This window comes from Pseudomonas antarctica, from assembly GCF_900624995.1.
Taxonomy (GTDB): Bacteria; Pseudomonadota; Gammaproteobacteria; order Pseudomonadales; family Pseudomonadaceae; genus Aquipseudomonas; species Aquipseudomonas antarctica.
Window position 1 is genome coordinate 55,283 of record NZ_UYXQ01000006.1, and the last position, 57,671, is coordinate 112,953.

General features: G+C 58.9%; 49 protein-coding genes (2 of these 49 running past the window's edge). 24 read left to right on the top strand and 25 right to left on the bottom strand.

The genetic code is table 11. The features are described from left to right. Together E0F99_RS06440 and kdgD are read right to left on the bottom strand one after the other, a co-directional pair. Window positions 1-1,285 carry the 5' portion of an aldehyde dehydrogenase family protein gene (locus tag E0F99_RS06440; RefSeq protein WP_083360153.1) on the bottom strand. The gene continues 161 nt to the left of window position 1, outside the view, so the window shows 1,285 of its 1,446 coding nt (coding positions 1-1,285); the start codon lies at window positions 1,283-1,285; the stop codon falls past the left edge of the window. A 54-nt stretch (window positions 1,286-1,339) separates the two neighbouring features. After that, the gene (kdgD, locus tag E0F99_RS06445) at window positions 1,340-2,251 is read right to left on the bottom strand and encodes a 5-dehydro-4-deoxyglucarate dehydratase (protein ID WP_083360154.1); all 912 of its coding nucleotides are present in this window, start codon (window positions 2,249-2,251) and stop codon (window positions 1,340-1,342) included. 236 nt (window positions 2,252-2,487) lie between these two features. On the opposite strand from kdgD, the gene E0F99_RS06450 reads away from it, so the two are divergent. Continuing rightward, on the top strand, window positions 2,488-3,645 hold the full coding sequence (locus tag E0F99_RS06450) for a phospholipase (RefSeq protein ID WP_083360155.1): 1,158 nt from the start codon (window positions 2,488-2,490) through the stop codon (window positions 3,643-3,645). Window positions 3,646-3,655: 10 nt separating this feature from the next. On the opposite strand, the gene E0F99_RS06455 is transcribed toward E0F99_RS06450, so the two are convergent. From E0F99_RS06455 to rplM, 8 genes are all read right to left on the bottom strand, one after another. Beyond that, window positions 3,656-4,402, bottom strand: coding sequence for a FadR/GntR family transcriptional regulator (locus E0F99_RS06455; protein ID WP_083360156.1), 747 nt, complete (start codon window positions 4,400-4,402; stop codon window positions 3,656-3,658). A 159-nt stretch (window positions 4,403-4,561) separates the two neighbouring features. After that, window positions 4,562-4,981, bottom strand: a complete 420-nt coding sequence (locus tag E0F99_RS06460) for a ClpXP protease specificity-enhancing factor (RefSeq protein ID WP_083360157.1) — start codon at window positions 4,979-4,981, stop codon at window positions 4,562-4,564. 17 nt (window positions 4,982-4,998) lie between these two features. After that, on the bottom strand, window positions 4,999-5,616 hold the full coding sequence (locus E0F99_RS06465; protein WP_027604841.1) for a glutathione S-transferase N-terminal domain-containing protein: 618 nt from the start codon (window positions 5,614-5,616) through the stop codon (window positions 4,999-5,001). Between the two features lie 147 nt (window positions 5,617-5,763). Beyond that, window positions 5,764-6,543 (bottom strand): cytochrome c1, encoded by a 780-nt coding sequence (locus E0F99_RS06470; RefSeq protein ID WP_130908731.1) that lies wholly within the window; start codon window positions 6,541-6,543, stop codon window positions 5,764-5,766. Then, the gene (locus E0F99_RS06475) at window positions 6,543-7,754 is read right to left on the bottom strand and encodes a cytochrome b (RefSeq protein ID WP_083360159.1); all 1,212 of its coding nucleotides are present in this window, start codon (window positions 7,752-7,754) and stop codon (window positions 6,543-6,545) included. Before E0F99_RS06475 ends, E0F99_RS06470 begins: the two co-directional genes overlap by 1 nt. Next, window positions 7,754-8,350 (bottom strand): ubiquinol-cytochrome c reductase iron-sulfur subunit, encoded by a 597-nt coding sequence (gene petA, locus E0F99_RS06480; RefSeq protein ID WP_053254389.1) that lies wholly within the window; start codon window positions 8,348-8,350, stop codon window positions 7,754-7,756. Before petA ends, E0F99_RS06475 begins: the two co-directional genes overlap by 1 nt. A 265-nt stretch (window positions 8,351-8,615) precedes the next feature. After that, window positions 8,616-9,008 (bottom strand): 30S ribosomal protein S9, encoded by a 393-nt coding sequence (gene rpsI / locus E0F99_RS06485; RefSeq protein ID WP_003216038.1) that lies wholly within the window; start codon window positions 9,006-9,008, stop codon window positions 8,616-8,618. Window positions 9,009-9,022: 14 nt separating this feature from the next. Further along, window positions 9,023-9,451: a 50S ribosomal protein L13 gene (rplM, locus tag E0F99_RS06490; protein ID WP_003171742.1), complete on the bottom strand. Its 429-nt coding sequence runs from the start codon at window positions 9,449-9,451 to the stop codon at window positions 9,023-9,025. 248 nt (window positions 9,452-9,699) lie between these two features. On the opposite strand from rplM, the gene E0F99_RS06495 reads away from it, so the two are divergent. Beyond that, window positions 9,700-10,740, top strand: a complete 1,041-nt coding sequence (locus E0F99_RS06495; protein WP_083360160.1) for an NADP(H)-dependent aldo-keto reductase — start codon at window positions 9,700-9,702, stop codon at window positions 10,738-10,740. Between the two features lie 113 nt (window positions 10,741-10,853). On the opposite strand, the gene E0F99_RS06500 is transcribed toward E0F99_RS06495, so the two are convergent. Then, complete coding sequence (locus tag E0F99_RS06500; protein WP_083360161.1) at window positions 10,854-11,990, bottom strand: acyl-CoA dehydrogenase family protein; 1,137 nt, start codon at window positions 11,988-11,990, stop codon at window positions 10,854-10,856. A 220-nt stretch (window positions 11,991-12,210) separates the two neighbouring features. Between E0F99_RS06500 and E0F99_RS06505 the strand changes: the two genes are divergently transcribed. Then, a complete protein-coding gene (locus E0F99_RS06505; RefSeq protein WP_173667162.1) occupies window positions 12,211-13,131 on the top strand; it encodes a GlxA family transcriptional regulator in 921 nt (306 codons plus the stop codon). Window positions 13,132-13,244: 113 nt separating this feature from the next. Here the strand turns inward: E0F99_RS06505 and zapE are convergent, their stop codons facing one another. The 3 genes from zapE to E0F99_RS06520 all read right to left on the bottom strand — a co-directional run bounded on the left by zapE (window position 13,245) and on the right by E0F99_RS06520 (window position 16,428). Continuing rightward, entirely contained in the window at window positions 13,245-14,339 is a 1,095-nt protein-coding gene (gene zapE, locus E0F99_RS06510) for a cell division protein ZapE (RefSeq protein ID WP_012722199.1), read from the bottom strand. A gap of 79 nt (window positions 14,340-14,418) precedes the next feature. After that, entirely contained in the window at window positions 14,419-15,774 is a 1,356-nt protein-coding gene (locus tag E0F99_RS06515) for a tryptophan--tRNA ligase (RefSeq protein WP_083360163.1), read from the bottom strand. 24 nt (window positions 15,775-15,798) lie between these two features. Next, window positions 15,799-16,428 carry an alpha/beta hydrolase gene (locus tag E0F99_RS06520; RefSeq protein ID WP_083360164.1) on the bottom strand — a complete coding sequence of 210 codons (630 nt, stop codon included), beginning with the start codon at window positions 16,426-16,428 and terminating at the stop codon, window positions 15,799-15,801. Window positions 16,429-16,575: 147 nt separating this feature from the next. Here E0F99_RS06520 and E0F99_RS06525 point away from each other — a divergent pair, with 147 nt between their 5' ends. Continuing rightward, window positions 16,576-17,013, top strand: coding sequence for a Z-ring associated ZapG family protein (locus E0F99_RS06525; RefSeq protein WP_003171734.1), 438 nt, complete (start codon window positions 16,576-16,578; stop codon window positions 17,011-17,013). A gap of 97 nt (window positions 17,014-17,110) precedes the next feature. Here E0F99_RS06525 and E0F99_RS06530 read toward each other — a convergent pair whose 3' ends face one another. From E0F99_RS06530 to E0F99_RS06540, 3 genes are all read right to left on the bottom strand, one after another. Beyond that, window positions 17,111-18,835, bottom strand: coding sequence for an ABC transporter ATP-binding protein/permease (locus E0F99_RS06530; RefSeq protein WP_083360165.1), 1,725 nt, complete (start codon window positions 18,833-18,835; stop codon window positions 17,111-17,113). A 100-nt stretch (window positions 18,836-18,935) separates the two neighbouring features. After that, window positions 18,936-19,496, bottom strand: a complete 561-nt coding sequence (locus E0F99_RS06535; protein ID WP_003171731.1) for a response regulator transcription factor — start codon at window positions 19,494-19,496, stop codon at window positions 18,936-18,938. Further along, window positions 19,489-20,751, bottom strand: coding sequence for an ATP-binding protein (locus E0F99_RS06540; RefSeq protein WP_083360166.1), 1,263 nt, complete (start codon window positions 20,749-20,751; stop codon window positions 19,489-19,491). The genes E0F99_RS06535 and E0F99_RS06540 overlap by 8 nt, the downstream gene beginning before the upstream one ends. A gap of 220 nt (window positions 20,752-20,971) precedes the next feature. On the opposite strand from E0F99_RS06540, the gene E0F99_RS06545 reads away from it, so the two are divergent. From E0F99_RS06545 to E0F99_RS06600, 12 genes are all read left to right on the top strand, one after another. Further along, window positions 20,972-21,685 carry an SIMPL domain-containing protein gene (locus E0F99_RS06545; RefSeq protein WP_083360167.1) on the top strand — a complete coding sequence of 238 codons (714 nt, stop codon included), beginning with the start codon at window positions 20,972-20,974 and terminating at the stop codon, window positions 21,683-21,685. Window positions 21,686-21,876: 191 nt separating this feature from the next. Beyond that, a complete protein-coding gene (locus E0F99_RS06550; RefSeq protein ID WP_083360168.1) occupies window positions 21,877-25,233 on the top strand; it encodes a dermonecrotic toxin domain-containing protein in 3,357 nt (1,118 codons plus the stop codon). Between the two features lie 103 nt (window positions 25,234-25,336). Further along, a complete protein-coding gene (locus E0F99_RS06555) occupies window positions 25,337-26,938 on the top strand; it encodes an ABC transporter substrate-binding protein (protein ID WP_083360169.1) in 1,602 nt (533 codons plus the stop codon). A 257-nt stretch (window positions 26,939-27,195) separates the two neighbouring features. Next, complete coding sequence (locus tag E0F99_RS06560; RefSeq protein WP_083360170.1) at window positions 27,196-28,824, top strand: ABC transporter substrate-binding protein; 1,629 nt, start codon at window positions 27,196-27,198, stop codon at window positions 28,822-28,824. A gap of 363 nt (window positions 28,825-29,187) precedes the next feature. Continuing rightward, a complete protein-coding gene (locus E0F99_RS06565; protein ID WP_408003454.1) occupies window positions 29,188-30,732 on the top strand; it encodes an ABC transporter substrate-binding protein in 1,545 nt (514 codons plus the stop codon). Between the two features lie 170 nt (window positions 30,733-30,902). Further along, window positions 30,903-32,300 (top strand): OprD family outer membrane porin, encoded by a 1,398-nt coding sequence (locus E0F99_RS06570; protein ID WP_083360172.1) that lies wholly within the window; start codon window positions 30,903-30,905, stop codon window positions 32,298-32,300. A gap of 80 nt (window positions 32,301-32,380) precedes the next feature. Continuing rightward, on the top strand, window positions 32,381-33,979 hold the full coding sequence (locus tag E0F99_RS06575) for an ABC transporter substrate-binding protein (protein ID WP_083360173.1): 1,599 nt from the start codon (window positions 32,381-32,383) through the stop codon (window positions 33,977-33,979). A 76-nt stretch (window positions 33,980-34,055) separates the two neighbouring features. Next, window positions 34,056-35,066, top strand: a complete 1,011-nt coding sequence (locus E0F99_RS06580) for an ABC transporter permease subunit (protein ID WP_056859204.1) — start codon at window positions 34,056-34,058, stop codon at window positions 35,064-35,066. Between the two features lie 10 nt (window positions 35,067-35,076). After that, complete coding sequence (locus E0F99_RS06585) at window positions 35,077-35,988, top strand: ABC transporter permease subunit (protein ID WP_083360174.1); 912 nt, start codon at window positions 35,077-35,079, stop codon at window positions 35,986-35,988. 10 nt (window positions 35,989-35,998) lie between these two features. Continuing rightward, a complete protein-coding gene (locus tag E0F99_RS06590; RefSeq protein ID WP_130908732.1) occupies window positions 35,999-36,967 on the top strand; it encodes an ABC transporter ATP-binding protein in 969 nt (322 codons plus the stop codon). Next, entirely contained in the window at window positions 36,967-37,938 is a 972-nt protein-coding gene (locus tag E0F99_RS06595) for a peptide ABC transporter ATP-binding protein (RefSeq protein ID WP_017138288.1), read from the top strand. The genes E0F99_RS06590 and E0F99_RS06595 overlap by 1 nt, the downstream gene beginning before the upstream one ends. Before the next feature lie 251 nt (window positions 37,939-38,189). Next, window positions 38,190-39,326, top strand: a complete 1,137-nt coding sequence (locus E0F99_RS06600) for a hypothetical protein (protein ID WP_083360176.1) — start codon at window positions 38,190-38,192, stop codon at window positions 39,324-39,326. Between the two features lie 138 nt (window positions 39,327-39,464). Here E0F99_RS06600 and E0F99_RS06605 read toward each other — a convergent pair whose 3' ends face one another. Together E0F99_RS06605 and E0F99_RS06610 are read right to left on the bottom strand one after the other, a co-directional pair. Then, window positions 39,465-39,725, bottom strand: a complete 261-nt coding sequence (locus tag E0F99_RS06605; protein ID WP_083360177.1) for a hypothetical protein — start codon at window positions 39,723-39,725, stop codon at window positions 39,465-39,467. 96 nt (window positions 39,726-39,821) lie between these two features. Further along, the gene (locus E0F99_RS06610) at window positions 39,822-40,067 is read right to left on the bottom strand and encodes a hypothetical protein (protein WP_083360178.1); all 246 of its coding nucleotides are present in this window, start codon (window positions 40,065-40,067) and stop codon (window positions 39,822-39,824) included. A gap of 310 nt (window positions 40,068-40,377) precedes the next feature. On the opposite strand from E0F99_RS06610, the gene E0F99_RS06615 reads away from it, so the two are divergent. Together E0F99_RS06615 and E0F99_RS06620 are read left to right on the top strand one after the other, a co-directional pair. Continuing rightward, complete coding sequence (locus E0F99_RS06615; RefSeq protein WP_083360179.1) at window positions 40,378-40,725, top strand: hypothetical protein; 348 nt, start codon at window positions 40,378-40,380, stop codon at window positions 40,723-40,725. A gap of 163 nt (window positions 40,726-40,888) precedes the next feature. Then, a complete protein-coding gene (locus E0F99_RS06620; RefSeq protein ID WP_130908733.1) occupies window positions 40,889-41,329 on the top strand; it encodes an EF-hand domain-containing protein in 441 nt (146 codons plus the stop codon). A 94-nt stretch (window positions 41,330-41,423) separates the two neighbouring features. Here the strand turns inward: E0F99_RS06620 and E0F99_RS06625 are convergent, their stop codons facing one another. Beyond that, entirely contained in the window at window positions 41,424-43,007 is a 1,584-nt protein-coding gene (locus E0F99_RS06625) for a peptide chain release factor 3 (RefSeq protein WP_083360180.1), read from the bottom strand. Between the two features lie 331 nt (window positions 43,008-43,338). On the opposite strand from E0F99_RS06625, the gene E0F99_RS06630 reads away from it, so the two are divergent. The 5 genes from E0F99_RS06630 to E0F99_RS06650 all read left to right on the top strand — a co-directional run bounded on the left by E0F99_RS06630 (window position 43,339) and on the right by E0F99_RS06650 (window position 48,421). Further along, window positions 43,339-44,055, top strand: a complete 717-nt coding sequence (locus E0F99_RS06630) for an ABC transporter permease (protein ID WP_083360181.1) — start codon at window positions 43,339-43,341, stop codon at window positions 44,053-44,055. 37 nt (window positions 44,056-44,092) lie between these two features. Beyond that, window positions 44,093-44,986: a glycine betaine ABC transporter substrate-binding protein gene (locus tag E0F99_RS06635; RefSeq protein WP_083360182.1), complete on the top strand. Its 894-nt coding sequence runs from the start codon at window positions 44,093-44,095 to the stop codon at window positions 44,984-44,986. Window positions 44,987-45,000: 14 nt separating this feature from the next. Continuing rightward, window positions 45,001-45,654 carry an ABC transporter permease gene (locus tag E0F99_RS06640; protein ID WP_083360183.1) on the top strand — a complete coding sequence of 218 codons (654 nt, stop codon included), beginning with the start codon at window positions 45,001-45,003 and terminating at the stop codon, window positions 45,652-45,654. Next, window positions 45,651-46,808 (top strand): osmoprotectant ABC transporter ATP-binding protein OsmV, encoded by a 1,158-nt coding sequence (locus tag E0F99_RS06645; RefSeq protein WP_083360184.1) that lies wholly within the window; start codon window positions 45,651-45,653, stop codon window positions 46,806-46,808. The genes E0F99_RS06640 and E0F99_RS06645 overlap by 4 nt, the downstream gene beginning before the upstream one ends. 449 nt (window positions 46,809-47,257) lie before the next feature. Then, window positions 47,258-48,421: a type III PLP-dependent enzyme gene (locus tag E0F99_RS06650; RefSeq protein ID WP_083360185.1), complete on the top strand. Its 1,164-nt coding sequence runs from the start codon at window positions 47,258-47,260 to the stop codon at window positions 48,419-48,421. Between the two features lie 49 nt (window positions 48,422-48,470). Here the strand turns inward: E0F99_RS06650 and E0F99_RS06655 are convergent, their stop codons facing one another. Then, window positions 48,471-48,668 carry a hypothetical protein gene (locus E0F99_RS06655; RefSeq protein WP_083360186.1) on the bottom strand — a complete coding sequence of 66 codons (198 nt, stop codon included), beginning with the start codon at window positions 48,666-48,668 and terminating at the stop codon, window positions 48,471-48,473. Between the two features lie 46 nt (window positions 48,669-48,714). Here E0F99_RS06655 and E0F99_RS06660 point away from each other — a divergent pair, with 46 nt between their 5' ends. Then, window positions 48,715-51,240: a PepSY domain-containing protein gene (locus tag E0F99_RS06660; RefSeq protein ID WP_083360187.1), complete on the top strand. Its 2,526-nt coding sequence runs from the start codon at window positions 48,715-48,717 to the stop codon at window positions 51,238-51,240. Between the two features lie 69 nt (window positions 51,241-51,309). On the opposite strand, the gene E0F99_RS06665 is transcribed toward E0F99_RS06660, so the two are convergent. The 4 genes from E0F99_RS06665 to ptsP form a co-directional block, all read right to left on the bottom strand. Further along, the gene (locus tag E0F99_RS06665; RefSeq protein WP_083360188.1) at window positions 51,310-52,851 is read right to left on the bottom strand and encodes an alkaline phosphatase D family protein; all 1,542 of its coding nucleotides are present in this window, start codon (window positions 52,849-52,851) and stop codon (window positions 51,310-51,312) included. A 105-nt stretch (window positions 52,852-52,956) separates the two neighbouring features. Then, on the bottom strand, window positions 52,957-54,672 hold the full coding sequence (locus E0F99_RS06670) for a PTS fructose-like transporter subunit IIB (RefSeq protein ID WP_083360189.1): 1,716 nt from the start codon (window positions 54,670-54,672) through the stop codon (window positions 52,957-52,959). Between the two features lie 11 nt (window positions 54,673-54,683). Continuing rightward, on the bottom strand, window positions 54,684-55,625 hold the full coding sequence (gene pfkB / locus E0F99_RS06675) for a 1-phosphofructokinase (protein WP_083360190.1): 942 nt from the start codon (window positions 55,623-55,625) through the stop codon (window positions 54,684-54,686). Further along, window positions 55,626-57,671, bottom strand: partial view of a phosphoenolpyruvate--protein phosphotransferase gene (gene ptsP / locus E0F99_RS06680; RefSeq protein ID WP_083360191.1) — the 3' portion only. Its footprint extends 786 nt past the window's final position; only the last 2,046 of its 2,832 coding nucleotides appear in the window; the start codon falls outside the window, past its right edge; its stop codon occupies window positions 55,626-55,628. It abuts the gene before it with no gap.

A 57,671-nucleotide genomic window follows, 5' to 3' on the forward strand; every position in this document is an offset into this window, starting at 1 on the left:
GACGCTTGAAGTGGTTGGCATACTTCAGCGACGTGGTGGCAATGCCCGCCGACAGGCCGAACTCGGTATCGTTGGCCATGGCCAGCGCCGCCTCGTAATCCGCCACGCGCACCACGTTGGCCACCGGGCCGAAGATTTCTTCACGGCTGATACGCATGGCGGCTTCGCTGTCGGCAAACAGCGTTGGCGCCAGGTAGTAGCCTTCGGTGTCGCATGTCACCAAGCCACCACCGCTGACCAGTCGCGCACCTTCGCTTTGGCCGATGTCGATGTACTTCAGGTCCTGATCCAACTGGGCCTGGGAAACCACCGGGCCGATGTCGGTGCCGCTTTTCAGCGCGTGACCGACTTTGATCGACTTCATGCGCTCGGCCATGGCCGCGACGAACTGGTCGTGAATACCGGCCGTGACGATCAAGCGGCTGGACGCAGTGCAACGCTGGCCGGTGGAGTAGAACGCGCTCTGTACGGACAGCTCGACAGCCTGTTTGAGGTCGGCGTCGTCGAGGATGATCTGCGGGTTCTTGCCGCCCATTTCCAACTGCACTTTGGCCTGGCGCGATACGCAACTGACGGCGATCTGACGCCCCACGCCGACCGAGCCGGTAAAGCTGATGCCGTCGACTTTCGGACTGTTGACCAGCACGTCGCCGACCACACGACCGCTGCCCATCACCAGGTTGAACACACCGGCAGGAAAACCGGCGCGGGAGATAATTTCGGCCAGGGCCCAGGCGCAACCTGGCACTAATTCGGCCGGCTTGATCACCACGCAGTTACCGTAGGCCAGGGCCGGGGCGATTTTCCAGGCGGGGATCGCGATCGGGAAATTCCACGGGGTGATCAAACCGACCACACCCAGGGCTTCGCGGGTCACTTCAACGTTGACGCCCGGGCGCACCGACGGCACGTAGTCACCAGACAGGCGCAGGCATTCACCGGCGAAGAACTTGAAGATGTTACCGGCGCGGGTCACTTCGCCGATGGCTTCGGGCAGGGTCTTGCCCTCTTCCCGGGCCAGCAGGGTGCCGAGCTCTTCGCGGCGGGCGAGGATTTCGCTGCCGACTTTATCCAGGGCGTCGTGACGAGCCTGGATGCCGGACGTCGACCAAGCCGGGAAAGCGGCGCGGGCTGCATCGATGGCGGCGTTGACTTGGGCTACGTCAGCCTTGGCGTATTCGCCAATGACATCGGACAACTGCGACGGGTTGATGTTGTTGCAGTAGTCGGTACCGACCACCCACTCGCCGTTGATGTAGTTTTCAAAACGTTTGGCATGGGACATACATATTCTCCTAACGCAAAAGGCCGCTGATCGCTCAGCGGCCTTGTTGATAAGTTACTGCGGACCTTGCTTGTCGATCAGCGCGGCCAGGGCATCGTATTCTTCCGGCAGCAGGTCGGTCAGCGGCGTGCGCACCGGGCCTGCGTCATAGCCGGCGATTTTTGCACCGGCCTTGACGATGCTCACGGCATACCCGGCTTTACGGTTGCGGATATCGAGGTAAGGCAGGAAGAAGTTGTCGATGATCTTGCCGACGGTAGCGTGATCGTCCTTGGCAATCGCGTGGTAGAAGTCCATCGCGGTTTTCGGAATGAAGTTGAACACCGCCGAGGAGTACACCGGCACGCCCAGGGCCTTGTAGGCTGCAGCGTAAACCTCTGCAGTCGGCAGGCCGCCGAGGTAGCTGAAGCGGTCACCGAGGCGACGGCGGATCGAGACCATCAACTCGATGTCACCCAGGCCGTCTTTATAGCCGATCAGGTTCGGGCAGCGCTCAGCCAGGCGTTCCAACAAGGGCGCGGTCAGGCGGCAGACGTTGCGGTTGTAGACCACCACGCCGATCTTCACCGACTTGCACACCGCTTCCACATGAGCAGCAACCCCGTCCTGGCTGGCTTCGGTCAGGTAATGCGGCAGCAGCAGCAAGCCCTTGGCGCCCAGGCGCTCGGCTTCCTGGGCGTACTCGATAGCCTGTCGGGTCGAACCACCGACACCGGCGAGGATTGGTACGCTGGTGGCGCAGGTATCAACAGCGGTCTTGACCACTTGGGAGTATTCGCTGGCGGCCAGGGAGAAAAACTCACCGGTGCCGCCGGCGGCGAACAAGGCCGTGGCGCCGTAAGGGGCCAGCCATTCCAGGCGCTTGATGTAGCCGGCCTGGTGAAAGTCACCCTGCGCATTGAAATCGGTCACAGGGAAAGACAGCAGACCGTGGGAGAGGATGGACTTCAGTTCTTGTGGATTCATTATTCGAACACCCTGGGCGAAGACTTTCTGTCGAAAGGTTGTTGTTAGTTTTGACGATGTCGTACGTCATCGTACAACTATAAAAAGATTCGTCAACTGCAATTCATCGGGCTTCATCTGCGGCTAAGTGTTTAAACGTGGCTTCTTGACGTAGGACTTTTTTCCTCTATGATCGACACAACTGTATATATATACAGTTATTAAGGAAGAATCCTACGACATAGCAAGGAGCTAACATGTCAGGTCTTGAACTCGCAGCACCCGAAAAAATCCCACCGGCCCTGCGCTTCGAAGGCGGGGAACACACCGCCATCGGCGATGAAACCCTGCTGCGTTTCGTCAAAGACGCCCCGGCGATTCCAGCGCACCAAGTCGAGCTGCACTTGCCCAACGGGCTGGCACTGACCTACGGCCAGGTGATCGCCCTGGGCGGCGACTTCTATGGCATTCCCGGCCAACCCATCAGCGACGGCGCCTCCCCCGCCGAGCGTGTGCAACGCTTTAGCGCTGCGTTCAACTCGTTGGCCGTGCTACCAGCCTCGCGGGAAGAGGCCGCAAAAATCCTCGCGGTCATGCAAAAGGAGATCAACGCAGTCAAACAGGCGATCAAGGACGGCAAGCAACCCCATGAAGCCTATGACGCGCTGGGTGATACGTTGTCCGAGGAATGGAACCGCATCACCGGCGGCGGCAGTGCGGTGTCCGCATTGATTCCGCTGGGGCGCTATCTGAAATTGGCGGCAGACAACGCCGACCACTTTGGCGAGTGGGCGCTGTCTGCCTATCTGGCCGGCCATGCGGCGGCGCTGCAACAGGCCGTGGTGGCGCATCAAACCGGCACCGACCTGGCACTGGAATTGGCCTACGCCATGAACAGTTTTGCTGATCACTTTTTGACCGACCTGTTTTCCGCCGGCCACCTGCGCGTCCCGCGTAAACAATTGGCGGCCTTGGTGACGCCAGGGGAATTGGGCTCGCTGATCAGCCGCTTTATGCACGATGAAGACAGCAAATTCGGGCTCAAGGTGCGCAACGCCAAGGGTGATCAATGGCATGCCTATGGGGATAAACGCTACTTCGACGCCATCGACGCGGACAATCGGGCGATGGTCAAACGTGCGGTGCAGGCATCGGCGGATGAGATCTTCGAGACCTTTATCAGTGGTGTCGCGCCCTCCCCGGCCAACTTCAAGGCGCCGCTGTATGTGCCGGATCTGAACGCGGCGCAGAACCCTGCGAATAACTTCTCGCCGCTGTTCAAGATGGAAGGCGACAAAGTGCTGCGCCGCAAGGACGTGAATGACCTGAACGACAAGCACTGGACCAATGATTGGTGGGGCTGGAGTACGTACCTGCTGCTCAAGGACTACAAGCCAAACCAACCTGCGAGCTAAGTAGGTTTGATCAGCGCTGCGCTTGTGCCTCTTCATGGGCATGGCGCAGCCGTTCGCGGCTGTTAGTCAGATGCAAGCGCATGGCCGCGCGCGCCGCGTCCGAATCCTGGCGAGCAATCGCCTCATAAATCTCTTCGTGTTCGCGGCTCAGGCGTCCCATGTAGTGCTGCTGGTCATCATGGGCCAGGCGCGCTGAATTCAAGCGCGTACGCGGAATGATGCTGGTGCCCAGGTGGGTCATGATGTCGGTGAAGTAGCGGTTGCCGGTGGACAGCGCAATTTCCAGGTGGAACGCGAAGTCTGACGCGACAGCATCGCCAGCGTGGGCGGCGCTTTCATTCAAGGCGTCGAGGGCAGCACGCATGGCGGCCAGCTGTTCGTCGCTACGACGTAAGGCCGCGAGGCCGGCGGATTCAACTTCCAGGCTGATACGCAGCTCCAGAATCGCCAGCACATCACGCAGCGTCACCACCGTGGCCGGGTCAATCCGGAAGCCGCTGGGGCTTGGCGTGTCCAATACAAAGGTGCCGATACCGTGGCGGGTTTCCACCTGCCCCGCCGCCTGCAAACGCGAGATGGCTTCACGCACCACGGTGCGGCTGACCCCATGCGCTTCCATGATTGCGGATTCGGTAGGCAACTTGTCGCCGCGTTTGAGTTGGCCGTCGCGAATCTGCTCGGACAACACCGTGACCAATTCCTGGGCAAGGCTGCGGCGCTTGCGGGGAAGACGAGGGGCGGTGTTGGCATTTTCCATGATGAATCCATCTTTCTCGGCGAACTTGAGCCCGCATCATAGCCCATGGCGGTTGTACGATCACCGTCCGGTCGCGACTTTCACCCACATCCTTCGCGCAAAAAAATGCCCCGACACAAGTCGAGGCATTTTTCAGGCTCACCCTAGGGTAAAAGCCGCTTACTTCACCACTTTCAGGCTCGGCCGGCCGCTTGGACGCGGAGGCTCGGAGTCTGGTGGTGGCACATCATCACCGCCTTCGCTGTCGATCGCTTCGTCGTCCTCGAAAGGCGACTCCAGATCGAACACCATGCCCTGGCCATTTTCCCGGGCATAGATCCCGAGGATGGCACCAATCGGCACGAACAGCGTATGCGGCACACCGCCGAAACGCCCTTCGAAGCTGACAGCTTCATTGTCCATGTGCAGGTGACGCACGGCGCTGGGTGATACGTTCAGCACAATCTGCCCATCACTGGCAAAACCCTGCGGTACGTCAACCTTGGGGAATTCAGCGTTGACCAGCATGTGCGGGGTGCAATCGTTGTCCACAATCCACTCATAGAGCGCGCGGACCAAGTAGGGTCGACTGGAGTTCATCAGCGGCTCCTTAAGCCTTAGCGCATATCGCGTTCGACGCCAGACAGACTCGCCTGGAAAGCCTCACGCGCAAACTGGCGCTCCATGTAATCAAGCAACGGCTTGGCCGGCCGTGGCAGTTCAATGCCCAGGATCGGCAAGCGCCAGAGTATGGGTAATAGGCAGCAATCCACCAAGCTTTGTTCCTCGCTGAGGAAAAAAGGTTTGTCGGCGAACAACGGCGAAACACCGGTCAGGCTCTCACGCAATTCCTTGCGCGCCTGCACTCGAGCGGCTTCTTTACTGCGTGTATCCAGAATCAAATCCACCAGCCCGCACCAGTCACGCTGGATCCGATGGATCAGCAGGCGGCTGTTGGCACGCGCCACCGGATATACCGGCAGCAAAGGTGGATGCGGGTAACGCTCATCCAGGTATTCCATCACCACGGTTGACTCCCACAACGCCAGGTCACGATCGACCAGGGTGGGCAAGCTGCCGTAAGGGTTCACTTCGATCAGCTTCGGCGGATGACGTCCCACCTCCACACTGATGATCTCGGCGCTGACACCCTTCTCTGCGAGCACGATGCGTACTCGGTGGGAATAGTGGTCGGCGGGGTCGGAGTAACAGGCCAACCGGTTGGTCACGCCCATGGCGGTCCTCCTCGCTTGTTGAAATTATCGAAAGCTCAAAAACGAGCGCGCCCAGAGAGCATCTCTGTAGTGCCTGGTTCAACCAGACCGCTACGTGTAGAGGTGCCGCTGGGCGCGCAAGATTAACAGCAATTGCTTACGGTTGGATCAATGCACATCCTTCCAGTATTCGCGTTTGAGCAGATAGGCGAATACGAAGAAGAAGGCCAGGTACAGCAATACATAGGTACCGATGCGCTGATGTTGCAGTTTGACCGGGTTGGCCGAGTAGGCCAGGAAGGTCACCAGATTCTTGACCTTCTCGTCAAACTGCTCTTCGTTCAGCGCGCCAGTCTTGGGCACGATGGTCAGTTGATCGCACGCTTCATGAGTCAAAGGCGTACCGGTCAACGGATCATATTGCTTCTTGCCGTCTTCAACGACCTGAACCTGCTTGCATCCTACCACTTGGCGACCCTGCAGGCCGACCAGAACGTTAGGCATACCGACGTTCGGGAAGACTTTGTTGTTTACGCCATAAGGGCGCGTCGGGTCTTCGTAGAAGGATTTGAGGTAGCCATAGAGCCAATCGGTGCCACGAACGCGCGCAACCAGAGTCAGGTCGGGCGGTGCAGCCCCGAACCAGGCCTTGGCGTCGGCAGGCTGCATGCCAATGTTCATGTGGTCGCCGATCTTCGCGCCAGTGAACACCGCGTGACTGAGCATCACGTCATGCGGGATGCCCAAGTCATCGGCGACACGCTCGTAACGCTGGAACTTGGCGCTGTGGCAGCCCATGCAGTAGTTGGTGAAGGTACGCAGAACATCCTGCATGGCGGCCTTGTCAGACACGTCGATATCGACGCTCTCCAGCTCAGCGCCATGCTCGGCAGCGAAGGACAGTAGCGGCAGCGCCGCAAGCATCAATGCAACAAATAACTTTTTCATCAGCCAGTCACCCTTTCCGGAACCGGTTTGGTCTTCTCGAGCCGGGTGTAGAACGGCATCAGAATGAAGTAGGCGAAGTACAGGAAGGTGCAGACCTGCGACAGCAGCGTCAGCCCAGGCGACGGCGCCTTCACGCCCGTCCAGCCCAGCAGCATGAAGGCGATACAGAACACGAGCAGCCAGATTCGGCTCAACCAACCCTTGTAGCGCATCGATTTGACCGGACTACGGTCAAGCCACGGCAGCACAAACAACAGAGCAATCGACGCCCCCATGGCAACCACGCCCATCAGCTTGTCTGGAATGGCCCGCAAGATCGCGTAGAACGGCGTGAAGTACCAGACCGGCGCAATATGCTCTGGCGTCTTGAAGGCGTTGGCCTGTTCGAAGTTAGGCTTCTCCAGGAAATAACCGCCCATCTCCGGGAAAAAGAACACGATCGAGCAGAAGATAAACAGGAACACCACCACGCCGACAATATCTTTCACGGTGTAGTACGGGTGGAACGGAATGCCGTCCAGCGGTATGCCGTTTTCATCTTTGTGCTTCTTGATGTCCACGCCATCCGGGTTGTTCGAACCCACTTCATGCAGCGCCAGGATGTGCAGCACCACCAAGCCCAGAATCACGATTGGCAAGGCCACGACGTGCAAGGCGAAGAAGCGGTTCAGGGTGATGCCTGAGATCAGGTAATCACCACGAATCCATTGGGTCAGGTCATTACCGATGACGGGGATCGCGCCAAACAGCGAGATGATCACCTGGGCGCCCCAGTACGACATCTGGCCCCACGGCAATAAGTAACCCATGAAGGCTTCAGCCATCAGCGCCAGGTAGATCAGCATGCCGAAGACCCACACCAGCTCGCGAGGCTTCTGGTACGAACCGTAGAGCAAGCCACGGAACATGTGCATGTAAACAACGATGAAGAACGCTGAAGCGCCGGTGGAGTGCAATAGACGCAAGATCGAGCCGTACTCGACGTCGCGCATGATTCCTTCAACGGACGCAAAGGCCTCTTCTGCCGACGGCGTGTAGCTCATCGTCAGCCAGACACCGGTGACCAGTTGGTTGACCAACACCAACAGCGCCAGGGAGCCGAAGAAGTAGAAGAAGTTGAAGTTTTTTGGCGCGTAATATTTGCTGAGATGGTCTTCCCACATTTTAGTGGCGGGGAAGCGCGCATCCACCCAATCCATGAACTTGCTCATCAGGCTTTCTCCCCCTCGTCGACGCCAATGACAATGACACTGTCAGTCTCGTAATGATGTGGCGGAACTGGCAGGTTCAGTGGTGCGGGTTGTGACTTGTAGACGCGACCAGCAAGGTCGTAGTGAGAGCCGTGACAAGGACAGAAGTAGCCACCGACCCAATCCTTGCCCAAGTCGGCAGGGGCAACTTCAGGGCGGAAGGTAGGCGAGCACCCCAGGTGGGTGCAGATACCGATCAGCAGCAGAATCTCTGGCTTGATCGAGCGAATTTCCTTATCGACGTAAGCGGGTTGTTCGGAATTCTTCGAGTCGGGATCAGACAGCTGACCTTCGATTTTCTTCAGATTCCCCAGGATTTCCTCAGTACGACGAACAATGAAAACCGGCTGACCGCGCCACTCAGCAATCATCTGCTGGCCTGGGTCGATCTTGCTGACATTCACCTTCACCGGTGCACCTGCGGCTTTCGCCTTGGCACTGGGAAACCATGACCCCACGAACGGGACCGCAGCCCCCACCGCTCCTGCAGCACCCACAACGGATGTGGCTGCTACCAAGAAGCGACGCCGGCCTGCATTCACGCCGTCATTGCTCATTCAGTCCTCTCCCATCAGCTTTTTGGCCTGTTAAATCAGGCGTCTACTAAGTGTTGAATCTTTACTTATAAAAATTTTGCCGAATGGTAATGAAAAGCCCCACGTATGACAAGGGAATTGCCCGGGGCTCCCTGTCCAGGCCTTGTAGTATAGGGGGTCTACGGATGTGGCAAGTTGTCACGGCGAAAATTGTGCATAAATCGTAGGCAATAAAAAACGCCCAGCTCCGTGAGGAGTTGGGCGTTTTTGTGGAACGTAAAGCGAATTAACGCTTCGAGTACTGCGGACGCTTACGCGCTTTACGCAGACCGACTTTCTTACGTTCAACTTCACGAGCATCGCGAGTAACGAAGCCAGCTTTGCGCAGAGCGCCACGCAGGGTTTCGTCGTACTGCATCAGAGCGCGAGTGATACCGTGGCGGATTGCGCCAGCTTGACCACTTACACCGCCACCAATAACGGTGACGTAGATGTCGAACTTTTCAACGGTCTCGGTCAATTCCAGCGGCTGACGAACTACCATGCGGGCAGTTTCGCGACCGAAGAAGTTTTCCAGAGTGCGGTTGTTGATCGAGATGTTACCAGTGCCCGGACGCAGGAAAACGCGTGCGGTTGCGGTTTTGCGACGGCCAGTGCCGTAATTTTGAGTCGCCGACATAATGAACTATTCCGTTAAAACTTCAGTTCTTGGGGCTGCTGAGCAGCATGAGGGTGTACAGCGCCCGCATAGACTTTCAGCTTGCGAAACATATCGCGACCCAGTGGGCCCTTCGGCAGCATGCCTTTGACCGCGATTTCGATCGGTGCTTCAGGCTTCTTGGAAATCAGACCTTCGAAGTTCGAAGACTTGATACCGCCTGGGAAACCGGAGTGACGGTAGTACATTTTGTCTTGCGCTTTGTTGCCGGTAACACGTACCTGCTCAGCGTTGATGATCACGATGTAGTCACCGGTGTCAACGTGAGGGGTGTACTCAGGCTTGTGCTTGCCACGCAGACGGCTGGCGACTTCAGTGGCCAGACGACCCAGGGTCTGACCAGCGGCGTCGACGACAAACCAGTCGCGCTGAACTGTTTCCGGTTTTGCAGTAAAAGTTGTCATTCTTTAATAGCCTCAGGGGCCGCCCTGTAAATTAGACGGCGGATCTTACTGAATAGTGCGTACTTTGACAAGTCAAAGGCAGCCGGATACAGACGCTATCGGGGGCTCGGGTCGGCGCGTCCGTTCAACGGCAAGATTCTTCGGCAGGCGGCGCATCACTTCCACTGCAGAAAGAGGTGGGCAATTATGCAGATTGCGAAAAAAAATTCAACCTGCTTTTATGATTGTTTTCCCCGAAGGAGTACCCGATGGATTATCGACAGCTGGGCCGCACCGATCTGAACGTAAGCGCGATAGCCTTGGGCACCATGACCTGGGGTGAGCAGAACAGCGAGGCAGAGGCCTTCGCTCAGATCGAACGGGCCAAGGCGGCGGGGATCAACTTCCTCGACACGGCGGAAATGTACCCGGTGCCGCCCAAGGCCGACACCTATGCCACCACCGAGCGTTACATCGGTAATTACTTCAAAAGCCGCGGCGACCGTACCGACTGGATCCTCGCCAGCAAAATCGCCGGCCCCGGCAACACCATCGACTACATCCGCGACGGGCACCTGCGCCACAACCGCAAGCACATCGTCGACGCCCTGGATGCCAGCCTCAAACGCCTGCAAACCGACTGGATCGACCTCTACCAGCTGCACTGGCCGGAGCGCAGCACCAACTTCTTCGGCCAACTGAGCTACAAGCACAAAGACGAAGACGACCTGACCCCGCTGGAAGAAACCCTCGAAGCGCTGGACGAACAAGTCAAGGCTGGCAAGATCCGCCATATCGGCCTGTCCAACGAAACCCCCTGGGGCACCATGAAGTTCCTGGCCCTGGCCGAGGCCCGCGGCTGGACCCGCGCTGTGTCGATCCAGAACCCCTACAACCTGCTCAATCGCAGCTTTGAAGTGGGCTTGGCGGAAGTCGCGATTCGTGAGCAATGCGGCCTGCTGGCCTACTCGCCGCTGGCGTTCGGGATGCTCAGCGGCAAGTACGAGAATGGCGCACGCCCCGCAAAGGCTCGCCTGACCGAATACAGCCGCTTCAGCCGTTACTTCAACCCGCAGTCAGAAGCGGCATGCAGCCGTTATGTGGCGCTGGCGCACGAGCATGGCCTGGACCCGGCGCAGATGGCGTTGGCGTTCGTGACGCAGCAGCCGTTTGTGACCAGCAACATCATTGGTGCGACAACGCTTGTACAGCTGGACAGCAACATTGCCAGTGCTGAGCTGAAACTGTCGAAAGACGTGCTGGAAGGGATTGAGGCGATTCAGAAGGATCATCCGAATCCTGCGCCTTGATTGATCTCTAAGCCGCTATCGGGCGCAAGCCCTGTCCCACATTTTGATGTGTGAACAGCGTCAAATGCGGCAGAGGGCTTGCTCCCAATGGAGCCCTCTGCAGCACAAAGAAATCAAAGCGCCCGCGCAATAATCTCCTTCATGATTTCATTGGTCCCCGCATAAATCCGCTGCACCCGCGCATCCGCCCAGGCCCGCGCAATCGGGTATTCCCACATGAAGCCGTAGCCGCCGTGTAATTGCACGCACTCGTCGAGCACCTTGCATTGCAGGTCAGTGGCCCAATACTTGGCCATCGCCGCCGTAGGCACGTCCAGCTTGCCCTCCAGGTGCAACGCCATGCACTTGTCGACAAACACGCGGCCAATCTGAATCTCGGTGGCCATCTCCGCCAGCTTGAACCGGGTGTTCTGAAAATCGGCAATCGCCTTGCCGAACGCTTTGCGCTCACGGGTGTATTCCAAAGTCCACTGCAGCGCCGCCTCGGCTGACGACAGCGCACCAATCGCCACGGTCAGACGCTCCTGGGGCAACTCCTGCATCAAATACGCGAAGCCCATGCCCACCTGGCCCAGCAGGTTTTCCTTGGGCACCCGCACATTCTGAAAGAACAGCTCAGAGGTGTCCTGGGCCTTCATGCCCACCTTCTCCAGGCGCTTGCCCTTGTCGAAGCCCGGCGTATCGGCTTCCACCAGAAACAGGCTGGTGCCCTTCGCTCCGGCCTTGGGATCGGTCTTGGCCACCACGATCACCAAATCGGCGAGAAAGCCGTTGGTGATAAAGGTCTTGGAGCCGTTGATCACGTACTCATCGCCGTCCAGCACTGCGGTGGTCTTGACGCCCTGCAAGTCGGAACCGGCCCCCGGCTCGGTCATGGCGATGGCCGTGACACTCTCGCCAGAGATCAATTTGGGCAGGTATTTGTGTTTCAACGCTTCACTGCCGTAATGCAGGATGTAAGGCGCGACGATGTCCGAATGCAGCGAGAAACCGATGCCAGTCAGCCCCAGGCGGCTGATCTCTTCGATCACCACTGCGCTGTACAAAAAGTCTGCGCCCAGACCGCCATATTCCTCCGGCAGATGTGAACACAGCATCCCCGCCTCGCCTGCCCTGCTCCATAGGCTGCGGTCGATATAGCCCTGTTTCTCCCATTGCGCATGGAACGGCGCGGCGTGTTTTTCAAGGAAGGTGCGCACGCTCTCGCGAAAGAGTTCGTGCTCCGAGCTGAACAAGGTTCTGGGGATCATGGGTCACCTGCGTGGATTGTCGGACAAAGACCGGACCACAGAGACTATGCCGCGAAGGCGTCACGGGACACTGGACACATGCGACAAAAAATAAGACGATCCAGCCGTCTGGTGACCACTTTCCCCTATAAGAATAAATGAAATTATGTCTAACCAAATCTCCACGCCCCTGCGGCGCGTCAGCATTTTGGCCATTGATCGGGTATTCGCTTCAACCCTCATGCAAGCCAAGGATTTCTTCCATCTCGCCAGCCTGCGTTATGGCAAACAACAAGGCCTGGGCCTGACCCCGGCGTTTGAAACGCGCCTGGTCAGCCCCGACGGGCAATCGGTGCGCAGCTTCAGTGATGTGATCATGCCGGTGGACGGCGGCCTGGAAGACGCCGACATCATCGTGTTGCCGGCCTTCTGGGATGACTTCGACGCCCTGTGCACGCGCTACCCACAAGTGCTGCCCTGGCTGCGCCAACAACATGCGCGTGGTGCCGTGCTCTGCGGCGAAGCCACCGGGGTGTTCTGGCTCGCGGAAGCCGGGCTGCTGGATGGCAAAGAGGCGACTACTTACTGGCGGTTCTTCAATGCCTTCAGCGAACGCTTCCCCAACGTGCAACTCAATCAGGACAAGCACCTCACCGACGCCGATAACCTGTATTGCGCTGGCGGCACTACCTCGGCGTGCGACCTCTACATCTACCTGATCGAACGCTTCTGCGGCGCCAATATCGCCCAGGCGGTGGCCCGCGATATTCTCTACGAAGTGCAACGCAGCTACGCGCCGGGGCGCATTGGTTTTGGTGGGCAGAAGCTGCACCAGGACGTGATCATTCTGCAGATCCAGCACTGGCTCGAAGAGCATTTTGCCGACAAGTTCCGCTTCGAAGACGTCGCCCGGGAACACGGCATGAGCATCCGCAACTTCATGCGCCGCTTCCAGACTGCCACCGGTGACAAGCCGCTGCATTACCTGCAGCGCCTGCGCATCGAGACCGCCAAGGGCCTGCTTTCAGGCAGCCGCAAAAGCATCAAGACCATCAGCTATGAGGTGGGTTATGACGATGCGAGCTTTTTTGCGCGGCTGTTCAGGCAGCACACTGAGTTGTCGCCCAACCAGTACCGCCAACAGTTCCAGCAGGCCGCGTAGGTCCAATGTGGCAGGGGCTTGCTCCCGATTGCGGTGGATCAATCAACATCTACAGTGACTGACACGCCGTTATCAGGAGCAAGCCCCCTTCCCACCTTGAGCCTGCGTTGTGCTTAGGGCTTGTGCCCGCGCGACAGGAACTCGTGGGACTGCATTTCCAGCAAGCGGCTCAGCGTGCGCTGGAATTCAAAGTTCAAGCGACCGCCGGTGTAGAGGTCCTTGAGTTCGACTTCCGCCGAGATGATCAGCTTGACGTTGCGGTCGTAGAATTCGTCGACCATGTTGATAAACCGGCGCGCGATGTCGTCAGTGGTGACGCTCATCTGCTCCACGCCGCTCAAGATCACCGCGTGGAAGATTTTGCCCAGTTCGATGTAGTCGTTCTGGCTGCGCGGGCCGTCGCACAGTTGGCGAAATTCGAACCAGGCCACGTCATCGCAGGTGCGCAGCGCGATGATTTCGCGGTTCTCGATCATCAACTTGTCGTTTTCCACCGCCTGGGTGCATTCCGGCGTGAGCGCGCGGAAGCTTTTTTTCAGGCTTTCGTGCGCCGCTTCGTTCAGCGGGAAGTGGAACAGCTCGGCTTGCTCCAGGTGACGCAGGCGGTAGTCGACGCCGCTGTCGACGTTGACGATCTCGGTGTTCTGCTTGATCAACGCGATGGCCGGCAGGAAGCGCGCGCGTTGCAGGCCGTCCTTGTACAAGCCGTCGGGTACGATGTTCGAGGTGGCGACCAGGGTCACGCCGTTCTTGAACAGCTCTTCCATCAGGGTGCCGAGGATCATGGCGTCGGTGATGTCGGAGACGAAGAATTCATCGAAGCAGATCACCCGTGCCTCGTCCGAGAAGCGCTTGGCGATGATGGTCAGCGGGTTTTTCTCGCCCGGCAGGGTCTTCATTTCTTCGTGCACGCGCTTCATGAAGCGGTGGAAGTGCGTACGGACCTTTTCCTTGAACGGCAGCGCTTCAAAGAAGGTATCGACCAGGTAAGTCTTGCCCCGGCCCACGCCACCCCAGAAGTACAAGCCTTTGACCGGCGTATGGTCTTTCTTGCCAAACAGCTTGCTGAACATCCCTGGCTTGCTTTGCGAGGCCGCGACCAGGTCGTCGTACAGACGCTGCAAATGACGCACCGCGGTTTCCTGGGCAGCGTCATGGAAGAATTCAGGGCGTTTCAGATCAGCTTGATATCGTTCTAGGGGCGTCATAATTTCGTTAGCAAGGCAACAAAAACGGGCCGTCACTGTAACGACGGCCCTGGAGAATGGCAATCAACCCTTGGTCGGGTTAATCCTCGATTGGAGTCAACGCGACGCGCAGGGCTTGGATGGCAGCGTCGCGCGACGTTTCGTCGGCGAACGCAGCGCTGTCGGCCACCGCAGCGCCGTCCAGCCATACGCTGAAGCCCAGGGCTTCAGTGCGCACGTCCAACGTGCCGCCGCTTTGCAATTGCTTGGTCACGGCGCCAGCCGCTTTACCGTCGGCAAAGTTGCGCGAGAGCAACAACTGCTCGCCATCGGCGGCCAGCAAGCGGAAGCGGAAACTGCCGTCGTCTTCGCGAAAGCTCACAAAGCGTGCGGCTTTGGCGGCTTTTTTCTTGGTCGCCAGCGGCGCTGCAGCCTGGTTGACGAATGAACGCAGGCCCACCGCTTCACGCAGCTGGGCCAGGAACGGCGCCGCTACGGCACGGGCTTTCTTGGCGCCGATCAGCAGCAGGTCTTCCATGTCCGAGGGGCGCGACATCAGTTGGTGGTAACGCTCACGCGCTTCGCCCAGTTGACCATCGAGCAGTTGGAACAGACGGTTCTTCGCCTCGCCCCAGCCCAAACCTTGCAGCAACTCGCCGCGAAACTCTTCTTCCTGCGCCTTGGTGGCAAACGCCTGAAACAGGGTGAACAGGTGCGCGTTGTCCGGGTCTTTGGCTTCGCCGGGCGCACGCGAATCGGTGACGATCCGCGAGATGGCGTCTTTCATGTCCTTGGCGCTGGTGAACAACGGGATGGTGTTGTCGTAGCTCTTGGACATCTTGCGGCCATCGAGGCCCGGTAAGGTGGCGACGCTTTCTTCGATCAACGCCTCGGGCATGGTGAAGAATTCTTTACCGTTGCCGAACAGGTGGTTGAAACGCTGGCCGATGTCGCGGGCCATTTCCACGTGCTGGATCTGGTCGCGGCCGACCGGCACTTTGTGCGCATTGAACATCAGGATGTCCGCCGCCATCAGCACCGGGTAGCTGTACAGGCCCATGGTGATGCCCGCGTCCGGGTCTTCACCGGTTTCCACGTTCTTGTCCACCGAGGCCTTGTAGGCATGGGCGCGGTTAAGCAGGCCCTTGGCGGCAACACAGGTCAGCAGCCAGGTCAGCTCGGGAATTTCCGGGATGTCGGACTGGCGATAGAACGTCACCCGGTTCACATCCAGGCCACCGGCCAGCCAGGTCGCGGCGATTTCCATACGCGAGCGCTGGATGCGCTGCGGGTCATCGCACTTGATCAAGGCGTGGTAGTCGGCCAGGAAGTAGAAGGAGTCGGCATTCGCGTCTTGGCTGGCAAGGATCGCCGGGCGGATCGCGCCAGCGTAGTTGCCCAGGTGCGGCGTGCCGGTGGTGGTAATGCCGGTGAGGATACGGGTACGAGTCGTCATGGGTAATCGCTTATCAGACTGCTATCAATTCGAGAGGCGCGGCAGCACCAGATCCTTGAGATCGGTCAGCTTGCCATGAAAAAAGTGTCCGCATTCTGCCACTTTCAGCAGCTCATGGGGGCGTTTCAAGGCGCCAGACCAGTCGTAGACCAGCTGTGGGTCGACCACTTCGTCGGTTTCCGGCTGGATGAGTGTCAATGGGCAGCCCTGGGGCAGCACGTCGGTATCACGCAGGCGCATCACGGCAGCAGCAACCATGAACAGGTGCGCAAGCTTTTCACCCTTGGCTTCCAGGCGACCACCAAGGCTGGCGGCCACATACCCGCCGAAGGAAAAACCGAGCAAGGTGATCGGCAGCTCGGGGTGCTTTTCCCGCAGCCAGGTGGCAGCCGCTTCGGCATCGTCCACTTCACCGGTGGCCATATCGTGCGTACCGGCGCTGGCACCGACGCCACGGTAATTGAAACGTAAAGTAATCAAACCGGCATCGCGGGCGGTACGTTGCAGGGTCGAGACAACTTTATTGAGCATGGTCCCGCCCTGCACCGGGTTAGGGTGGCAGATCAGCGCCAGGCCACGTGGCTCGGGGTGATCCAGGTACAAGGCTTCCAATTGGCCAACCGGGCCATCGATCAAAACGGGGGTTTCACGCATGAGCAAGGAATGAACTCCGTGACCTCTCAAAGGGTCGACTCGTCTAGCTAAAAGTCTGTGCATGGCATCATTGCGAGCTTAATCGCGGTATACAGCGCAGGTCCGAGCCGTTAACGTAAAGCAAAGCCGTTTATAGAGGAAGGACTCGTGGAACACTCGCTCTTAGTTTGGTTGTTGCCGACTCTCGCCTTGGTTGCCGGTGTCGCGATTGGATTTCTGGTTGCCCGCCTGCTGCCGAATGCCGCGCCTAACCGCACGCAGCGTCAGTTGGATGACATTCAGGAACGTTTTGACAGTTATCAGAACGAGGTTGTTACCCACTTCAACAGCACCGCGACCCTGGTCAAGAAGCTCACTCAGAGCTACCAGGAAGTACAGGATCACCTCGCCGATGGCGCCAACCGCCTGGCCCTCGACGACATCACCCGTCAGCGTCTGCTGGCTGCGCTGCATTCCGATGCGCCGCAAACTCCGCGGGAACGTCTGACTCCGCCGCGGGAAAACCAGGAGCCACCACGGGACTACGCGCCAAAAACGCCGAACGCCCCGGGCATGCTGGATGAGCATTACGGCTTGAAGAAGTAAGTCATTTTCAAGCAATAAAAAAGCCCGGCTGATCAATGATCAGCCGGGCTTTTTGTTGGGCACTCACTTCATCAGCCCACATTGATTGAGTTCGGCCTCAGGAGACGAGTTGCTCCTGAAGTCGCCCACCCTCGATCCGCACATGCCGCCCATGGAAGCGCTTGAGGCTGCTGCGATGGCCGACACTGACGATGCTCAGCCCTGGCAACTCATCAATCAAGGCTTGGTACAACGTTGCCTCATCCTCTTCATCCATCGCCGAGGTGGCTTCGTCCATGTACAGCCATTGCGGTGCGAACAACAGCGCGCGGGCAAACGCCAGGCGCTGCTGCTCGCCTGGCGAGAGCATGCGTTGCCAGTGGTTGGCTTCGTCCAGACGACCGACCAAGTGCGGCAATCGGCAAGTTTCGAGCACCTGTGCATAACGTTCCGGCGGGTAGACGCTGTCGGCCTGTGGATAACTCAGCGCGGCCTTCAGGGTGCCAATCGGCAAATACGGTTTCTGCGGCAGGAACAGGTAACGCGCCGCCGGCAGGCGGATGCTGCCGTGGCCCGCCGGCCACAAGTGCCCCATGGCGCGCAGCAAGGTACTTTTACCGCTGCCGGAACGCCCGCTGAGCATCACACGCTGGCCCGGTTCCACGGTCATGTCGGCATCGGTGAGCAAGTGGCGACCGTCGGCCAGGTCCATGCCCAAGTCGTTCACCACCAGACGCTCGCCTTCCGGGCGCACATCGATGGCCGGGGCGCGCTGTTCGTTTTCACTCATGGCCTGGTGGAAACTGAGCAGACGATCACTGGTCGCGCGCCAACTGGCAAGGTCGGCGTAAGCGCTGATAAACCAGCTGAAGTTGCCCTGCACATTGCCGAACGCCGAGTTGATTTGCATCAGTTCGCCCAGTTCGATCTTGCCGGCGAAATAGCGCGGCGCAGCGACAATAAAGGGAAAGATGATTGCGATCTGTTCATAACCGGCGGTAAAGAAGGTCAGGCGCTTGGACACTTTCATGATGTCCCAGAAGTTGCGCCATACTTTGCCGAAACGCGCACTCAAACGCTGGTTTTCATTCGGCACGCCGTTATACAGAGCGATGCTCTCGGCATTCTCGCGCACGCGCACCATGGAGAAACGCAGGTCCGCTTCGAAGCGTTGTTGTTGGTTGCTCAGGCCGATCAAGCGGCGGCCGATCAAGTGGGTTATCCAACTGCCGATACCGGCGTAGACCAGCGCACACCAGAACATGTAACCCGGAATGGTAAAGCCAAATACCTCGATGCTGCCGGAAACGCCCCACAGAATGATCGAGAAGGACACCAGGCTGACAATATTGCGCAGCAGCCCCAGGCCCAGGCCCAAGGTGTTCGAGGTGAAGTTATTGAGGTCTTCGGATATCCGCTGGTCCGGGTTATCGGTGTAGCCGCCCTGCTCCAGCTGGTAGTAGTTCTTGTCGGCGAGCCACCGCGCGAAGTGCTTTTCGGTGAGCCAGGCACGCCAGCGAATGGTCAGCATCTGTGTCAGGTACAGGCGGTATACCGCGCCGAGAATCGCCACGGCGGCAATCGCGCCAAAATAGCCGATCAACTGCCAGAAGGCGGCGGTGTCCTTCTTCTCCAGGGCGTTGTAGAAATCCTTGTACCAGTGGTTGATCCACACCGAGATCGCCACGCTGAACAGCGACAGGCCAATCAGTGCCGCCAGTAGCAACCAAGCCCTGCCCTTCTCTTCGCTGCGCCAATAGGGCGTGATCATCGCCCAGGTTCGGCGCAAGAATTGCCCACGCACCGCGTCATTGACCGCAGAATACTCAGCGTTCTGATTCATCGTTCAGGCTCGATAGGGAAGAGATGACAGGCATTTGAACCGATCATAGTCGATCGGTTCAGGGCTCCGTGCGGCCTGAAGCAGGTTGTTCAGACTTTGTTCAGCGCCGTACCGGACGCTTCTGCAGCTTGCGCTGCAAGGTACGCCGGTGCATGCCCAAGGCGCGGGCGGTGGCGGAGATGTTGCCTTCGTGCTCGGTCAGCACACGCTGGATGTGTTCCCACTGCAGGCGGTCCACCGACATCGGATTTTCCGGCACCAGGGTGTCGAGGTCGGCATGCTCGGAGAGCAAGGCGGCCAGCACATCGTCGGCGTCCGCCGGCTTGCACAAGTAGTTGCAGGCGCCACGCTTGATCGCCTCGACGGCGGTGGCGATGCTGGAGTAACCGGTGAGGATCACCACGCGCATTTCCGGGTCAAGTTCCAGCAATTTGGGCAGCAGCACCAGGCCGGAGTCGCCGTCCATTTTCAGGTCGAGCGCAGCGTAGTCCGGCAAGTCGGCCTGGGCGATGGTCAGGCCTTCTTCGGCCGACCCTGCGGTGCTCACGCGAAAGCCACGACGGCTCATGGCGCGCGCCATCACGCGGGTAAAGGTGGCGTCGTCATCTACCAGCAACAGGTGCGGCAGTTCTTCGCCTTCGACTTGGATCTCGTCACTCATCGATATCTCCTCGTGCGACACGGGGCAGGCGCAGCTCGGTGAGCGTGCCACCTTCCTCATGACTATAGAGCTTCACTGAGCCGCCCGCGCGGGTCACGCTGGCCTTGCTCAAAAACAGGCCGAGGCCGAAGCCTTTGCCCTTGGTGGTAAAGAAGGGTTTGCCGATTTGCTCGGCAATGGCCAACGGCACGCCCGCACCGTGGTCACGAATGCTGATGGTCACGTCTTCCGCGTCCCAGTCCAACTGCACACCCAGACCTTCGGGGCAGGCGTCGGCGGCGTTGTTCAACAAGTTAAGCAAGGCTTGGGTCAGGTCCGGCGGCGGCGCCATGCGCGGCACACTGCCCTGGCCCAGCAGGTTGAAGCGGTAACTGGCTTCGGGGCGCATCAAGTGCCAGCGGTTCAGCGCTTCATCGAGCCACTGGGTCACGTCCTGCATCTCCACGGCCAGGCGGCGATTGGCTTCGGCGGCGCGCACCAGTTGCTGCAAGGTCTGTTTGCATTGCTTGACCTGTTCCTGCAACACACTTAAGTCATCTTGCAGCGCCGGGTCGTGATGGTCCTGGACCATTTCATTGAGCAGCACGCTCATGGTCGCCAGCGGCGTCCCCAACTCATGGGCGGCGCCAGCAGCCTGGGTGGCGACTGCCAGCAATTGCTGGTCACGCAGGCCTTCCTCGCGGCGAATAGCGCGCAATTCTTCCTGGCGACGCAACTCTTCGGCCATGCGCGCAGCAAAGAAGGTAATCACTGCGGCAGACAGGGCGAAACTCAGCCACATCCCGTAGATCTGCAGATTTTCCCGAGCGATGGGGAACGTCTGCAACGGGTAAAACTGGGCCAGCAACAAGGTGTACAGCGTCAGCGCGATACCCGACAGCACCACCGAGTAGCGCCATGGCAACGTGACGGCCGCGATGGTCAGTGGCACCAGGTAATACGAAACGAATGGGTTGGTGGAACCACCGGAGAAATACAGCAACACACTGTGGATAAACAGGTCGCAGGCCAGCTGCAGGGCGTATTCCAGTTCAGTTACCGGCCATGTGGTGCGCAGCCGAATAGCCGTGAATACACACAGTACGATGGAGAAGCAGAGGGTCACGGCCAGCTGCAGCCAGGGCAATGGCAGCAGGTCAAACCAATACGCGAGCCCGACGGAACCAGCCTGTGCGGCCAGTACCAAGGTGCGGATGAACGTCAGGCGCCATAGGTTCTGGCGTGTGGCGGAAGTCAGTTTTACGGCGGCGAGCATGAGCTCTCCCGGTGAGCGCTGCAGGCGGATCGGCAGCAGTATAAACGAAGCGGACGCACTGGCACGGCGCGTGTGGCTCTTTGACGCAGGCCGGGCGAATGACCGTTCGTCGGCGCCGCGACAACTTGTAGCGAATGTGTAAACCCGAAGAACCCGACAGCACCGTCTACAGTCATACCGAACACGGCTATCCCTACACGAATACCCTCAAGGAGCTTCCATGTCTCGTTTCACTCGCAGTGCAGCCATTTTCACCCTCAGCGCCAGCGCCCTGGCCAGCCTGCCGGCCATGGCCGCCGATGAACTGCATTACAACCAGATTTCCCTGCGTGCCGAAGTCAGCCAGGAAGTGGCCCGCGACAAAATGATCGTCACTCTTTACACCGAGTCGCAAAATACCGACCCGGCCAAGCTCGCCGCCGAAATCACCACCACCCTGAACAAGGCTCTAGGCGAGGCTCGCGAAGTCAAAGGCGTGACCCTGCGTCAGGGCAGCCGTAACAACTACCCGATCTACGACAACAAGAACCAAAAGATCACCGGCTGGCGTGAGCGCGCCGAATTGCGCCTGGAAAGTGCCGACTTCCCTGCCCTGTCCAAACTGACCGGCGAGCTGCTGAACACCCTGAAAATGGACAGCATGGACTTCGCCATCGCCGACACCACGCGCAAGGCCAGCGAAGATGCGTTGCTCAAAGACGCGGTTGCCGCCTTTAAGGCCCGCGCACAACTGGCCACCGATGCACTGGGCGGCAAGGGCTACAAGATCGTCAACCTGAACTTCAACACCAACGGTTACCCACAACCGTATGCCCGCAACGGCGGGATGATGATGAAAGCAGCCATGATGGATTCGGCGCCGACGCCTGAGGTAGAAGCCGGCACCAGCCAGGTAAATATGAGCGCTGATGGCGTCATTGAAGTACTGCAATAAACCCGTCTGAAACGAAAAAACGGCGCAACCTGTAGGTTTGCGCCGTTTTTTTTGGAGACTACGGCGCATACGCACGTATTACTCAGTGACACATCACGACGGAATCAAATACTCGGTTCTCACAACTCAATGTTGCCACCGACACCAAGGAGGGACACGCAGGCATCAATCACTTCTTGAGAACCGAAATCATGACTTTAACGCTCAAACCGAGACCCTCTGTGCAGCCGCCACAAGAGATCCACACACCTGCTGATTCTGTCTCTCCCCCCCAAATATCAAAGACACAAGCGCCTCAACTACCCGCCGGCGACATGGCCCGGCCTCAAGAAACAGCGTTGCTTAAGTCTTACCTGGAAGCGGTACAGAGCATCGTACTGGGCCTAACCCCCAAGCTGGTAAAAGTTCCTCCTCAGAGCACATTAGGCCAGTGGCTTTCACTGTATCGAGACCAACTGGAACATCCTGTTGTTCAAGGCTGGATGCGTGAACAGAAAATCACTCCCGACAGCCTGCTCTCGATCAACCCCTCTAAAGGGACCTTGACCGCCATGGTCAGAGGCGAAGAAAAAACTTTCAGTCTCACGGACACCACCGGATGGGGACAGGTCTCAGGGCCACTGTTGGCGGCTGCCAAAGTCATCGCACCTGGAAACAGTGGCGTGTTGCGAGTGGGATTGCGTGATGGCTACGTACAAGTCACCGCAAAGGTAGTGGCAAACTTCGCAGGTGTGCCACTCCCCGCCACCCTCGCTGAGGGTCGAGCGCAAATCAGGCAGATGGAACATAAAGTTGCCTTCGACCCCGTCCCCCCCAATGACCGCTTACGGCCAGCCGGCAGCCGTTCGGCCGATGCTCTGCACGTGCATAAACAGAATGCTGCTACGTATTACAGTGCCGCCCCCCAGACACTGGCTTACAAACGCCTGGCCGTTGAGGTTGCCAATAACCTGCCAAACACACGGGCAGAAGCCAAGAAGTGGGCCGAAGCACTGATGTTCAAATTGACCGGCAAAGTCGTCGACGCTGACACCATTTATTTGAACCGCTTTCACAGCTACAACACCCCGCCAACCGGTGACCCAACACCCATTACTGGCTGGGAACACCCCGGCGAAGAGCCGTATTCTTCGTTACGCCTGCCGGATGCCCTGCTGAAAAACTTCTGCGAACACGACGGGATCCCGGGCACCCTGGATGCACAAGCCGGTTTGTATACCGTAGGCACAGGTGAAAGCACAAAGGGCGGGTACGGCGCCCATAACGAATTCCCTCTCGAGCCGTCCAAGCTCATGCACGCCAGCTGGAAGACTGACTTTCAAGCCCAGATGACTCAAAAGATCGACAATTTCTGGAACGCTCATGCGGGTAACTACGAGACCGCAATCAAAGGCGAGTTCGTCTACCAGGCCCGCAAGCAATTAAAAATGGCTGAAGCCCGAACACCGGCCGAGCGCGCGCTGCAGCCACCCGAGCAGCGCTTCACCCGCGAAGACTACGAACTGGTGATGGGCGCAGCGTCCAACCTCCCGCTCGACGAAAATGCGCCGCTCACCGTCGAACAACTCAAGACCAGGGGGCAGGTGAAAAGCAACGTTCAAGTGAACGCCCTTAACATCCACGGCTATACCTCCAACGACATGATGCGATTCAGTGTCGGCGACAATGGCCGGCAAGTGATTTGCTACCCTGGAGCTGTGCCCGTTTTTCTCAGGTTTGACTCTCTTGAGAAACTTGATCAATGGGTTGTCAACCAAACCAAAGATGCAAAAAAACGCGCCGCGTTGATGGCTCATTTTCCGTTGATGTATCACCAGGACCAAACCGCCAATTTTCTTTCGCGCCTGGAAAAAGTAATTATCCCTGTGCTGTGGTTCACACACGTTGGGGAAAAGAAGGACGGCCTGAACACCCTCTTCGACAAAATGGCCACCGGTAAATTGAAAGACCCCGTGATCAATGACAAACACTCAAACATTAAAGCGGATGTGTTTCACGAAATGACATCGGCCAGTCAAGCGCGGATGCACAGTGATGCCGACGTTGTTATCAAGTCCAACAGCGAAGTGACTCGGGATACCTGGCTGAACGACATCACCGTAGCCGCCGGGTTACTGGCCAAGCTTGCGCCCATCGCCGCGCCGGTCGCCGGCGCTGCAATACTCACCGGGTTGACCGAGCTGACCTTAGGCGCAGAAAAAACATCGTCCGGTGACACTGAAGCGGAACGCAACGACGGTGCTTCCAAGGCATTCGACGGATTGCTGAATACGCTGTTCTCGGTCGGGGCAAGTACGATCCCTGAAGACCCTTTTGCACGCCCTCCCGAAACAGAATTACCAACCCTGGAGCTGCCTGCGCCGCCCAAGTCGCCTGAAATAGAGGAACCAAAACCTGGGCCTTCCTCCGGTAGACCTTCGGTAATCGACGGACTTGTACCGCTGCCGCTGCCTAAATCCCAGTCACTCATCCCCTTGGCGCAACATGCCATCCCCAACGGTGAGGAGTTGATAAAAAATGCTACCCGTGACGCACTCGGGGTGTATCGAATGACCGACGCCACGGGGGCATTCCGCCAATTCGTGCGCCTTACCGATGAAACCGGGACAAGCCAGGTCTTTGAGATATCCGGTCGCTACCGATCAGGCGATACCTTTGCCAAAATCATTAACCACGAGGGTGCGGGACTGGTGGTAGTCACACCCGGTCGTGGTAGCGAATGGGCACGCGCGCCGGGCGATGGCGGCGTTCGACTTTGGCCATGGCAGCGCTCAGCATCGTTAACGCCCAGTGAACGCCTTAGACCGGAGTTCTCAGACCTGTTCGCCGAAGTGGATGAGCGAGCGATAAAGCAGGCTGCGGTATTCGACGACTTGTTGAACGTTGATGAGGCAACACCCTACACGGTGTCCACAATTGGCTATGAAGAAAACGGCGCCTTGAAAAGAACGTTGAATATTTCCTGGACGGCCCCAAAAGAGAAGTTTGAAGTGCTGGAATCAGAAAAAGCGAGGCCAATACCAGACAGCACCAGTCTCTATTCGCGTAATTTCATTCTTGATATCAATCGCGCCGACTATACGGTGACTCGCTATACGGAAAACGGAGAGCTTCATTTTAAGCTCGACGCCGGCGGGGACTCGACCGAAAGCATCCAACAGAACAGGCTTAAACAGTTCGAGAAAGCGATTCCCGATGCAAGCCTGCGCGCGCGTATTTCCGAGATCGCCCATCAAGGATCGTCGGGGCCGGCCAATACTGAATTGCTGAACGCCTTGAAAGAAGGCTACAGCCCAAAAGTCAGTAACGCCTCCTATTTTATTGACTATGACCCTGTCAAAAACGAAGCCCAAGTCAACGTCGTCGCCAAGTGGCACGTGAATGATTTAAGGGGTGACGAGATGAAGCTTATTCCGGATATGGAAATGACCAGCACCCGACACTTCAACATCCGCTTGGGTAACGAAGTGTCGGATAACCCTTACATCATCGAAGAGGTGACACCCACACTGTTGACTGCCTCGGTGCCAGAAGCCTCTGGCGAATAAATCCACACGTTTGTCTCTACCTGAACACTCAGAACGGCGGTAACCTCGGTGACCGCCGTTTTCTTTTGGGCCGCTTTATAGGGCGGCTATTTCAGGGGCCTTCATGGAAAGAATTACCTTAAAACCGTTGCTCATTGCCGCAGGCCTTCTGGCCTTTATGCCAATGGCCCACGCTGCCAGCACTCTGGTCTACTGCTCGGAAGCCAGCCCCGCCGGCTTCGACCCGAGCCAGTACACCAGCGGCACCGACTTCGATGCATCTGCCGAAACCGTGTTCAACCGCTTGACCCAGTTCAAGCGTGGTGGCACCGAAGTCGAACCCGGCCTGGCAACCAACTGGGATGTATCCAAAGACGGCCTGACCTACACCTTCCATCTGCGCGATGGGGTCAAGTTCCACACCACCGACTACTTCACGCCTACCCGCGACTTCAACGCGGATGACGTGCTCTTCACCTTCAACCGCCTGCTGGATGCCGACAGCCCATTTCGCAAGGCCTACCCGTCCGAGTCGCCCTACTTCACCGACATGGGGTTGAACACCACGATCAAAACCGTCGAAAAACTCGACGACCACACTGTGCGGTTCAATCTGAATAACGTTGACGCCTCGTTCGTACAGAACCTGGCCATGAGTTTTGCTTCGGTGCAATCGGCCGAATACACGGCCCAACTGTTGAAAGAGGGCAAGGCCGAAGACATCAACCAGAAGCCCGTGGGCACCGGGCCGTTTGTGTTCAAGCGCTACCAGAAAGACTCACAGATCCGTTATGTCGCCAACAAACAGTATTGGAAGCCCGAGGATGTGAAGCTCGACAACCTGGTGTTCGCCATCACCCCGGACGCCGCCTCGCGCCTGCAGAAGCTCAAGGCCGGCGAATGCCAGGTCAGCGGTTACCCGCGCCCCGCCGACATCGACGTGATGAAACAGGATCCGAACCTTCGGGTATTGCAACAAGCCGGCTTCAACCTGGGCTTCCTCGCCTATAACGTGACCCACCCGCCACTGGATCAACTTAAGGTGCGCCAAGCCTTGGACATGGCCATCGACAAGCCGGCGATTATCAAAGCGGTTTATCAAAGCGCCGGGCAATTGGCGCAGAACGCGCTGCCACCGGCGCAGTGGTCTTATGACCCCACCATCAAGGACGCGCCGTACGACCCGGCCAAGGCGCGGGCGCTACTAAAAGAATCAGGGGTTGCACCAGGTACCACCATCAATCTGTGGGCGATGACCATACAACGCGCCTCCAACCCCAACGCGCGAATGTCGGCGCAGATGATCCAGCAGGATTGGGAGAAAGTCGGCATCAAAGCCAACATCGTCAGCTATGAGTGGGGCGAGTACATCAAGCGCGCCAAGAATGGCGAGCACGATGCGATGATTTACGGCTGGACTGGCGACAACGGCGACCCGGATAACTGGCTTGGCGTGCTCTACAGTTGTGCCGCGGTCAAAGGCAGCAACTACGCCAAATGGTGTAACCCGGCTTACGACACGCTGGTGCAGCAAGCCAAGGTCAGCAGCGACCGAGAACAGCGCATCAAGTGGTATCAACAGGCACAGAAAATCCTTAAAGAACAAGTACCTATAACGCCTATCGCAAACTCGACGGTTTTCCAGCCGATTCGAAAAGAAGTTAAGGACTTCAAGATCAGCCCGTTTGGCCTCACGCGGTTTTCTGGTGTGAGTCTAGATAAGTAACAGCGACGCCCCAACCGAGTGCGCCAGACGGCTCGGTTGGACTTTTTTGGTGCACTAAATGCACCGAAAAACCCTCTATATATATGCATTTATGTACAAACTTTCATAAATGCGACATTCCTGTACGTTCGTACCACAGTTTGGCGCTCGTGACGGCTTAGCATCTTGCAATGGGTATGGCCCCTGCATAAGTATCCGCAGGCCGACTCACGAGGTCGCCCTCACCACCAAAAATGACAACAAATCATGAGGCCAACATGCTTAAACACGCAGTCATTCCGCTTTTAGTGAGCGCTGGCCTTATGGCCGCAGCCCCTTTCGCCCAAGCGGCGACTAACCTGGTGTTCTGCTCCGAAGGGAGCCCGGCCGGTTTTGACCCAGGCCAGTACACCACCGGAACAGACTTCGATGCTTCGGCCGAAACCATGTTCAACCGTCTGACCCAGTTCGAACGCGGCGGCACCGCTGTGATTCCTGGGCTAGCCACCAGTTGGGACGTGTCCCCGGATGGCCTGACGTACACCTTCCACCTGCGTGACGGTGTCAAGTTCCACACCACCTCGTACTTCAAACCGACCCGTACCTTCAATGCCGATGACGTGCTGTTCACGTTCAACCGCATGATCAACAAGGACGATCCGTTCCGCAAAGCCTACCCCACCGAGTTCCCGTACTTCACGGACATGGGGATGGACACCAACATCAAGAACATCGAGAAAGTCGATGACCACACCGTCAAGTTCACCCTTGGCACCGTGGACGCTGCTTTCATCCAGAACCTGGCGATGAGCTTCGCTTCGATCCAGTCGGCTGAATACGCCGCCCAACTGTTGAAAGAAGGCAAGGCACAAGACATCAACCAGAAGCCAATCGGCACTGGCCCGTTCGTGTTCAAGAGCTACCAGAAAGATTCCAACATCCGTTACACCGGCAACAAGGATTACTGGAAGCCTGAAGATGTGAAGATCGACAACCTGATCTTCGCCATCACCACCGACCCGTCGGTGCGTATCCAGAAGCTGAAGAAAAACGAATGCCAGGTGACCCTGTTCCCACGTCCAGCCGACCTCAAGGCGCTGGGTGAAGACAAGGACTTGAAACTGCCGCACCAAGCCGGTTTCAACCTGGGCTACATCGCCTACAACGTGATGCCGGTGCTCAAAGGCCAAACCGCGCCTAACCCACTGTCGGACATCCGCGTGCGTGAAGCCCTGGACATGTCGGTGAACAAGCAGCAGATCATCGACTCCGTGTACCAAGGTGCCGGCCAACTGGCCGTCAACGCCATGCCGCCGACCCAGTGGTCCTACGACACCACCATCAAGGATGCCCCGCACGACGTGACCAAAGCCAAGGCTTTGCTCAAGGAAGCAGGCGTTAAGGAAGGCACCGAAATCACCCTGTGGGCGATGCCGGTTCAGCGTCCGTACAACCCGAACGCCAAGCTGATGGCTGAGATGCTGCAGAACGACTGGAAACAGATCGGCCTGAAGGTCAACATCGTCAGCTACGAGTGGGGCGAGTACATCAAACGCTCCAAAGGTGGCGAGAACCAGGCCATGATCATTGGCTGGAGCGGCGACAATGGTGACCCGGACAACTGGCTGAACGTGCTGTTCGGCTGCGACTCGCTGGCCGGTAACAACTTCTCCAAATGGTGTGACAAGAAATTCGACGGTATCGTGAAAGAAGCCAAGGCTACGTCGGATGTCGCCAAACGCACCGAGCTGTATAAGCAGGCGCAACATATCCTCAAAGATGCAGTCCCGATGACACCTATCGCGCACTCGACGGTGTATCAACCCATGCGCAACACCGTACAGGACTTCAAAATCAGCCCATTCGGCTTGAACTCCTTCTATGGCGTGAGCGTAAGCGGCAAGTAAGGATTAATAACGGCGACGTTTCACAACGTCGCCGTTATTGCATCCGCCTAGACCGTAGGAAACAGGCCACGACAGCCGTCATTGCGTCTTACAGCAATGAGCCGCGACGTATAGCTCCGTTACCTACAAGGTCAATCCGTATTGGCGCATTTACTGCGAAGTCCGCGACCCATAACGTCGTAGGACAGCAGAAGCACCAATCACGGAAAGGCACTTGCTGTGTGTGGGATCAGTGATGTCTCCCAGGCAGAAGCCTGGGTGATTGCTCGCTGATAACAACAACAAACAAGGATCGGGATCGTCATGCGCCATACCACCGTTCTATCCGCAATTTTTGGCACCAGCCTGCTGGCTGTGGCCACGATGGGCCAAGCCGCCGACAAGAAGAGCCTGGTGTTCTGCTCTGAAGGCAGCCCGGCCGGGTTTGACACCGCGCAATACACCACCGCCACCGATAACGATGCGGCCGAGCCGCTGTATAACCGCTTGGTCGAGTTCGAAAAGGGCGCGACCAACGTGGTGCCTGGGCTGGCAACCAAGTGGGATATTTCCGAAGACGGCCTGACTTACACCTTCCACCTGCGCGAAGGCGTGAAGTTCCACAGCAACAAGGAGTTCAAGCCGACGCGCGACTTCAACGCCGACGACGTGCTGTTCACCTTCAACCGCATGCTTGACCCCGAGCACCCCTTTCGCAAGGCCTACCCTACCGAGTTCCCATACTTCAACGGGATGAGCCTGAACAAGAACATTGCCAAGGTCGAAAAAACCGACCCGCACACCGTGGTGATGACCCTGAACACAGTCGACGCTGCGTTCGTACAAAACATCGCCATGAGCTTTGCCTCGATTCTGTCGGCCGAATATGCCGAGCAGTTGCTTAAAGAAGGCAAACCCAGCGACATCAACCAGAAGCCGATCGGCACTGGCCCGTTTGTCTTCCAGCGCTACCAGAAAGACTCGCAGATTCGTTATGTGGGTAACAAACAGTACTGGGACCCGAGTCGGGTCAAGCTCGATCAGTTGATCTTCGCCATCAACACCGACGCCTCGGTGCGGGTGCAAAAGCTCAAGGCCGGTGAGTGCCAGATCACCCTGCACCCACGCCCGGCCGACGTCGACGCCCTCAAGGCCGACCCGAAACTGCAACTGCTGACCAAGCCAGGCTTCAACCTCGGCTACATCGCCTACAACGTGCGCCACAAACCTTTCGACCAGCTCGAAGTGCGCCAGGCGCTGGACATGGCGGTGAACAAACAAAGCATCCTGAATGCCGTGTACCAGGGCGCCGGCCAACTGGCGGTCAACGCCATGCCGCCGACCCAGTGGTCCTACGACGACACCATCAAAGACGCCGCCTACAACCCGGAAAAAGCCAAGGAACTGCTCAAGGCTGCCGGCGTGAAGGAAGGCACCGAGATCACCCTGTGGGCGATGCCGGTGCAACGGCCGTACAACCCCAACGCCAAGTTGATGGCCGAGATGCTGCAAAGCGACTGGGCCAAGATCGGCCTCAAGGTCAAGATCGTCAGCTATGAGTGGGGCGAATACATCAAGCGCACCAAAAACGGTGAGCACGATATCAGCCTGATCGGTTGGACCGGCGACAACGGTGACCCGGACAACTGGCTGGGCACTCTTTACAGCTGCGACGCCATCGGCGGGAACAACTACTCCATGTGGTGTGACCCGGCGTACGACACGCTGGTCAAGCAAGCCAAGGTCGTCACCGACCGCGAACAAAGGACTGTTCTGTACAAACAGGCGCAGCAACTGCTCAAACAGCAGGTGCCAATCACGCCAGTCGCCCACTCGACGGTCAACCAGCCGTTAAGCGCCAAAGTCGAAGGGTTCAAAGTCAGCCCCTTCGGCCGCAACGTGTTCTCGGGCGTCAGTATCACCCCATAAGAAAATAACCGGATTGCAGGGAGCGACGTTGGCTCCCAGGCAAACGTGCAGCCTTTTGTTGGGAAATTTCCTACGGCAAACGTTTGCAAGGCTTGAACGAGTTACACACCCAATAGCCGGTTCACCTAAAAAAGACCGGCATTAAAAAGAGAACCAAAGGAGCTTCACCCATGAAACTGAGCAGCAAAGCGCTTCTGGCCCTGGCCATCAGCAGCATCACGGCAACCGCCTTCGCTGAACCCGCCAGCCAGGAATTCGTTCCTACCACACTGGCTGGCACTAGCGCCCAAAGCGAGGCCAAAGGCTTTATCGACGGTCAAAGCCTGGGCGGTACTACCCGTAACTGGTTCTCCAGCGAGCGTAAATTCCGTGGCCAGCGCTTCTCTTATAAGAAGCACGGCGTGACAGAAACCGACGCCAACCGGACGAACTGGCTGCAAGGCACCATCCTTAACTACTCCTCGGGCTTCACCCAAGGCACCGTGGGCGTGGCGACCGAAGTGGCGGCTTACAACGTTGTGGCCCTGGACCGCAGCAAGCGTGACATCAAGGGCGGTTCCAACCGTACCCTGGCTGACTCCGACGGCGATGCCGTAGGCCAGTGGAGCAAACTGGGCCTGGCCAACGTCAAGTTCCGTGTCTCGAACACCACCTTGACCGCCGGTCGCCAGAACTTCAGCAGCGGCATCGTCGACACCATCGGTAACCGTGCACTGCCTTCGAGCTTTGAAGGTGTGTCGTTCGACAGCCAGGAACTCAGCAACCTGTCGTTCCAGGGCGGTATTTTTGACCGCGTTTCGCCACGTACCGAACAGAGCCTGTCGAAATTCCGCTCCGAGTACGGCAATGGCCAGGAAACCGACAAGGTCAAAACCCTGGGCTTCAACTACCAGCCGTTCAAAAGCCTGAAAACCAGCGTTTTTGCCGCTAACGTCGAAGACTTCTGGAACCAGTACTACTTCGGCGCTACCCACGAACTGGGTGATGCCCAGACTCTGGCACTGACCACCGGCTTGAACTACTACAAAACCACCGACACCGGCAGCAAGAAGATGGGCAAAATCGACAACGACACTTACTCGTTGTCTCTGGGCCTGACTCACCAAGCCCACAGCCTGACCTTCTCCTACCAGGCCGTGAACGGTAACGAGTACTTCGACTACCTGCACGAAACCAACGGCATCTACCTGGCCAACTCCCTGACGTCCGACTTTAACGGACCGAACGAGAAGTCCTTCCAAGTTGCCTACGGCCTGAACATGGCTGAATACGGCGTGCCAGGCCTGAAGTTCAACGTTTACTCGGCTCGCGGCTGGGGTATCGACGGTACTCACTACACCGGCACCGCCTACGGCGAAGCGGGTGTAGCTCGCAGCGACCTGCGCCTGATGAACGGTGAGACTCACCAGGAATACGGCATCGGCACCTCTTACGCGATCCAGAGCGGCGCACTCAAGGCCACCACCATCCGTGGCACCTACGTCACTCACCGTGCCAGCGCCCAACAGGCTGACGGCAACATCCGTGAGTTCCGCTTGGTCACCACCATCCCGTTCAACATTCTTTAATTAGCGCCAGGTAGACAGCGGGCTCATCACGAGCCCGCTGTCTACGCTTGTCTGGTTCAATCGATTGCAGAGGGCCCTGAATGAAAATGCTCCCGCTACAAGCTGCCATTGCCGCTGCGCTGTTGAGCGTTGCGATCGGCGTTTCAGCCAAACCGCTGGTGGTCTGCACCGAAGCCAGCCCGGAAGGTTTTGACCCGGTTCTGTACACCACCGCAGTAACCGCCGACGCCGCCGCTGAAACCATGTTCAACCGCCTGGTGGACTTCAAGCCCGGCACCACCGAAGTTGTACCGGCACTGGCCAAGGCCCTGCCCGAGATCAGCGCTGATGGCCTGACCTACACCTTCCACCTGCGTGACGATGTAAAGTTCCACACCACCGACTACTTCAAACCCACGCGCAACATGAACGCCGACGACGTGCTTTGGAGCTTCCAGCGCCAGCTGGACCCGAACCACCCGTGGCACAACAAGTCCGTCGTGGGCTACCCATACTTTGAAAGCATGGGCTTCAAGGAGCTGCTCAAGAGCGTAACGAAGACCGACGACCACACCGTTGTCTTCACACTGACCCGTCCTGAAGCACCGTTCCTGGCCGACCTGGCCATGGCGTTTTCCTCGATCCATTCCGCCGAATACGCCGACCAGTTGCTCAAGTCCGGCAAGACCGATGACCTGAACGCCAAGCCAATCGGCACCGGCCCGTTCATCTTCACCCGCTACGCCAAAGACGCCCAAGTGCGTTTCAAGGCCAACCCGGATTACTTCCGTGGCAAGCCGCCAGCTGACCCGCTGATTTTGGCGATCACCACCGACAACAACGTGCGCCTGCAAAAGCTCAAGGCCAACGAATGCCAGATCGCGCTGTATCCGAAACCGGATGACGTGCCGAGCATGAAAGCCGACCCGAACCTGAAAGTGGCCGAACTGGCGGCGATGACCACTGCCTACACCGCGCTGAACACGACGCACAAGTACATGAGCGACGCGCGCGTGCGCCATGCGATCAACATTGCGTTCGACAAAAAAGGCTACAACGAATCCCTGTATGGCAAAGGCAACGCCATCGACGCCACTGGCCCGTATCCACCGACGCTGCTGGGTTTCAGCGACAAGCTGAAGAACCCGCCACGTGACCTGGATAAAGCCCGCGCCCTGCTCAAGGAAGCCGGCGTACCGGAAGGCACCGAGTTCACCCTCTTCACCCGTAACGGCGGCGGCCCGACCAACCCTAACCCGATGCTCGGCGCCCAGCGCATGCAGGCGGATCTGGCTCAGATTGGCCTGAAGGTCAACATCAGAGTCATGGAATGGGGCGAAATGCTCAAGCGCGCAAAAAACGGCGAGCACGACATGGTTTCCGCCGGCTGGGCTGGGGATAACGGTGACCCGGATAACTTCCTCACGCCAAACCTGAGTTGCGATGCAGCCAAAAACGGCGAAAACTACGCCCGCTGGTGTAACAAAGAGTTTCAAGACTTGATTGATAAGGCACGCGCTATCGAGGAACCCTCGAAACGGGCTGCACTCTACGAACAAGCCATGGACGTTTTCGGCAAGGACCAACCCTGGATTCCCATGGCTTACCCGAAAATGTTCACCGCCATGCGCAAAAACGTCGAAGGCTTTACCCAAAGCCCTCTGACCACCAATAACTTCGCCACCACCCAGGTGAAGTAATAAGAGAAGACGCTCGGCACCGTCGACATTGACGGTGCCGAACCTGCCTAACCGGCTGATTGAGGTACACAACAAGATGTTTAGTTTTATTGCCCGCCGATTGGGGTTATTGATCCCCACGTTTTTCGGCATCACGTTGCTGACGTTTGCGTTGATTCGCATGATCCCCGGCGACCCCGTCGAAGTCATGATGGGCGAACGACGAGTCGACCCCGAGATGCACGCACAGGCAATGGAACGCCTCGGCCTTAACAAGCCGCTGTACGCGCAATATTTTGACTACGTAGGCAAGCTCGCCCACGGCGACCTCGGCGAATCCCTGCGCACCCGCACCAGCGTGTGGACCGAATTCACCGCCCTCTTCCCGGCGACCCTGGAACTGTCCATGGCCGCCCTGTTGTTCGCCGGTATCCTAGGCCTGTTGGCCGGGGTGATCGCGGCCTTGAAACGAGGATCCCTGTTCGACCATGGGGTGATGGGCATCTCCCTCGCGGGATATTCGATGCCGATCTTTTGGTGGGGCCTGATCCTGATCATGTTCTTCTCGGTGAGCCTGGGCTGGACCCCGGTTTCCGGGCGCATCGACCTGCTCTACGACATCGAGCCGCGCACCGGCTTCATGCTGATCGACACCTTGCTGGCTGACGAGCCGGACGCTTTCTGGGATGCCCTGCACCACCTGATCCTGCCGGCCATCGTGCTCGGCACCATCCCGCTGGCGGTGATTGCGCGCATGACCCGTTCGTCGATGCTCGAAGTACTGCGCGAAGACTACATCCGCACCGCCAAGGCCAAAGGCCTGTCGCCGGCACGCGTGGTATTCGTGCACGGCCTGCGTAACGCGCTGATCCCGGTACTGACCGTAGTCGGCCTGCAAGTCGGCACCCTGCTGGCCGGTGCGGTTTTGACCGAAACCATCTTCTCGTGGCCTGGCATCGGCAAATGGCTGATCGAAGCCATTGGCGCGCGGGACTACCCGGTGGTGCAAAACGGCATCCTGTTGATCGCCTGCCTGGTGATCCTGGTGAACTTCGTGGTGGATATCCTCTACGGCTTCGCTAACCCACGCATCCGTCACCAGCGCTGAGATCATGACCATGACCACACCTACTCAAGTGTCAGCAGTCGATCAAAGCCTGCTGTATCCGTCCCCGTACAAAGAATTCTGGCAAGCCTTTTCCAAGAACAAAGGCGCAGTTGCTGGCCTGCTGTTCATGTTGCTGATCGTGTTCTGCGCGATCTTCGCCCCGTGGGTTGCGCCGCATAACCCGAGCGAGCAATACCGCGACTTCCTGCTCACCCCACCGGTCTGGCTGGAAGGCGGGCAGATGCAGTTCCTGCTCGGCACCGATGAACTGGGCCGTGACCTGCTCTCGCGCCTGATCCAAGGCTCGCGCCTGTCACTGCTGATCGGTTTGTCGTCGGTAGTGATGTCGCTGATTCCGGGCATCCTGCTGGGTCTGTTCGCCGGGTTCTTCCCGCGCATGCTTGGCCCAACCATCATGCGCTTGATGGACATCATGCTGGCCCTGCCGTCGCTGCTGCTGGCTGTTGCCATTGTCGCGATCCTCGGCCCTGGCCTGATCAACACCGTCATCGCCATCGCCATCGTGTCGTTGCCATCCTATGTGCGTCTGACCCGTGCTGCAGTGATGGGCGAGCTGAACCGCGACTACGTGACGGCCGCCCGCCTCGCCGGCGCCGGCCTGCCACGCCTGATGTTCATCACCGTGCTGCCTAACTGCATGGCGCCGCTGATTGTGCAGGCCACCTTGAGCTTCTCGTCGGCGATTCTCGATGCCGCGGCCCTGGGCTTCCTCGGCCTTGGCGTACAACCGCCAACCCCTGAGTGGGGCACCATGCTGGCTTCGGCCCGTGACTACATCGAACGCGCCTGGTGGGTGGTGAGCTTGCCTGGTTTGACCATTTTGCTCAGCGTGCTGGCAATCAACTTGATGGGTGACGGCCTGCGCGATGCGCTGGACCCGAAACTCAAGAACGCCGCCTGAGGAGATTCCCATGTCACTGTTAGAAATCAAGAATCTCAACGTGCGCTTCGGCGACAAGACCGCCGTGCCGGTGGTCGATGGCCTCGACATTTGCGTCGACAAAGGCGAAGTACTGGCGATCGTTGGCGAGTCGGGCTCGGGTAAATCCGTGACCATGATGGCGCTGATGGGCCTGATCGAGCACCCCGGCATCGTCACCGCCGACGCCCTGAACTTTGACGGCAAGGACATGCTCAAGCTGAGCAACCGCCAACGCCGCCAAATCGTCGGCAAAGACTTGGCGATGGTGTTCCAGGACCCGATGACCGCGCTGAACCCCAGCTACACCGTGGGTTTCCAGATTGAAGAAGTGCTGCGCCTGCACCTGAAAATGTCCGGCAAGCAAGCACGCAAACGCGCGATCGAACTGCTCGAAAAGGTTGAAATCCCAGGCGCCGCCAGCCGTATGGACGCCTACCCGCACCAGCTGTCCGGCGGTATGAGCCAGCGTGTGGCAATCGCCATGGCAATTGCCGGCGAGCCGAAACTGCTGATCGCCGACGAACCGACCACGGCCTTGGACGTGACCATCCAGGCGCAGATCATGGAACTGCTGCTGACCCTGCAGAAAGAGCAGAACATGGGCCTGGTGCTGATCACCCACGACTTGGCCGTGGTAGCCGAAACCGCCCAGCGCGTGTGCGTGATGTACGCCGGTCAAGCCGTGGAAGTCGGCCAGGTGCCGCAGTTGTTCGACATTCCGGCGCACCCGTACAGCGAAGCGCTGCCCAAGGCGATCCCTGAGCACAGCCTGGGCGCCTCGCGCCTGGCCACGCTGCCGGGTATCGTGCCCGGCCGTTATGACCGCCCGCAGGGTTGCCTGCTGTCGCCGCGTTGCCCGTATGTGCAGGAATCCTGCCGAGCCCAGCGGCCTGGCCTTGACCCGAAAAGCAACAGCCTTGCGCGCTGCTTCTACCCCTTGAACCAGGAGGTGGCGTAATGGCCGTCGTTCTTACCGCCCGCGACCTGACCCGTCACTACGAAGTGTCCCGTGGCCTGTTCAAGGGCCATGCCCTGGTACGCGCACTTAATGGTGTGTCGTTCGAACTGGAAGCTGGCAAAACCCTCGCCGTAGTAGGCGAGTCGGGATGCGGTAAATCCACTCTGGCGCGTGCACTGACACTGATTGAAGAGCCGTCGTCAGGCTCGCTGAAAATCGCCGGCCAGGAAGTTGCCGGCGCCGATAAGGCCCAGCGCAAGCAACTGCGCAAAGACGTGCAGATGGTGTTCCAGAGCCCGTACGCCTCGTTGAACCCACGCCAGAAAGTTGGCGACCAACTGGGCGAACCGCTGTTGATCAACACCAACCTGTCGGCGGCCGAACGCCGCGAGAAAGTGCAGGCAATGATGAAGCAAGTGGGCCTGCGCCCTGAGCATTATCAGCGCTACCCGCACATGTTCTCCGGTGGCCAGCGCCAGCGCATCGCACTGGCCCGCGCCATGATGCTGCAACCTAAAGTGCTGGTGGCGGATGAGCCTACATCGGCACTCGACGTATCGATCCAGGCCCAGGTGCTTAACCTGTTCATGGACCTGCAGCAGGAATTCAACACCGCCTACGTGTTCATCTCCCACAACCTGGCGGTGGTGCAACACGTCGCCGATGACGTGATGGTGATGTACCTCGGCCGCCCGGTGGAAGTCGGTCCCAAGGAAGACATCTACGCACGCCCTCTGCACCCCTACACCCAGGCGCTGCTGTCGGCCACCCCGACCATCCACCCGGACCCGAACAAGCCGAAGATCAAGATCGTCGGCGAATTGCCTAACCCGCTGAACCCGCCGCCGGGTTGCGCCTTCCACAAGCGCTGCCCGTATGCGACAGCGCGTTGCAGCAGCGAGGAGCCGCAGTTGCGTGCGCTGGATAACCGCCAAGTGGCTTGCCACTACGCGGAGCAGTTTGTGGCCTGAGCCTGCAACAAAAGTGCCCCGGCAGTTCAATCCGGGGCACTGCTTGAGTTCTACAGCCCTTCCCATCAGGTTGCGCATCAGCCTGGCGGGAGGGGCTTTCTTTTTGGGCGCTCACCAACAGTTTTCTATTGCTAACACCCGTTAGGTATTCGAAAGCAATCTAACAAACTGTCAGTTCTCACAGTAGCCCCCTCAGGCCTTTTACTTTGTCATGAGCTCACCTCTTTTACCCAACGGACGGGTCATCGCTCATGACAACTTTCACTGTTTTTTTCTGCGGCACCGGCTCAACAAAGTTCGATGATTGGAACGCAAATTACTGGAACGGCGAGTTGATTTCCACGCTGGCGCAAAACACGCAAAGTGTCAGTAAAGAGTTCGCCGAATGGATCGTTATCGACGGCCCAGGCAGCGGAAACTTGCAGGCCGATGAGATGTTCGCGGAGTCTGGCAATTACCTTCAGTTAAAAGGCGCGGCCCTGGGTTCCGGCTGGGAAGAAAATGTGGCTCACGCGATTAACATCATGAAGGGCACGTTCACCTGGCAGCGCGAAAAACTGACCGAGGAAAATTACACTCAACTGCAAAAAGCCGGCATCCCGATTGAAGAAGTCAAAACCACGGGCAGTTGGTATTGGCGCACGTATGATTACGGTACGCGCAAAGTAACGCAGCAGCAGCTGCAAGAGCAGATCATCAAGACCTTCCGAAAAGACGGCATCATTCCCACCCACGTTAACCTGGTCGGCTGGAGCCGCGGCGGGATCAGCTGCCATATGCTGGCCAATGCGATGCTCAATGACAGCGCCTTGAAAAACGTGCCAGTCAATATCTTTGCTGTCGACCCAGTCCCGGGGCTCCTGAACTTCCAGGACAACCGGGTAAAACTCGGTAGCAACGTAAAAGAGTATGTCGCTTTTTACGCCAGAGATGAGCGATCGCTGGGCTTTGCCTGTGTGGTTCCCGAATGCGATAAAACCACTAAGGTTCATATCTATCCCATGCCAGGCCGCCACGCGACCTTAGTGGGCAATGCTGCCGCCAATGGCAACCAAGGCGCAAAGGTGTATGCAGAGCCGGGCCAGCTTGTTCGCCACTTTGCAGAAACGTGCCTGACGCGCTGGGGCGTTCGCTTGGAAAAGAAACTCAACCTCACGCCAGCGCAGATAAATGAACAGCTCGCAAAGATGAAAGATGACGTGGGTGGGTATGTGAAAATGCGCAGCACGGTGTACACCACCAGTACTCAAACTACAGGTGAGCGCAGCGTTACCAAAGGCAGCAAGGATATAAAATTTACGGCTGCCACCAGCAACGACTACAGCCCAGGACTGGGGCTTTCAATCGAACATATCCTGAGCAGCGATCACTTCACAGACATCAGCTGATAGGCATCGGGTTGCTGTCCGCCGCGTGCAGACAAAAAAATGCCCTGGTGCTTCAATCCAGGGCATTGCTCAAGCCCTACCGCTACTCACACTGGGATGCGCATCAGCCCGGCAGGCTGGGCTTTCTTTCACGGCGACTCAGGTATCGCTGTCACTTTCAGTGTCATCATCGTCTGGCGGAGCTTGCGGGTCATCGTCATCCTTCGCGCCGCCCTGATCTTCATCACCGGCCTGCGACTCGCTCTTGGCCAGTTGCAGCCCACCTGTCTGTACCGTCTTCGCTGCCACAAACCCTACCTGGCTGCCCTGCACCGGGTTATGCGCCCAGGCCGTCGACATCCCCAACGACAACAGCACCAGCACTTTTATCAACAGCACTACACGTTGAAAAATACTCATGGTCGATTTCCGTCCAGTCAGTAGATGAATCCGCACGACGCCGGTTTACCGTCGCCTGGCTAGAAGCTAGTCCCAATGCGGGGTTTGCGCCAGGCCTCAGGTGTCGCCGTCGTCGTAGGTTTCGCTGTCTTCACCTTCGTTGTAGGGGTTTTCTGCATCTTCCTTGGGCGCGGGCTGAGCCTGTGGTTGCCAACTGCCGGAGTTGACCTCGTTCTGCTTTTTCTTGGTGACTGGGCCGGTGTCTTTCCACTGGGGCGTGCCTGCATCCGCCAGCGCCGGCATGTGTGCCAACCCTATGGCCGCTAACAGCATCACGTGGATAGCGCGTTGAGTTATACGCACACGGGTCTCCTATTCCATCGATAAGTGGGTGACGTATTCGAAACGCTAGACCGGATGCACGGTTCTCGCCAATCCATCGCCAAGCGCAGATCAGAATTGGCCGCTCATGAAAACGGGCGAAGCACGGCCTTGTTCCGACGCCGTCGAGGACAATGTTCATGCTGAGTTCGAGAAGAAACACGCCCCTTGAAATAACTTACAGACCTCGCTCGACACGTCTGAAATTTGCAACATCACCGCACTGTATATTGCCCAACTTAAAGCAGGCGAATAGAGTTTTCACTTCTTCACTGGACACGGAAAACCTCACATGAAGTATCGCCCTATATCCCGCTCACTTAAAAAATTATTAAAGGACATCTACGAGGATAACGATGTCTCTCTGATTGAATTCAAAAAACTCCAAACAGAGTCGGATCGGCGCTGGGAGGGCGTGATTGAAAAATTTGGCAATGACAGCACACTTATCGCGTTTCAAAGCGCCATGGACGTCGCTCTGCATTTACTGTATCTCAGCGTAGATCATATTAAACACCAAGCGCCTAGTGACTTTAACGAAGCGGTGGTAAAGGATGCTGTGATTGCACAAATTGAAACGGCTCGCGCGGGCGCTGAACTGGCGCTCAAACAACTTCCCGCCGGGCCGAACTTCTTATAAATTTCACGGTCATTGGCAACCTGTTAAAAAGGGCGAAGCCATAAAGTCTTCGCCTTTTTTGTGCCGCTTTGACCTTCATAAGGCTCACGCCTCAGGGGGTTTGTGATGACGTCACCTATACCTCGACCCGGTAAAAAATCTTACGTAAAAAAGTCTTTAAAACATGGCACAGCAAGACAGTTCTGAAATTTGTAACCTTTCAATCGAACTTATTGCATCCCTCGAATATCCACCACTAAAGTCCCGGTACCAACCCATTGCCGAGCTTACCGAAATGAAGCGATTCCTTACTCTATTTGCACCCCTCTTCGTCTTGTTAAACATCACTGCCTGCGCAGGTCTCTACAACACGACGTACAATGATAACTGGGACTATTCCGAGCGAAATAAGGATGGGCAACTGTCAAGACAGGAATGGAGTATCTATATGGATGACCGCTACGTTAAAACAGCAACGGAACGGGGTTACGCCAACAAATCAGAATTTGATGACGCTGCCTTCAAGACGGCAGACAAAGACACCAACGGTTTTATCTCACGCCCCGAATATGACCAATTTGTCAGCGAGGCAACGACCAACAGTTACTTTCCAACTAAACGGTAGTCAGTCGAATGCTCGCCTGAGTCGTTTCATTATGAGTCGATGATACGCAACTCACCAAGAGCGGCCATACGAATCGTATGGCCCCTCTCATTTTTTAGTGATGCTCACGCGTCGCACGGAATTTCACATCCGGCCAGCGCTCTTCCATCAGCGCCAGGTTGACCCGGGTCGGGGCCAGGTAAGTCAGGTGACCGCCGCCGTCCACCGCAAGGTTTTCCACAGCCTTGTTGGAGAACTCTTCCAACTTCTTTTTATCGCTGCAATCGATCCAGCGCGCGGAGTACACGGTGATCGGCTCGTAGGAGCACTCGACCTTGTATTCCTCTTTCAAGCGGCTAGCGACCACGTCGAACTGCAGCACACCGACGGCGCCGAGGATGATGTCGTTGCTGCGCTCGGGGAAGAACACCTGGGTGGCGCCCTCTTCCGCCAGTTGCTGCAGGCCTTGGCGCAGTTGCTTGGACTTGAGCGGGTCACGCAGGCGTACGCGGCGGAACAGTTCCGGGGCGAAGTGCGGGATACCGGTAAAGCCCAGCACTTCGCCTTCGGTGAAGGTGTCACCGATCTGGATAGTGCCGTGGTTGTGCAAGCCGATGATGTCGCCCGCGTAGGCTTCTTCGAGCTGTTCACGCTCGGAGGAGAAGAAGGTCAGGGCGTCGCCGATGCGCACGTCCTTGCCGGTGCGCACATGGCGCATCTTCATGCCTTTTTCGTATTTGCCCGAGCAAATGCGCATGAAGGCGATACGGTCGCGGTGCTTGGGGTCCATGTTCGCCTGGATCTTGAACACAAAGCCGGTGAATTTCTCTTCGACCGGTTCCACGGTGCGCTCGTTGGCGACGCGAGCCAGAGGTTTGGGCGCCCAGTTCACGACGGCATCGAGCACGTGGTCGACACCGAAGTTGCCCAGTGCAGTACCGAAAAACACAGGCGTCAGCTGGCCGTCGAGGAACTCCTGCTGGTTGAACGCGTGGCAGGCGCCCTGCACCAGCTCCAACTGATCGACGAACCGGTCGTACTCGTCACCCAAGTGGGCGCGGGCTTCGTCGGAGTCGAGCTTCTCGATGATTTTCACATCGGTGCGCTCGTGACCGTGGCCGGCGGTGTAGACAATGATGTAGTCGTCGGCCAGGTGGTACACGCCCTTGAAGTCGCGATAGCAACCAATCGGCCAGGTGATCGGCGCGGCCTTGATCTTCAGGACCGCTTCGATTTCATCGAGCAACTCGACCGGGTCGCGGATGTCGCGGTCGAGTTTGTTGATGAAGCTGACGATCGGCGTGTCGCGCAGACGGCACACGTCCATCAGCGCAATGGTACGTGGCTCAACGCCTTTACCACCGTCGAGGACCATCAAGGCCGAGTCCACTGCCGTCAATGTGCGGTAGGTGTCTTCGGAGAAGTCTTCGTGGCCCGGCGTGTCGAGCAGGTTGACCATGTGGTCGCGGTACGGGAACTGCATGACCGACGTGGTAATGGAAATACCCCGTTGTTTTTCCATTTCCATCCAGTCGGAGGTGGCATGGCGGTCGGATTTGCGGGATTTCACCGTGCCGGCCACTGCGATTGCCTTGCCCATCAGCAGGAGCTTCTCGGTGATGGTGGTTTTACCGGCATCGGGGTGGGAAATAATGGCGAAAGTGCGGCGTTTCGCGACTTCGGCGGCCTGGTGGGTCATGGGAAATCGCCTGGCAGGTGAGTCAAAAAAGGGCGGCGAGTATAGCGCAAACCCCAGGCGCCGGACCACCGTTCAGCCCATTGGGGGTGGCTAAATGCTGCCAAGTGTGGAACCTTTTAAAAGGTAGAGACGTCCACTCCCCTGCTATCGCACTCGGAACAGGGGCTGAAAAATCAGCAAGTTAGCCTGACGAGGCTGCGCTCATGGTTCGAACTCATACCGCGTTGCCGGTATAGACGAACTGCTTTTCGCGACCCCATTCAGAGGCAGCCAGAAATGGCATGCCGCAGAGAATTGTGTTCGCCGACAGAAGAAAAAAAGGAGTCCGCCTGTGGCTATTCGCTATGGCAAAGGGCTGATAGGAGGCGTGATCGTCGTCACTCTCCTGGCCCTGCTGGTCCACTGGATCGGCATTAACACGATCGAACTGTACCGCGACGATTTGTTGTTTTACCTGCAAGCACACCTGATCCTCGTTCTTGTCTCCATGCTGGCTGCCCTCGTTGTAGGGATCCCCGCCGGTATCCTGCTCAGCCGACCGAACATGGTCGGGCGCGCAGAACGCTTCATGCAGATCTTCAACATCGGCAACACCGTCCCTCCCCTGGCCGTACTGGCCATCGCCCTCGGCGTCCTCGGCATCGGCAGCGGCCCGGCGATCTTCGCGCTATTCCTCGCCTCCTTGCTGCCCATCGTGCGCAACACCTACGAAGGCCTGAAAAACGTGCAAGGCTCCCTCAAAGAAGCCGCCACCGGCATCGGCATGACGCCGCGCCAGGTGCTGTTTCGCGTGGAACTGCCAAACGCCGTGCCGATCATTATCGGCGGTGTGCGCGTGGCCCTGGCGATCAACGTCGGCACCGCACCGCTGGCCTTCCTGATTGGTGCCAACAGCCTGGGCAGCCTGATCTTCCCCGGCATCGCCCTGAACAACCATCCGCAACTGCTGCTCGGTGCGGCATGTACCGCGTTGCTGGCATTGCTGCTCGACGGCCTGGTGACCATGGCCAGCCGCCTCTGGCTGGAACGCGGGTTGCGTGCGTCTTAAGGCTTGGCCCCGTCTTAGGCCTGAAAGAGGAACCAACATGAAGAAACTGACGTTGATATTGAGCTGCGTCCTGCTGCTGGCAGGTATTGCGCAAGCCGCTGAAAAACCGGTGATCCGCATCGGTGCCCGAGTGTTCACCGAACAGACTTTGCTCGCCGAAATCACGGCCCAGTACCTGCGCACCAAAGGCTATGACACCCGCGTGACCGGCGGTCTGGGTAGTAACCTGGCGCGCAGCGCCCAAGAAAGCGGGCAACTGGATATGCTCTGGGAATACACCGGGGTGTCGCTGGTGAATTACAACCATGTGGACGAGAAACTCAGCAGCGAAGAGTCCTACGCACGGGTAAAAGAACTCGATGCAAAACGAGGCCTTGCCTGGCTGTCGCCGTCGAAATTCAGCAACACCTACGCGTTGGCGCTGCCAGAGAACGTGGCCAAGGAATTCCCGCAGATCAACAACATCAGCGACCTGACCCACGCCCTGGCCCAAACAAACAAAGGCACGCGCCTGGTGGCCCTGGACACCGAATTCGCCAACCGTTCCGACGGTATGGACGGCATGGTCAAGCTGTACGACATGAACCTGACCCGCAAAAACACACGCCAGATGGACGCCGGCCTGGTCTATACCGCGCTACGTAATGGCCAGGTATTTGCCGGTTTGGTTTACACCACCGACGGTCGCCTAAGTGCCTTCAAATTGAAGCTGCTGGAAGACGACAAACATTACTTCCCGGACTACACCGCCGCCCCCGTGGTGCGCCAGGCCTACCTCGATGCTCACCCGCAACTGGCGGCTGACCTCAAGCCGTTGGCCGCGCTGTTCGACGATGAAACCATGCGTCAATTGAATGCGCGAGTCGACGTCGACCATGAAAGTCCGTCCGCTGTCGCCGCAGACTTCCTGCGCCAACATCCGCTCAACTGATTAGAGGAGAAGACATGGAATTCCTGAACGCCTTTTCCCATCTTGATTGGGCACTCGTCCTGCACCTGACCTGGCAGCACATCACCTTGGTCGGTATTGCCGTGATCCTGGCGATTGTCGTCGGCGTGCCCCTTGGCGTGCTAATGACCCGCTTCCCGACCCTGGCCGGCCCGCTGCAAGCCAGCGCCACGGTATTGCTGACCGTGCCATCCATCGCCCTGTTCGGCCTGCTGCTGCCGTTCTACTCCAAGTTCGGCCAGGGCCTGGGGCCGATGCCAGCGATTACTGCGGTGTTCCTCTACTCCCTGCTGCCGATCATGCGTAACACCTACCTGGCCCTGACCGGCGTGGAACCGGGCATTCGCGAAGCCGCCAAAGGCATCGGCATGACCTTCGGCCAGCGCCTGCGCATGGTCGAGTTGCCCATCGCCGTGCCGGTGATCCTCGCTGGCGTGCGTACCGCCGTGGTGATGAACATCGGCGTGATGACCATCGCCGCCACCATCGGCGCCGGTGGCCTGGGTGTACTTATTCTGGCTTCCATCAGCCGCAGCGACATGTCGATGCTGATCGTTGGCGCCGTACTGGTCAGTCTTCTGGCCATCTTCGCCGACCTGCTTCTGCAATGGCTGCAACGCTCGCTGACTCCAAAAGGACTGCTCAAATGATCGAACTTCAAAACCTGACCAAGACTTTTCAAAGCAACGGCAAAACAATCTCTGCCGTGAACGACGTGAGCCTGACTGTCAATGAAGGCGAAATTTGCGTATTCCTCGGCCCGTCGGGCTGCGGCAAGAGCACCACGCTGAAAATGATCAACCGCCTGATCAAGCCCACCTCGGGCAAGATCCTGATCAACGGCGAAGACACCACCGACCTCGACGAAGTGACCCTGCGTCGCAACATCGGCTACGTGATCCAGCAAATCGGCCTGTTCCCGAACATGACCATCGAGGAAAACATCGTGGTCGTGCCCAAGCTGCTCGGTTGGGACAAACAGAAATGCCACGACCGCGCCCGCGAGTTGATGAGCATGATCAAGCTGGAACCCAAGCAGTACCTGCATCGCTACCCGCGTGAACTGTCGGGTGGTCAGCAACAGCGGATCGGCGTGATCCGCGCGCTGGCGGCCGATGCGCCGCTGCTGTTGATGGACGAACCGTTCGGCGCGGTCGACCCGATCAACCGCGAGATGATCCAGAACGAGTTCTTCGAGATGCAACGCGCGTTGAAAAAGACCGTGATCATGGTCAGCCACGACATCGACGAAGCGATCAAGCTGGGCGACAAGATTGCGATCTTCCGCGCCGGCAAGCTGCTGCAGATCGACCACCCGGACACCCTGCTGGCGCATCCGGCTGACGAGTTCGTGAGCAATTTCGTCGGCCAGGACAGCACCCTCAAGCGCCTGCTGCTGGTAAAAGCCGAAGATGCGGCGGATAACGCGCCGTCGGTAAGCCCGCAAACCCCGGTGGCCGAGGCGCTGGAACTGATGGACGAAACTGACCGCCGCTATGTGGTCGTCACCTGCGCCGAAAACAAGGCACTGGGTTATGTACGACGTCGCGATCTGCACCGTCAGACCGGTACCTGCGGCCAGTACTTGCGCGAGTTCAACGCCACCGCGGCGTATGACGAGCATTTGCGCATCCTGTTGTCGCGCATGTACGAGTTCAACCGTTCGTGGTTGCCGGTGATGGATGCGGAGCGGGTGTTCCTGGGTGAGGTGACGCAGGAGTCGATTGCTGAGTACCTCAGTTCCGGTAAGTCGCGTGGCGGTAAGACCAGCATTGTTTCGCCTGCCGAGACAGCGTTGGCCTGATAGACCGCTATCGCGGGCAAGCCCGGCTCCCACAGGGAAATGCATTCCAACAGATGAATGCAATTCAAATGTGGGAGTTGGCTTGCCTGCGATGAAGGCACCGCAAATCCTCCTGATTTACCCCATCCGGGGAACATCAATCCGTCACACCTGTCGGTTACATAAGTAGCTGCACAAGGTCGCGCGACGAACGCGTGCAAAAACGCGACATTTTTAGTTGATCCCACGCCCATCAAGCCCTAAAGTTCGCGCCGAACGTCCATGCTGGAAACGATCCATCCGGCTCAAGTACTGACGACGAGACAGCAAGGCCAAGGGAAGCGGTTACGCCCATGGCCTTTTTGCTTTCGGCGACATGCCTTGGGAAGTAGGCGAACCAAAGTGGGGATACGGAGGACGTTCATTTGCACCCATTGATCAATTTAGTTTGCCCTTAGGAGTCTCCCAGCATGTCGATCAACGTCGAAGACTATTTCGCGCGCGCCACCTTTGACAAAATGAAGGCGTTCGCCGACAAGCAAGAAACCCCGTTCGTGGTGATCGACACCGCGATGATCAGCCAGGCCTACGATGACCTGCGCGCCGGTTTCGAATTCGCCAAAGTCTATTACGCCGTCAAGGCCAACCCGGCTGTCGAGATCATCGACCTGTTGAAAGACAAGGGCTCGAGCTTCGACATCGCCTCGATCTACGAGCTGGACAAGGTCATGGACCGTGGCGTCAGCGCCGACCGTATCAGCTACGGCAACACCATCAAGAAATCCAAGGACATCCGCTACTTCTTTGATAAAGGCGTGCGCCTGTTCTCCACCGACTCCGAAGCCGACCTGCGCAACATCGCCAAGGCCGCGCCGGGCTCGAAAGTCTACGTGCGTATCCTCACCGAAGGCTCGACCACGGCTGACTGGCCGCTGTCGCGTAAATTCGGCTGCCAGACCGACATGGCCATGGACCTGCTGATCCTCGCCCGTGACCTGGGCCTGGTGCCGTACGGCATCTCGTTCCACGTCGGCTCGCAACAGCGCGATATCAGCGTGTGGGACGCGGCGATCGCCAAGGTCAAAGTGATCTTCGAGCGCCTCAAAGAAGAAGACGGCATCCACCTCAAGCTGATCAACATGGGCGGCGGCTTCCCGGCCAACTACATCACCCGCACCAACAGCCTGGAAACCTACGCCGAAGAAATCATCCGCTTCCTCAAGGAAGATTTCGGCGACGACCTGCCGGAAATCATCCTGGAACCGGGCCGTTCGTTGATCGCCAACGCCGGCATCCTGGTCAGCGAAGTAGTATTGGTTGCACGTAAATCGCGTACCGCCGTCGAGCGTTGGGTGTACACGGATGTGGGCAAGTTCTCCGGCCTGATCGAAACCATGGACGAAGCCATCAAGTTCCCGATCTGGACCGAGAAGAAAGGCGAGATGGAAGAAGTCGTGATCGCCGGCCCTACCTGTGACAGCGCCGATATCATGTACGAAAACTACAAGTACGGCCTGCCGCTGAACCTGGCGATTGGTGACCGGATGTACTGGTTGTCGACCGGCGCGTACACCACCAGCTACAGCGCGGTTGAGTTCAATGGCTTTCCGCCGTTGAAGTCTTACTACGTGTAAGCCAGCCGCACACAAAAAACCCATGACATGTCATGGGTTTTTTTATGGCTCAGGAAAAGGCCACGGCACGTCGCGGGTAGACATGGGCCAGCCGGTGCCCTTCGGGCAAGTGCAGGTTGCGCTTGGTGTTGACGGACGGGGGCCCGGCAGTGATTTCACCGTCGGCCCACTTGGTATTTTCCAGCGTTTGGCAAAGGCGCAGCGCTTTTGCGCGCAAAACAGAATATTTCTCGTTAAGCCACGGCATAATGCGCGCCGTGACCTATCTATCCAGCTCAGCGAGGCCGTCAGACGTGTTGAAGAAAACCCTGTTCCAGTTGCACTGGTTCTTCGGCATTACGGCCGGGCTGGTGCTGGCGTTGATGGGGATCACCGGGGCGACGGTCTCGTTCCAGGATGAAATTCTGCGGGCGCTCAACCCGACGGTACTGCACGTCGAAAAACGCGAAGCCGGCGTACTGCCGCCTGCCGAGCTGGTGCGCAAGCTTGAGGCCACCGAAGGCAAGACCGTGTCGATGCTGTGGGTGGAAAGCGAAAGCGCCAACGCTGCGCGGGTGATCTTCAGCGCACCGCCCGGCGAGCGTCGTGGCCAAATACGCTACTTCGACCCCTACACGGGCGACTACATGGGCGACGCGGTCGGCCAGGATTTCTTCGTTTTTGTGCTGCAACTGCACCGTTTCCTGGCCATGGGCGACACCGGCCGGCAAATCACTGGCGCGTGTACGCTGATCCTGGTGTTTTTCTGCCTTTCCGGCCTGTACCTGCGCTGGCCGCGCCAGGTGGCGAGCTGGCGCGCCTGGCTGACAGTGGACTGGCGCAAAAAGGGTCGCAGCTTCAACTGGGATTTGCACTCGGTGTTCGGCACCTGGTGCCTGCTGTTTTATCTGTTGGCCGCGCTGACCGGCCTGTATTGGTCCTACGATTGGTACAACCAGGGCCTGACCAAACTGCTTTCCGATGCCCCTCAAAATGAACGCATGCGCAAGCGCGGGCCGGCGCCAGAAGGCCCCGCGCCGGTGGCCAATTACGACGCTATCTGGAGCAGTATCTACGCCAACGCCGGCCCCGGCTTAAGCGCCTACAACATCCGCATGCCGGCCGTCGCCGGGCAACCGGCCATTGTTTATTACCGGCTCAAATCATCGCCTCACGACCGCGCGCTGAACCAGATCAACCTCGACCCATCCACCGGCGAGGTCAACGCCCATGACAGGTACGCCAGCAAGACCCTCAAGTCGCAATTGCTGACCAGTATTTACGCACTGCATACCGGCAGTTATTTCGGCCTGGTGGGCCGCATCATTCTCACCCTCAGCGCGTTGTGCATGCCGCTGTTCTTTATTACCGGCTGGCTGCTGTACCTCGACCGTCGCCGCAAGAAACGCCACGTGCGCGACGCACGCAAAGGCCTCGGCGCCAACCCTGGCGATGCCTCGGCCTGGTTGATCGGTTTTGCCAGCCAGAGTGGCTTCGCCGAGCAGCTTGCATGGCAGACGGCTGGGCAATTGCAGGCCGCCGGCCTGCCGGTGAAGGTGCAACCCTTGGGCAATGTCAGCCCGGACGACCTGCGCCAGGCAGACAATGCGCTGTTTGTAGTCAGCACCTTCGGCGACGGCGAAGCCCCTGACAGCGCCCGTGGTTTTGAGCGCAGCGTGCTCGGCCAGGACCTGGCGCTTAAAGGTCTTAATTACTCGGTGCTGGCTCTGGGTGATCGTCAGTACGAACACTTCTGCGGTTTTGCCCGGCGTCTGCATTTCTGGCTGACTCACCAAGGCGGCAACCCGCTGTTCGCGCCGGTGGAAGTCGACAGTGGTGACGCCGACGCCTTGCTCACCTGGCAACAGCAACTGAGCCAACTCACGGGTCACGCACCTGCAGCGGCATGGCAGACCGCCCAGTACGAAAACTGGACACTCACCCAACGTACCCTGCTCAATCGTGACAGCGTCGGCGCGAACATTTACCTGCTGGGCCTCACACCGCCGTCACCACAAAGCTGGCTGGCAGGTGACCTGGTGGAAGTACTGCCGCGCAATGGCCCATGCGCCATCGAACACTTCCTCGAAGGCCTGGGCCTGGCCGGCAACGACAGCGTGCTGATCGACGGCCTGGCGCAAACCCTCAACCAAGCCCTGGCGACACGCCAACTGCCGGACAACCGTGCGCACCTGGTCGGCCTGCACGCTCAGGCGCTGGTGAGCGCATTGGTGCCGCTGGGCCTGCGCGAATACTCCATCGCCTCGATTGCCAGCGACGGCGTAGTGGAGCTGATCGTACGCCAGGAACGGCACCCTGACGGTCGCCTGGGCCTGGGCTCGGGCTGGCTGACCGAACACGCTGCCATCGGCTCAAGCATTAGCCTGCGCCTGCGTCGCAACAGTGGTTTCCATTTGCCGGAGGCGCCAGTGCCGCTGATTCTGCTGGGCAACGGCACGGGCCTTGCCGGCTTGCGCAGCTTGCTCAAGGCTCGCATTGCCGATGGCCAGCAACGCAACTGGCTGCTGTTCGGCGAACGCAATATCGCCCATGACTACTTGTGCCAGGACGAGCTGCAAGGCTGGTTGGCCAGCGGTGATCTGGCCTTGCTGGACCTGGCGTTTTCCCGTGATCAGGACGAGAAGATCTACGTGCAAGACCGTCTACGCGAATCGGCGGACGTGCTGCGCCGATGGCTGGCAGACGGCGCCGCGATTTATGTCTGCGGCAGTTTGCAGGGCATGGCGACTGGCGTGGATCAGGTGCTGCACGAGGTGCTCGGCAGCGAGACCGTGGAGCGCTTGATCGAGCAAGGGCGCTATCGTCGGGATGTGTATTGAGCCCCTGAAGGAACATAGATCAAATAGGGGAGGAGGCTTGCTCCCTCCCACATTTGATTGCAGGTCAAATCAGACCGGTTGCAGCTTCTGCTCGAACACTGAGACCCCATCCAGATCCCGCAGGATGACGGTCAGCTCCGCCGTCTGCCCATCAATCTGCACTTCGCCAAAAAACTGAAACCCGGCAAACGGTGAGGTGTTTTGCGCAGGCGGCGCCTTCTCGAAAACCACCTCAGGCCCAAACGTCTTGTCCAGTGCGTTCGGCCCAAAACTCCCCGCATTCAAAGGCCCGGCAACAAACTCCCAGAACGGCTCAAAATCCTGAAACGCCGCACGGTCCGGGTGGTAGTGATGCGCCGCGCAGTAATGCACATCCGCCGTCAGCCACACATGATTGCGCACCTGCTGCGCGCGCAAAAACCCTAACAGCTCGGCGATTTCCAGCTCGCGGCCTTGCGCCGGGCCAGGGTCGCCGTTGGCAATGGCTTCCCAGCGCGGCACGCCGGGGCTGACCTCGCCGTCGGGCACGCCAAGGCCGATAGGCATGTCGGCGGCGATGACTTTCCACTGTGCCTGAGAGGCCTTGAGTTCGCGCTTGAGCCAATCCAACTGCTCACGGCCCATAAAAGGTTTTTCGCCGCCCAGGTTATCGTCGTTGGGGCCACGGTAGCTGCGCATATCCAGCACAAACACATCCAACAACGGGCCATAGCTGAGCTTGCGGTAGATACGCCCGCCGCCATCGACGCTTTGTCGACGCATCGGTGAATATTCAAGCCAAGCCTGACGTGCGCGGCCGACCAAGGTGTTGATGTCTTTGGTCTGATAACGCTCATCCAATTGCTTGCTCGGCGACCAGTTATTCACCACCTCGTGGTCATCCCACTGCCAGATCTGCGGCACCTCGGCGTTGAAACGGCGCACATTTTCATCGAGCAGGTTGTAGCGATAATTGCCGCGATATTCATCCAGGGTTTCGGCGACTTTGCTCTTGGCTTCGGTGGTGATGTTGCGCCAGATGCGACCGCCCTCAACGGTCAGTTGCGCCGGCACCGGGCCGTCGGCGTAGATGGTGTCGCCACTGTGAATAAAGAAGTCCGGCAGGCGCAGGCGCATGGCTTCGTAGATGCGCATGCCGCCGATGTCCGGGTTGATGCCGAAACCCTGGCCGACGGTGTCGCCACTCCATACAAAACGGATATCGCGGCGCTGTTGCGGCACGCTGCGCAAGTGACCGAACCACGGCTCGCTGGCGACGCCGGTCTGGGCGTCTTCAAAGTGCACGCGATAGAAAATCGCCTGATCGAGCGGCAGCCCGGTGAGTTCGACGCGGGCGGTAAAATCGGTACGGCTGTCTGCCAGTGGCGAGATGAATGTGCGCGGGTTGCTGAACACACTGCGAGTGTCCCACGCCACCACCATCTTCGCCGGGCGGTCGCTGCGACTCCAGATCATCGCACGGTCGCCGAGCAAGTCACCGGACTGCACACCGTCGGTGAGTTGCGGCCGGTCTTTGACCGACGCAATGACCGCAGGCGCCAGCCCCGGCAGCAACAGACCGGCGCCGACGGCTTGCATCACACGGCGACGGCCGAGATCGAAGTGGCTCATGCAGGTGCCCTCTTACCTATCAAAAGGGACACTTAACCACGCGGGGATGAAGCACAGATGACACTGCGCTATCCGGAGCAAGCCCCTCGCACATGCTGAATCGCATCAGGCCTTGGCTGAGGCAACCGCCAGCTCCACCGCTTCCGGGCGTTTGATCAGCGCATAGACCAAACCGGTCAACAGGCTGCCGGCGACAATCGCCAGCAGATACAGCAGCGCATGGTTCATCGCATTCGGAATCACCAACACAAACAGACCGCCATGGGGCGCGGCAAGTTTGCAGCCGAAGTACATCGACAATGCGCCGGTCAACGCGCCACCGGCGATGCTGGCCGGGATCACGCGCAACGGGTCTTTGGCGGCAAATGGAATCGCGCCCTCAGAGATAAAGCACAGGCCCAGAATCATCGCGGCCTTGCCGGCTTCGCGTTCAGTCTGGGCAAACTTGCGCCGTGCCAGGAACGTGGCGATGCCCATGCCAATCGGCGGCACCATACCGGCGGCCATGGTCGCCGCCATAGGGGCGCCACTGGATGCCGCCAGCAAGCCGACCGAAAACGCATACGCCGCCTTGTTGATGGGCCCGCCGAGGTCGACGCACATCATGCCGCCCAACAAGATACCCAGCAGCACCGCGTTGGTGGTGCCCATGGTGCTGAGGAAGTCGGTCAGGCTGGTGAGCAGCCGCGCGACCGGCGGCCCAACCAGGTAAATCATCGCAAGGCCGGTAAACAAGCTCGCCAACAATGGAATGATCAGGATCGGCTTAAGCGCTTCCAGGCTCTGCGGCAATTTCACTGCGCGGGTAATCAGCTTGACGCAATAACCGGCGAGGAAACCGGCGAGGATACCGCCGATAAAACCGGCCCCCAACGTACCCGCCAGCAAACCGCCGATCATGCCGGGCGCAAGGCCCGGACGGTCGGCAATCGAGTAGGCGATGTAGCCCGCCAGCAACGGCACCATCAACATAAAGGCCTGGTCGCCAACGGTTTTGAGGGCTGCCGCCAAGGTGCCTTTTTCTTCGAACGCATGAATACCGAACACAAACGACAAAGCGATCAACAAACCGCCCGCCACCACCATCGGCAACATGAACGACACGCCGGTGAGCAGGTGTTTGTACACGCCGGTTTTTTCCGTTTTCTTTGCTACCGCGCCACTCGCGGCACTTTCCACCGCGCCCTCGGCCAAGGCCTTGTTGAGGGTCGCTTCGGCTTGCTTGAGGGCAATGCCGGTGCCGCAACGGTAGATCTTCTTGCCGGCGAAGCGCTCGGTGGCGACTTCAATATCAGCCGCCAGCAACACCACGTCGGCATTGGCGATGGCCTCCGGGCTCAGTGGCGTGCGCGCGCCGACCGAGCCTTGGGTCTCGACCTGTAAGTCATAGCCCAAACGCTTGGCGGTTTGCTGCAGGGCTTCGGCGGCCATAAACGTGTGAGCAACGCCCGTCGGGCAGGCGGTGATCGCCACGATACGCGGCGCGTTTTTTATCGGTTGCGCAGTCGCCACATAGACGGCCGCCTCTTCGGCGCCACGGCGCAATATCGCCTCGACGTCCGCCAGCGCCTGCGCCGGCGTGCTCTGGAACACGCGCTTGCCGACAAAGCGCTGCATGTCCACCGGCGTGCTGCTGACCAGCAACACCCATTCGGCGTCATCAAGCGTGGCCTGGGACAACTGGCGCTCCGGGCGCTGCACGTCCACCACTTCCACGCTGGTGCTCCAGCCTTGGCGTTGCGCAGCAGCGTCCAACAAGCGGGCGCACAGCACACTGGTGACCATGCCATTCGGGCAGGCAGTAACAATGGCTAACTTCATCACAAACCCTCTTATTGTTCTGTCAGCGCGCGCACATGGACGCCGCTTTCAAGACGCGCCAACTGCGCGTCATCGCTGATGCCGAAACCGATCTGCGTGACGGCCATCGCGGCAATCGCCGTGGCGCGGCGCAGAGTGGTTTGCGGCAGATCAGCACTGAGCAAACCGTGGAGCATCCCGGCTAGCAACGAGTCGCCCGCGCCCACCGTGCTGGCGACGCTGACCTTGGGCGGCGTGGCATGCAGCGCCGTGCCCGGGCTGAACCAGTTCACACCGTCGGCGCCATGGGAGATCACCACGTGCTCCACGCCCTGGGCGTGCAAACGCTCGGCGGCCAGGGCCTGTTGCGCGATGGAGTCCGTGGGGCAATCCAAAGCCTCGGCCAACTCTTCAGTGTTGGGTTTGATCAACCACGGGCCCGCCTGCAAACCGGCGCGCAAGGCTTCGCCGCTCGTGTCGAGGGCGACTTTCAAACCGAGGCTTTTCAGATGTTCCAGCAAACCTTTGAACCACTGCGCAGTGACGCCACCCGGCAAGCTACCGGCGACCACCACGGCGTCGTGCCCAGGCGCAATCAGCGTCAGTTGATTGAGCAACGCCGCTTGCGCCTGCTCACTGACCTGCGGCCCTGGTGCGTTGATGTCGGTGACCCGGCCATCCTGTTCGGCGATCTTGATATTGCTGCGGGTTTCGCCCGGCACACGGATAAACGCATCGGCAAAGCCACGCCGCGCGATCAACGCCTCAAACGCCTGAGGGTTGTCTTCACCGAGAAAGCCGCCCACGGTGACTTCATGGCCCAGGTCCGCCAGCACTTGGGCGACATTGACACCCTTGCCGGCGGCATGGGTCAGCAGGGTTTCGCTGCGGTTGACTTCACCCGGTTCCAGGCGCGCCAGGCGTACCGTGAGGTCCAACGCCGGGTTCAGCGTCAGGGTCAGAATCTTCGCCATTTACACGGCCTCCACTAGGGCTCGCACTTCGGCGGGCGAACCCACCGCAAGGGCTTTTTGCGCCAGGCCCTGGGCCTCGCTCAGACTGAATTCGCGCACCCGCGCCTTCACTTCAGGAATGCTGCGGGCCGACACGCTCAACTCATCCACACCCAGGCCGATCAACACCGGCACCGCCAGCGGGTCCGCCGCCAATTCGCCGCACACCCCCACCCATTTGCCATGGGCGTGGGCCGCGCGCACGGTGATGTCGATCAACTGCAACACCGCCGGGTGCAGGCCATCGGCCTGGGCCGACAGCGTCGGGTGGCCACGGTCGATGGCCAGGGTGTACTGGGTCAGGTCGTTGGTGCCGACGCTGAAAAAGTCGACCTCCTTGGCCAATACCGGCGCGATCAAGGCGGCGCAAGGCACTTCAATCATGATCCCCAGTTGCAAGTCAGCCACCGGGATTTCCAGGCGCAGGCGTTCGGTCATGTCACGGGCCGCGCGCCATTCATCGACGCTGCCGACCATGGGAAACATGATGCGCAGCGGCCGGTTGTCCGCCGAACGCAGCAGGGCGCGAAGTTGGGCTTCCATGATCTGCGGGCGTTGCAACGTCAGGCGAATACCACGCACGCCAAGGAAGGGGTTTTCTTCCTCGGCGATCGGCCAGTACGGCAGCGGTTTATCGCCACCCACGTCGAGGGTGCGCACCACCAGCGGGCGACCGTCGAGGCCATCAAGCACGCGGCGGTATTCGGCTTCCTGGGTGGCTTCATCCGGCGCTTGCGGGTGGGCCATGAAAATCAGTTCGGTCCGCAGCAGGCCGATACCTTCGGCGCCCTGCTCCACCGCGCCGGCCACACCGGCGCTTTCGCCGATGTTGGCGAACACTTCAACCGCATGGCCGTCACGGGTCAGCGCCGGTTCGTGGCGCTGGGCCGAGGCGGCTTGCAGGCGTTGCTCGCGGGTGTCGCGTTCGACGGTGGCGCGTTGCAGGGCGGCGGCGTCGGGGTCGATATGCAGGCGCCCGCGCTGGCCGTCGAGCAGCAACGGCGTGCCGGACACGAGCAACAACACAGCCGGGCCTGCGCCTACCAACGCGGGAATGCCCAGGGCTCGCGCGCCACGCGCGGTGAGGATGCCAGCGACGCGGGCCGGGGCCAGGCGCGCAACGTCGGAGGGGCCGACCTCATCCATCACCAGGATGTAAGGCTCGCTCGGCTCCTCGGCGGTGTCGATGCCGCACAGTTGTGCCAGCACACGGCGGCCAATGTCGCGCAGGTCCGCGGCGCGCTCGGCGAGCAAGGCATCCTGCAGCGCCTCCTGCTGCTTGGCGGCGGCTTCGATCACGCTCATCCACGCCGCTTGCGCGCTCTCGCCTTGCTTGAGGCGCGTGTCGACTTCGTCGGTCAGCTCCGGGTCGTCGAGCATTTCCTGGTGGGTGATGAAAATCTCGCGGATGGCTTTGGCCTGGCTGCGTTCAATCAGGCCTTGGATATCGCGGCGCACATCAGCCAGGGCGCTCTGCAGGCGCTGGCGCTCAATGGTTGAGGACTCACCGCGAAGCGGGTAATCGAACACTTGCTGAATCTGGATATGCGCAGGCCCGATGGCAATGCCCGGTGCGGCAGCGATGGCCTGGACCTGGCTGCCAGCTGCGGGCGCGCTGATCACCGGTTCGATGTCGACGGTGGCGGGCTGGGCACTCACGGTCGGCAGCGGCTCAACCTCTTCGCCGAGGCCTGCCTCTACCGCAGCCAACAGAGCGGGCAGCGCATCACCCGCAATCGTCGGCTCAGCAACAAACTCCAGCACCTGCCCGCGACGGGCACCGAGGCTCAGTAACTTGCTCAGGCTTTTCACCGACACGGCGCCTACCGGGCCATCAACGATGCGTACACGGATATCGCCGTCAAAACTTTTCGCTAATTGCGCGAGGATTTTCGCCGGCCGTGCATGCAGGCCATGGGCATTGGCCAGAGTGATGCGCGCGCTCGGCCAGTCGGGCGGCAGTTCGCCGCCGAGTACTTCGAGCACCGCGCGACTGCTGGTGGCGCG

Excerpts from the sequence above, each read along its gene's own strand:
- rplM (WP_003171742.1), bottom strand. The coding sequence starts at position 9,451 with ATGACAACTTTTACTGCAAAACCGGAAACAGTTCAGCGCGACTGGTTT.
- E0F99_RS06600 (WP_083360176.1), top strand. The coding sequence starts at position 38,190 with ATGACAACTTTCACTGTTTTTTTCTGCGGCACCGGCTCAACAAAGTTC.
- E0F99_RS06645 (WP_083360184.1), top strand. The coding sequence starts at position 45,651 with ATGATCGAACTTCAAAACCTGACCAAGACTTTTCAAAGCAACGGCAAA.
- E0F99_RS06620 (WP_130908733.1), top strand. The coding sequence starts at position 40,889 with ATGGCACAGCAAGACAGTTCTGAAATTTGTAACCTTTCAATCGAACTT.
- E0F99_RS06555 (WP_083360169.1), top strand. The coding sequence starts at position 25,337 with ATGGAAAGAATTACCTTAAAACCGTTGCTCATTGCCGCAGGCCTTCTG.
- E0F99_RS06565 (WP_408003454.1), top strand. The coding sequence starts at position 29,188 with ATGGGCCAAGCCGCCGACAAGAAGAGCCTGGTGTTCTGCTCTGAAGGC.
- E0F99_RS06450 (WP_083360155.1), top strand. The coding sequence starts at position 2,488 with ATGTCAGGTCTTGAACTCGCAGCACCCGAAAAAATCCCACCGGCCCTG.
- E0F99_RS06530 (WP_083360165.1), bottom strand. The coding sequence starts at position 18,835 with ATGAATCAGAACGCTGAGTATTCTGCGGTCAATGACGCGGTGCGTGGG.
- E0F99_RS06455 (WP_083360156.1), bottom strand. The coding sequence starts at position 4,402 with ATGGAAAATGCCAACACCGCCCCTCGTCTTCCCCGCAAGCGCCGCAGC.
- E0F99_RS06570 (WP_083360172.1), top strand. The coding sequence starts at position 30,903 with ATGAAACTGAGCAGCAAAGCGCTTCTGGCCCTGGCCATCAGCAGCATC.
- E0F99_RS06505 (WP_173667162.1), top strand. The coding sequence starts at position 12,211 with ATGCAAGCCAAGGATTTCTTCCATCTCGCCAGCCTGCGTTATGGCAAA.
- E0F99_RS06670 (WP_083360189.1), bottom strand. The coding sequence starts at position 54,672 with ATGAAGTTAGCCATTGTTACTGCCTGCCCGAATGGCATGGTCACCAGT.
- E0F99_RS06515 (WP_083360163.1), bottom strand. The coding sequence starts at position 15,774 with ATGACGACTCGTACCCGTATCCTCACCGGCATTACCACCACCGGCACG.
- petA (WP_053254389.1), bottom strand. The coding sequence starts at position 8,350 with ATGAGCAATGACGGCGTGAATGCAGGCCGGCGTCGCTTCTTGGTAGCA.
- E0F99_RS06615 (WP_083360179.1), top strand. The coding sequence starts at position 40,378 with ATGAAGTATCGCCCTATATCCCGCTCACTTAAAAAATTATTAAAGGAC.
- E0F99_RS06535 (WP_003171731.1), bottom strand. The coding sequence starts at position 19,496 with ATGAGTGACGAGATCCAAGTCGAAGGCGAAGAACTGCCGCACCTGTTG.
- E0F99_RS06575 (WP_083360173.1), top strand. The coding sequence starts at position 32,381 with ATGAAAATGCTCCCGCTACAAGCTGCCATTGCCGCTGCGCTGTTGAGC.
- kdgD (WP_083360154.1), bottom strand. The coding sequence starts at position 2,251 with ATGAATCCACAAGAACTGAAGTCCATCCTCTCCCACGGTCTGCTGTCT.
- E0F99_RS06595 (WP_017138288.1), top strand. The coding sequence starts at position 36,967 with ATGGCCGTCGTTCTTACCGCCCGCGACCTGACCCGTCACTACGAAGTG.
- E0F99_RS06560 (WP_083360170.1), top strand. The coding sequence starts at position 27,196 with ATGCTTAAACACGCAGTCATTCCGCTTTTAGTGAGCGCTGGCCTTATG.
- E0F99_RS06540 (WP_083360166.1), bottom strand. The coding sequence starts at position 20,751 with ATGCTCGCCGCCGTAAAACTGACTTCCGCCACACGCCAGAACCTATGG.
- E0F99_RS06520 (WP_083360164.1), bottom strand. The coding sequence starts at position 16,428 with ATGCGTGAAACCCCCGTTTTGATCGATGGCCCGGTTGGCCAATTGGAA.
- E0F99_RS06665 (WP_083360188.1), bottom strand. The coding sequence starts at position 52,851 with ATGAGCCACTTCGATCTCGGCCGTCGCCGTGTGATGCAAGCCGTCGGC.
- E0F99_RS06590 (WP_130908732.1), top strand. The coding sequence starts at position 35,999 with ATGTCACTGTTAGAAATCAAGAATCTCAACGTGCGCTTCGGCGACAAG.
- E0F99_RS06500 (WP_083360161.1), bottom strand. The coding sequence starts at position 11,990 with ATGATCCCCAGAACCTTGTTCAGCTCGGAGCACGAACTCTTTCGCGAG.
- E0F99_RS06460 (WP_083360157.1), bottom strand. The coding sequence starts at position 4,981 with ATGAACTCCAGTCGACCCTACTTGGTCCGCGCGCTCTATGAGTGGATT.
- E0F99_RS06545 (WP_083360167.1), top strand. The coding sequence starts at position 20,972 with ATGTCTCGTTTCACTCGCAGTGCAGCCATTTTCACCCTCAGCGCCAGC.
- E0F99_RS06640 (WP_083360183.1), top strand. The coding sequence starts at position 45,001 with ATGGAATTCCTGAACGCCTTTTCCCATCTTGATTGGGCACTCGTCCTG.
- E0F99_RS06655 (WP_083360186.1), bottom strand. The coding sequence starts at position 48,668 with ATGCCGTGGCTTAACGAGAAATATTCTGTTTTGCGCGCAAAAGCGCTG.
- E0F99_RS06475 (WP_083360159.1), bottom strand. The coding sequence starts at position 7,754 with ATGAGCAAGTTCATGGATTGGGTGGATGCGCGCTTCCCCGCCACTAAA.
- E0F99_RS06635 (WP_083360182.1), top strand. The coding sequence starts at position 44,093 with ATGAAGAAACTGACGTTGATATTGAGCTGCGTCCTGCTGCTGGCAGGT.
- E0F99_RS06495 (WP_083360160.1), top strand. The coding sequence starts at position 9,700 with ATGGATTATCGACAGCTGGGCCGCACCGATCTGAACGTAAGCGCGATA.
- E0F99_RS06465 (WP_027604841.1), bottom strand. The coding sequence starts at position 5,616 with ATGGGCGTGACCAACCGGTTGGCCTGTTACTCCGACCCCGCCGACCAC.
- E0F99_RS06470 (WP_130908731.1), bottom strand. The coding sequence starts at position 6,543 with ATGAAAAAGTTATTTGTTGCATTGATGCTTGCGGCGCTGCCGCTACTG.
- E0F99_RS06650 (WP_083360185.1), top strand. The coding sequence starts at position 47,258 with ATGTCGATCAACGTCGAAGACTATTTCGCGCGCGCCACCTTTGACAAA.
- E0F99_RS06605 (WP_083360177.1), bottom strand. The coding sequence starts at position 39,725 with ATGAGTATTTTTCAACGTGTAGTGCTGTTGATAAAAGTGCTGGTGCTG.
- E0F99_RS06585 (WP_083360174.1), top strand. The coding sequence starts at position 35,077 with ATGACCACACCTACTCAAGTGTCAGCAGTCGATCAAAGCCTGCTGTAT.
- E0F99_RS06625 (WP_083360180.1), bottom strand. The coding sequence starts at position 43,007 with ATGACCCACCAGGCCGCCGAAGTCGCGAAACGCCGCACTTTCGCCATT.
- pfkB (WP_083360190.1), bottom strand. The coding sequence starts at position 55,625 with ATGGCGAAGATTCTGACCCTGACGCTGAACCCGGCGTTGGACCTCACG.
- E0F99_RS06580 (WP_056859204.1), top strand. The coding sequence starts at position 34,056 with ATGTTTAGTTTTATTGCCCGCCGATTGGGGTTATTGATCCCCACGTTT.
- E0F99_RS06550 (WP_083360168.1), top strand. The coding sequence starts at position 21,877 with ATGACTTTAACGCTCAAACCGAGACCCTCTGTGCAGCCGCCACAAGAG.
- zapE (WP_012722199.1), bottom strand. The coding sequence starts at position 14,339 with ATGACGCCCCTAGAACGATATCAAGCTGATCTGAAACGCCCTGAATTC.
- rpsI (WP_003216038.1), bottom strand. The coding sequence starts at position 9,008 with ATGTCGGCGACTCAAAATTACGGCACTGGCCGTCGCAAAACCGCAACC.